55 protein-coding genes, 1 tRNA gene and 1 pseudogene (2 of these 57 cut by a window edge) are annotated in these 54801 nt (G+C 66.7%); 34 read left to right on the forward strand and 23 right to left on the reverse strand.

The genetic code is table 11. The annotated features are described in order from the left end of the window. The 3 genes from PEM_RS06920 to PEM_RS06940 all read left to right on the forward strand — a co-directional run. Positions 1-117, forward strand: partial view of a hypothetical protein gene (locus tag PEM_RS06920; RefSeq protein ID WP_111129069.1) — the 3' portion only. The gene continues 615 nt to the left of window position 1, outside the view; the window shows 117 of its 732 coding nt (coding positions 616-732); the start codon falls outside the window, past its left edge; it ends in the stop codon at positions 115-117. Between the two features lie 78 nt (positions 118-195). Next, positions 196-675 (forward strand): hypothetical protein, encoded by a 480-nt coding sequence (locus PEM_RS06925; protein WP_005416261.1) that lies wholly within the window; start codon positions 196-198, stop codon positions 673-675. Positions 676-2035: 1360 nt separating this feature from the next. Further along, positions 2036-2818, forward strand: coding sequence for a 3-hydroxybutyrate dehydrogenase (locus PEM_RS06940; protein WP_005416264.1), 783 nt, complete (start codon positions 2036-2038; stop codon positions 2816-2818). Here PEM_RS06940 and PEM_RS06945 read toward each other — a convergent pair. Then, complete coding sequence (locus PEM_RS06945; protein ID WP_065185152.1) at positions 2815-3186, reverse strand: DUF4180 domain-containing protein; 372 nt, start codon at positions 3184-3186, stop codon at positions 2815-2817. The genes PEM_RS06940 and PEM_RS06945 overlap by 4 nt on opposite strands. A 143-nt stretch (positions 3187-3329) precedes the next feature. Here PEM_RS06945 and PEM_RS06950 point away from each other — a divergent pair, with 143 nt between their 5' ends. Further along, entirely contained in the window at positions 3330-4616 is a 1287-nt protein-coding gene (locus PEM_RS06950) for an alpha/beta hydrolase (protein WP_111129065.1), read from the forward strand. Between the two features lie 53 nt (positions 4617-4669). Here the strand turns inward: PEM_RS06950 and PEM_RS06955 are convergent, their stop codons facing one another. The 3 genes from PEM_RS06955 to PEM_RS06965 are packed head-to-tail and all read right to left on the reverse strand — an operon-like array spanning position 4670 to position 5912. Beyond that, a complete protein-coding gene (locus PEM_RS06955; RefSeq protein ID WP_111129064.1) occupies positions 4670-5128 on the reverse strand; it encodes an SRPBCC family protein in 459 nt (152 codons plus the stop codon). A gap of 2 nt (positions 5129-5130) precedes the next feature. After that, the gene (locus tag PEM_RS06960; RefSeq protein WP_005416268.1) at positions 5131-5445 is read right to left on the reverse strand and encodes a metalloregulator ArsR/SmtB family transcription factor; all 315 of its coding nucleotides are present in this window, start codon (positions 5443-5445) and stop codon (positions 5131-5133) included. A gap of 11 nt (positions 5446-5456) precedes the next feature. Continuing rightward, positions 5457-5912 (reverse strand): SRPBCC domain-containing protein, encoded by a 456-nt coding sequence (locus PEM_RS06965; protein WP_111129062.1) that lies wholly within the window; start codon positions 5910-5912, stop codon positions 5457-5459. Between the two features lie 233 nt (positions 5913-6145). On the opposite strand from PEM_RS06965, the gene PEM_RS06970 reads away from it, so the two are divergent. Next, complete coding sequence (locus tag PEM_RS06970) at positions 6146-6733, forward strand: TetR/AcrR family transcriptional regulator (protein WP_111129060.1); 588 nt, start codon at positions 6146-6148, stop codon at positions 6731-6733. Between the two features lie 93 nt (positions 6734-6826). Beyond that, the gene (locus tag PEM_RS06975) at positions 6827-7327 is read left to right on the forward strand and encodes a hypothetical protein (protein WP_111129058.1); all 501 of its coding nucleotides are present in this window, start codon (positions 6827-6829) and stop codon (positions 7325-7327) included. 11 nt (positions 7328-7338) lie between these two features. On the opposite strand, the gene PEM_RS06980 is transcribed toward PEM_RS06975, so the two are convergent. The 3 genes from PEM_RS06980 to ftrA all read right to left on the reverse strand — a co-directional run bounded on the left by PEM_RS06980 (position 7339) and on the right by ftrA (position 9443). Next, a complete protein-coding gene (locus tag PEM_RS06980; protein ID WP_240431595.1) occupies positions 7339-7755 on the reverse strand; it encodes a chemotaxis protein CheW in 417 nt (138 codons plus the stop codon). A gap of 148 nt (positions 7756-7903) precedes the next feature. After that, positions 7904-8347 (reverse strand): BLUF domain-containing protein, encoded by a 444-nt coding sequence (locus tag PEM_RS06985; RefSeq protein WP_111174866.1) that lies wholly within the window; start codon positions 8345-8347, stop codon positions 7904-7906. A 94-nt stretch (positions 8348-8441) separates the two neighbouring features. Beyond that, the gene (gene ftrA, locus PEM_RS06990; protein ID WP_111129052.1) at positions 8442-9443 is read right to left on the reverse strand and encodes a transcriptional regulator FtrA; all 1002 of its coding nucleotides are present in this window, start codon (positions 9441-9443) and stop codon (positions 8442-8444) included. A gap of 338 nt (positions 9444-9781) precedes the next feature. On the opposite strand from ftrA, the gene PEM_RS06995 reads away from it, so the two are divergent. From PEM_RS06995 to PEM_RS07035, 9 genes are all read left to right on the forward strand, one after another. Further along, positions 9782-12358: a TonB-dependent receptor gene (locus PEM_RS06995; protein WP_111129050.1), complete on the forward strand. Its 2577-nt coding sequence runs from the start codon at positions 9782-9784 to the stop codon at positions 12356-12358. 117 nt (positions 12359-12475) lie between these two features. Beyond that, a complete protein-coding gene (msuE, locus tag PEM_RS07000; protein ID WP_111129048.1) occupies positions 12476-13057 on the forward strand; it encodes an FMN reductase in 582 nt (193 codons plus the stop codon). A gap of 157 nt (positions 13058-13214) precedes the next feature. Next, on the forward strand, positions 13215-13577 hold the full coding sequence (locus PEM_RS07005) for a DUF3088 family protein (RefSeq protein ID WP_010484654.1): 363 nt from the start codon (positions 13215-13217) through the stop codon (positions 13575-13577). Positions 13578-13591: 14 nt separating this feature from the next. After that, on the forward strand, positions 13592-14569 hold the full coding sequence (locus tag PEM_RS07010; RefSeq protein WP_111129046.1) for an MsnO8 family LLM class oxidoreductase: 978 nt from the start codon (positions 13592-13594) through the stop codon (positions 14567-14569). A gap of 19 nt (positions 14570-14588) precedes the next feature. After that, positions 14589-15932, forward strand: a complete 1344-nt coding sequence (locus PEM_RS07015; protein ID WP_119706082.1) for an LLM class flavin-dependent oxidoreductase — start codon at positions 14589-14591, stop codon at positions 15930-15932. A gap of 4 nt (positions 15933-15936) precedes the next feature. Next, positions 15937-17157, forward strand: a complete 1221-nt coding sequence (locus tag PEM_RS07020; protein ID WP_111129042.1) for a M20 aminoacylase family protein — start codon at positions 15937-15939, stop codon at positions 17155-17157. Then, positions 17154-17705, forward strand: coding sequence for a GNAT family N-acetyltransferase (locus PEM_RS07025; RefSeq protein WP_111129040.1), 552 nt, complete (start codon positions 17154-17156; stop codon positions 17703-17705). The genes PEM_RS07020 and PEM_RS07025 overlap by 4 nt, the downstream gene beginning before the upstream one ends. Further along, the gene (locus PEM_RS20555; protein WP_111129039.1) at positions 17702-19444 is read left to right on the forward strand and encodes an amino acid ABC transporter permease/ATP-binding protein; all 1743 of its coding nucleotides are present in this window, start codon (positions 17702-17704) and stop codon (positions 19442-19444) included. Before PEM_RS07025 ends, PEM_RS20555 begins: the two co-directional genes overlap by 4 nt. Before the next feature lie 16 nt (positions 19445-19460). Beyond that, positions 19461-20438, forward strand: coding sequence for an ABC transporter substrate-binding protein (locus tag PEM_RS07035; RefSeq protein WP_069139936.1), 978 nt, complete (start codon positions 19461-19463; stop codon positions 20436-20438). Between the two features lie 59 nt (positions 20439-20497). On the opposite strand, the gene PEM_RS07040 is transcribed toward PEM_RS07035, so the two are convergent. Beyond that, positions 20498-23617 carry a discoidin domain-containing protein gene (locus PEM_RS07040; RefSeq protein WP_111129037.1) on the reverse strand — a complete coding sequence of 1040 codons (3120 nt, stop codon included), beginning with the start codon at positions 23615-23617 and terminating at the stop codon, positions 20498-20500. Between the two features lie 164 nt (positions 23618-23781). Next, positions 23782-24858, reverse strand: coding sequence for an MBL fold metallo-hydrolase (locus PEM_RS07045; protein WP_111129035.1), 1077 nt, complete (start codon positions 24856-24858; stop codon positions 23782-23784). A 104-nt stretch (positions 24859-24962) separates the two neighbouring features. Here PEM_RS07045 and PEM_RS07050 point away from each other — a divergent pair, with 104 nt between their 5' ends. Next, a complete protein-coding gene (locus PEM_RS07050) occupies positions 24963-25574 on the forward strand; it encodes a TetR/AcrR family transcriptional regulator (protein ID WP_005416287.1) in 612 nt (203 codons plus the stop codon). Here the strand turns inward: PEM_RS07050 and PEM_RS07055 are convergent. Beyond that, positions 25571-27517 carry a GGDEF domain-containing phosphodiesterase gene (locus PEM_RS07055; protein WP_111129033.1) on the reverse strand — a complete coding sequence of 649 codons (1947 nt, stop codon included), beginning with the start codon at positions 27515-27517 and terminating at the stop codon, positions 25571-25573. The two genes, PEM_RS07050 and PEM_RS07055, sit on opposite strands and share 4 nt — an antisense overlap. Positions 27518-27613: 96 nt before the next feature. Then, positions 27614-28330: an SDR family NAD(P)-dependent oxidoreductase gene (locus PEM_RS07060; RefSeq protein WP_111129031.1), complete on the reverse strand. Its 717-nt coding sequence runs from the start codon at positions 28328-28330 to the stop codon at positions 27614-27616. A 277-nt stretch (positions 28331-28607) separates the two neighbouring features. On the opposite strand from PEM_RS07060, the gene PEM_RS07065 reads away from it, so the two are divergent. Further along, a complete protein-coding gene (locus PEM_RS07065) occupies positions 28608-29411 on the forward strand; it encodes an APH(3')-II family aminoglycoside O-phosphotransferase (RefSeq protein WP_111129029.1) in 804 nt (267 codons plus the stop codon). Here the strand turns inward: PEM_RS07065 and PEM_RS07070 are convergent. Further along, positions 29384-29809, reverse strand: coding sequence for a DoxX family protein (locus PEM_RS07070; RefSeq protein ID WP_005416291.1), 426 nt, complete (start codon positions 29807-29809; stop codon positions 29384-29386). The two genes, PEM_RS07065 and PEM_RS07070, sit on opposite strands and share 28 nt — an antisense overlap. A 145-nt stretch (positions 29810-29954) precedes the next feature. On the opposite strand from PEM_RS07070, the gene PEM_RS07075 reads away from it, so the two are divergent. The 3 genes from PEM_RS07075 to PEM_RS07085 all read left to right on the forward strand — a co-directional run bounded on the left by PEM_RS07075 (position 29955) and on the right by PEM_RS07085 (position 32680). Then, on the forward strand, positions 29955-30545 hold the full coding sequence (locus tag PEM_RS07075; RefSeq protein WP_111129081.1) for a TetR/AcrR family transcriptional regulator: 591 nt from the start codon (positions 29955-29957) through the stop codon (positions 30543-30545). Continuing rightward, complete coding sequence (locus tag PEM_RS07080; protein ID WP_119706083.1) at positions 30542-31576, forward strand: heparan-alpha-glucosaminide N-acetyltransferase domain-containing protein; 1035 nt, start codon at positions 30542-30544, stop codon at positions 31574-31576. Before PEM_RS07075 ends, PEM_RS07080 begins: the two co-directional genes overlap by 4 nt. Positions 31577-31675: 99 nt before the next feature. After that, positions 31676-32680 carry an aminoglycoside phosphotransferase family protein gene (locus PEM_RS07085; RefSeq protein ID WP_005416294.1) on the forward strand — a complete coding sequence of 335 codons (1005 nt, stop codon included), beginning with the start codon at positions 31676-31678 and terminating at the stop codon, positions 32678-32680. A 118-nt stretch (positions 32681-32798) separates the two neighbouring features. Here the strand turns inward: PEM_RS07085 and PEM_RS07090 are convergent, their stop codons facing one another. From PEM_RS07090 to PEM_RS07120, 7 genes are all read right to left on the reverse strand, one after another. Beyond that, a complete protein-coding gene (locus tag PEM_RS07090) occupies positions 32799-33686 on the reverse strand; it encodes a DMT family transporter (RefSeq protein ID WP_095377699.1) in 888 nt (295 codons plus the stop codon). Between the two features lie 29 nt (positions 33687-33715). Then, positions 33716-34777, reverse strand: a complete 1062-nt coding sequence (gene murB, locus PEM_RS07095) for a UDP-N-acetylmuramate dehydrogenase (protein WP_111129027.1) — start codon at positions 34775-34777, stop codon at positions 33716-33718. An 8-nt stretch (positions 34778-34785) separates the two neighbouring features. Continuing rightward, positions 34786-35841, reverse strand: coding sequence for a quinone-dependent dihydroorotate dehydrogenase (locus PEM_RS07100; protein WP_005416297.1), 1056 nt, complete (start codon positions 35839-35841; stop codon positions 34786-34788). 8 nt (positions 35842-35849) lie between these two features. Continuing rightward, complete coding sequence (locus PEM_RS07105; RefSeq protein ID WP_111129025.1) at positions 35850-36620, reverse strand: class I SAM-dependent methyltransferase; 771 nt, start codon at positions 36618-36620, stop codon at positions 35850-35852. A 4-nt stretch (positions 36621-36624) separates the two neighbouring features. Then, positions 36625-36909 carry a DUF4190 domain-containing protein gene (locus PEM_RS07110; protein WP_053500019.1) on the reverse strand — a complete coding sequence of 95 codons (285 nt, stop codon included), beginning with the start codon at positions 36907-36909 and terminating at the stop codon, positions 36625-36627. 159 nt (positions 36910-37068) lie between these two features. Continuing rightward, on the reverse strand, positions 37069-37908 hold the full coding sequence (locus PEM_RS07115; RefSeq protein WP_095377696.1) for an SDR family oxidoreductase: 840 nt from the start codon (positions 37906-37908) through the stop codon (positions 37069-37071). After that, the gene (locus PEM_RS07120) at positions 37908-39440 is read right to left on the reverse strand and encodes an aldehyde dehydrogenase family protein (RefSeq protein ID WP_005416301.1); all 1533 of its coding nucleotides are present in this window, start codon (positions 39438-39440) and stop codon (positions 37908-37910) included. The genes PEM_RS07115 and PEM_RS07120 overlap by 1 nt, the downstream gene beginning before the upstream one ends. A gap of 183 nt (positions 39441-39623) precedes the next feature. Between PEM_RS07120 and PEM_RS07125 the strand changes: the two genes are divergently transcribed. Together PEM_RS07125 and PEM_RS07130 are read left to right on the forward strand one after the other, a co-directional pair. Next, a tRNA-Arg gene (locus PEM_RS07125) sits at positions 39624-39700 on the forward strand. A gap of 78 nt (positions 39701-39778) precedes the next feature. After that, the gene (locus PEM_RS07130) at positions 39779-40243 is read left to right on the forward strand and encodes a GNAT family N-acetyltransferase (protein WP_111129023.1); all 465 of its coding nucleotides are present in this window, start codon (positions 39779-39781) and stop codon (positions 40241-40243) included. A 26-nt stretch (positions 40244-40269) separates the two neighbouring features. Here PEM_RS07130 and PEM_RS07135 read toward each other — a convergent pair whose 3' ends face one another. Then, a complete protein-coding gene (locus tag PEM_RS07135) occupies positions 40270-40629 on the reverse strand; it encodes a response regulator (protein ID WP_069139920.1) in 360 nt (119 codons plus the stop codon). Continuing rightward, positions 40619-41755 (reverse strand): PAS domain-containing sensor histidine kinase, encoded by a 1137-nt coding sequence (locus PEM_RS07140; RefSeq protein ID WP_111129021.1) that lies wholly within the window; start codon positions 41753-41755, stop codon positions 40619-40621. Before PEM_RS07140 ends, PEM_RS07135 begins: the two co-directional genes overlap by 11 nt. Before the next feature lie 178 nt (positions 41756-41933). Between PEM_RS07140 and PEM_RS07145 the strand changes: the two genes are divergently transcribed. From PEM_RS07145 to PEM_RS07165, 5 genes are all read left to right on the forward strand, one after another. Next, the gene (locus PEM_RS07145) at positions 41934-45041 is read left to right on the forward strand and encodes a response regulator (protein WP_111129019.1); all 3108 of its coding nucleotides are present in this window, start codon (positions 41934-41936) and stop codon (positions 45039-45041) included. Beyond that, the gene (locus PEM_RS07150; RefSeq protein WP_005416310.1) at positions 45038-45862 is read left to right on the forward strand and encodes a CheR family methyltransferase; all 825 of its coding nucleotides are present in this window, start codon (positions 45038-45040) and stop codon (positions 45860-45862) included. Before PEM_RS07145 ends, PEM_RS07150 begins: the two co-directional genes overlap by 4 nt. Continuing rightward, a complete protein-coding gene (locus tag PEM_RS07155; protein WP_049413816.1) occupies positions 45862-46437 on the forward strand; it encodes a chemotaxis protein CheB in 576 nt (191 codons plus the stop codon). Before PEM_RS07150 ends, PEM_RS07155 begins: the two co-directional genes overlap by 1 nt. Continuing rightward, positions 46434-47567 (forward strand): hybrid sensor histidine kinase/response regulator, encoded by a 1134-nt coding sequence (locus tag PEM_RS07160; protein WP_111129018.1) that lies wholly within the window; start codon positions 46434-46436, stop codon positions 47565-47567. Before PEM_RS07155 ends, PEM_RS07160 begins: the two co-directional genes overlap by 4 nt. Before the next feature lie 83 nt (positions 47568-47650). Continuing rightward, positions 47651-48079: a BLUF domain-containing protein gene (locus tag PEM_RS07165; protein WP_111129016.1), complete on the forward strand. Its 429-nt coding sequence runs from the start codon at positions 47651-47653 to the stop codon at positions 48077-48079. Positions 48080-48094: 15 nt separating this feature from the next. On the opposite strand, the gene PEM_RS07170 is transcribed toward PEM_RS07165, so the two are convergent. After that, positions 48095-48415, reverse strand: coding sequence for a metalloregulator ArsR/SmtB family transcription factor (locus PEM_RS07170; RefSeq protein WP_005416314.1), 321 nt, complete (start codon positions 48413-48415; stop codon positions 48095-48097). 80 nt (positions 48416-48495) lie between these two features. Between PEM_RS07170 and PEM_RS07175 the strand changes: the two are divergent. The 3 genes and pseudogenes from PEM_RS07175 to PEM_RS07185 form a co-directional block, all read left to right on the forward strand. Further along, positions 48496-48939: pseudogene (locus tag PEM_RS07175) on the forward strand (YeeE/YedE thiosulfate transporter family protein); the annotation flags it as partial. Beyond that, positions 48936-49373 carry a DUF6691 family protein gene (locus PEM_RS07180; RefSeq protein WP_111129013.1) on the forward strand — a complete coding sequence of 146 codons (438 nt, stop codon included), beginning with the start codon at positions 48936-48938 and terminating at the stop codon, positions 49371-49373. The pseudogene PEM_RS07175 and the gene PEM_RS07180, both read left to right, overlap by 4 nt. A gap of 43 nt (positions 49374-49416) precedes the next feature. Then, positions 49417-50469, forward strand: a complete 1053-nt coding sequence (locus tag PEM_RS07185) for a linear amide C-N hydrolase (protein WP_111129011.1) — start codon at positions 49417-49419, stop codon at positions 50467-50469. Here PEM_RS07185 and PEM_RS07190 read toward each other — a convergent pair. After that, positions 50466-51245: a DUF6491 family protein gene (locus PEM_RS07190; protein WP_005416318.1), complete on the reverse strand. Its 780-nt coding sequence runs from the start codon at positions 51243-51245 to the stop codon at positions 50466-50468. The genes PEM_RS07185 and PEM_RS07190 overlap by 4 nt on opposite strands. Positions 51246-51326: 81 nt before the next feature. Here PEM_RS07190 and PEM_RS07195 point away from each other — a divergent pair, with 81 nt between their 5' ends. The 4 genes from PEM_RS07195 to thrA all read left to right on the forward strand — a co-directional run. Then, positions 51327-52022, forward strand: coding sequence for an AraC family transcriptional regulator (locus PEM_RS07195; RefSeq protein WP_005416319.1), 696 nt, complete (start codon positions 51327-51329; stop codon positions 52020-52022). Between the two features lie 167 nt (positions 52023-52189). Next, complete coding sequence (locus PEM_RS07200; RefSeq protein WP_005416320.1) at positions 52190-53140, forward strand: DMT family transporter; 951 nt, start codon at positions 52190-52192, stop codon at positions 53138-53140. A 138-nt stretch (positions 53141-53278) separates the two neighbouring features. Continuing rightward, positions 53279-53416 carry a hypothetical protein gene (locus tag PEM_RS20250; protein WP_162911581.1) on the forward strand — a complete coding sequence of 46 codons (138 nt, stop codon included), beginning with the start codon at positions 53279-53281 and terminating at the stop codon, positions 53414-53416. 84 nt (positions 53417-53500) lie between these two features. After that, a protein-coding gene (thrA, locus tag PEM_RS07205) for a bifunctional aspartate kinase/homoserine dehydrogenase I (protein ID WP_111129010.1) crosses the window boundary here: on the forward strand, positions 53501-54801 show its 5' portion. Its footprint extends 1204 nt past the window's final position; 1301 of the gene's 2505 nt are visible here — the first part of the coding sequence; its start codon is at positions 53501-53503; the stop codon falls past the right edge of the window.

The following is a 54801-nucleotide window of genomic DNA, read 5'->3' on the forward strand; positions in this document are numbered from 1 at the left end:
GACAAGCAGGGTGTGGGTTCGGCGGCGGGCAAGGTGCTCGGCGCGGCGCTGATCCCTGTGGCGGTTCCGGTGTTTGTGTTGAGCCTCCCGTTCCTGGGGCCGGATCATTGGAAGTGATGGGGCGCTGAGGGAGAGCATCCACGCGTGGCGTGGATCTACTTGGGCATCGCCTGAACGTTCATCCTGGAGATCTGTGTGCCCAGCACGCTGGAAACTGTTTTGAAGACCGCAGGCTTTATTGTCCTTGCGGCGCTTCCGTTGGTGATCCTCTGGTTCACCCTTCGGCGAATGTCAGCGACTGCTCGCTCGTCCGTAGAGACTGGGCTGCGTTTGGATCCCCCTCGCCGGATCTCCGGTACATCCATGACCTTGGTGATGGTGGATGGGAAAGAGGATCGGGAGCACTACTTCTTTGATGCGGCGTCCTTTTACCTGCGGCGTGGGCCGGTGCCTACGGCGGTTCCGCTTTCGCAGATCACCTCAGTCACACGAACGTCCGACAGGATCTATGGGCGCTATGTCTGGCAGGTGTGCTTCAGCAAAGCGTCGGGCAGAAAGTGCGTGACGTTCACCAACAACCTGACGCTGTTCAATCGGGATTTCCTGCTGTTCCTGGAGGCGGTGCGGAAGGCCAACCCGCTGGCGACCGTTGATCGAGCGAGCGTTCTCTTCTAGAGCGTGTTGAAGTTCGGTATGAACAGTGTCACTGCAATGGCATCACAGCGCGCAGCCCATGTTCGACCGATGTGATCGATGAGAGATGGGCGTTTGTTGCGCGGTATCTGATGCCGAAGCATTCTCATGCGTGGCAGTGCAAGTATGATCTGCGATGAACACGCAAAACCCGTAACATGGAACGAGGTCCGCTCGTTTCTGCGCGCGATGCGAAGCGTGGGCCTTGTCACCTGTGACGAAGACGCATTTGAGACAATTGTCGAGACGATTTACGTTTATGGCATGCGGTCAATCTCTGCGGAGTAGTTCCTGATGATGTGCCGATCGACGCTGGATGTATCCCTGATTCACGCCTACGCGCTTCCTCTCGGCATATGCGTGGCAGCAGCCGTGGTTCTGATCACAATATGGTTTGCATCCCGCTCTGGCGGGGTGCCAGCCAGGAATATTGCGCTCGGCTCGGCGCTGGCCGTTGTTGTCGTAGTTGCCTTTGGCCTCGTATATCAAGCGCGAACAGCGTACATCGCCGTTACAGATGGCCAGCTGATTGGGTCAGCAGCGTTTGTCCGACTGCAGCTCCCGCTTTCCAGTGTCTCGTGGCAGGACGCTTCCGATGCTTCAAGGATCACGCTGCCTCACCGGCAACTTGGGACCAGCACAGGGGGCGTTGAACTTGGCAAGTTCCGCATGCAGAACGGTCGCAACGTCTTCGTGCTGCGCACGGACCGTAGCTCTGTTCTCGTCACAACCAGAGGGGATACTGACTTGATTCTGGACCGACGTCTTCATGAACAGCTCAAAGCATGCTTGGATCAGGTACGTGAGACCGGCGGCCATCGAGGAAGATTGCAATGATCAGCAGGAAGTACTGGTTTACCAGGAAAAAGTACGGATGGGGTTGGGGGGTGCCGTGCGCGTGGCAGGGCTGGCTGGTGTACGCAGTCGCATTCGGCCTGCTGCTGGCGGGTCCGTTTCTGTTCTCTCCATTTCGCGAGCCCATCGCGTTTCAGCTCTACACGTGGGCCGTAGTGTTGGTCCTTGTCCTCATCTGCTGGATGAAAGGCGCCCCCCCCGGTTGGCGGTGGGGGGAGTAGAACGGCTGCAGAAGCTATTTTCGGACCTGTTCGATTTCGATCCGCCGGGCAAAGCATGGATGCATTGCCCTATGTGGGAGTCGGACAGTATCGCTAGCAGGCCACGACTGCGCCCCCTCTGAGGTGTACCGTTTTGAATGAACGCTGGACACTTCCCTCCGCGGGTACCCAACGCGTTCTAACCGTTGATTGACCAAGGTAGCGTCGCTTAAAGGGGCGCGCCGGTGAAGCTACACTGGCCACCTACGCCCAATGGAAGCTCACCCATGTTCAGTGGAAAGGTTGCGGTGGTCACCGGCTCCACCAGCGGTATCGGTCTTGGCATCGCCACGGCGCTGGCGCGGCAAGGTGCCGATATCGTGCTGAATGGCTTCGGCGATGCGGCGGAGATCGAACGCATCCGTACCCGCCTGGAAGCTGAGTTCGGCGTGCGGGTGGTGCACGATGGCGCGGACCTTTCCCGGGGCGAGGCGGTGCGCGCGATGATCGACCGCGTCGTGACGACGATGGGCCGCATCGACATCCTGGTGAATAATGCTGGCATCCAGTACACCGCGTCGATCGAGGAATTCCCGGTCGACAAGTGGGATGCGATCCTGGCGCTGAACCTGTCGGCGGTGTTCCATGCAACGGCGGCGGCGTTGCCGCACATGAAGCAGCAGGGCGCCGGTCGCATCATCAACATCGCGTCGGTACACGGCCTGGTGGGCTCGGTGAACAAGTCGGCCTATGTGGCGGCCAAGCATGGCGTGGTGGGCTTCACCAAGGTAACCGCGCTGGAGAATGCGGGCACCGGCATCACCGCCAATGCCATCTGCCCGGGCTGGGTGCGGACGGCGCTGGTCGAGCGGCAGATCACCGCGCTTGCAGAGAACGACGGCACGGATCAGGAGACCGCCGCGCGTGCGCTGCTGGCTGAAAAGCAGCCGTCGCTGCAGTTCGTGACGCCCGAGCAACTGGGCGAGATGGTGGTGTTCCTGGCTTCGGACGCGGCGGCACAGATCACCGGCACGGCGCTGCCGGTGGATGGGGGCTGGACGGCGCGCTAGCTGGCCGATACGGGAAGACGTGCCAGCAGGGCATCCCAATCGGCGACAAAGCAGCCGTCGCGGCCGCGGTTGCACTCGGTGATCCATGCATCCAGCGACGCGCTTTGTGCGCGGTAGGCGCTGACTTCGCCCAGTACGGCGAAGCGCAAGCGGTAGTTCACCAGCATCTGCAGCCATTGCCCGGCCATGCCGGAGCGCAGCTCGAAGAAGTCCGCCGAAAGGCGTTGCACCGGCACGGCGATCCACTCGGCCTGGTGCCCGAGGGCATCGCCGACCAGGTCGCGCAGGGCGGTGGCATCGAGCGTCGGGCCCTGCGGGCCGACGCGCAGGATGCGGGTGGTGCCGATGTGTTCCAAGTGTGGGTGCATGGCATTCTGAAGTCCGTATCGTCCTTCCAGTATGGCCATGGCAGAAGGCGACGGCGAGCGGGTGCAGCATGAATCTGGCGAACGAACGCGCTAGGCTGCGCCCGGCGCCTGCGCGACGCGGGTTCACTGCAATGGGGACGGGCATGGCAGGGTGGAAGAGTCGTTCGTTGTTGAGCGCGGTGCTGGTGTGTTCGGGCCTGCCGGCTGCAGCCGCCGACCTATGCGCGGTCAGTGCCTACGGTGATGGGCAGGGCAACATCGTGGTGCTGGGCGCACCCGCTGCGGCACCGGCCACGGGGCAGCGTTATCTGATGCTGGACGGGCGACGTGGCGCCACCGGCGATGCCAACGCACCGGTGAGCTGCAGCGGCGATGTGGTCAGCGTTAGCTCGCCTGCGGGGGCCACGCAGCGCTGGCAGCGACTGTCCACCCGCGATACCGATGCAACTTTCACCAGTGCCGGAACCAAGCTGGTCGGGCAGTTGATCGAACCCGCCGGTCCGGCCGATCCCAAGCGGCCGCTGGTGGTGCTGGTCCATGGCTCGGAACGCACGATGGCGGTGGCGGCGATCTACCAACGCATGCTGGTGGCGCAGGGAATCTCGGTGTTCGCCTACCAGAAGCGTGGCACCGGCGATTCGGAAGGCGAGTACACGCAGAACTTCGAGCTGCTCGCTGACGACGCAGCGGCGGCGCTGGCGAAGGCGCGGGAACTGGCCAAAGGCCGCTTCGGCCGTGCCGGCTACTTCGGTGGCAGCCAGGGCGGTTGGATCGCGCCGCTGGCGGCCACGCGTTCGCAGGCGGATTTCGTGGCGATCGGTTTCGGGCTGGTGGTCTCGCCCATCGAGGAGGACCGCGAGCAGTTGTTCGACGAGGCGCACCGCCTGCAACTGGATCCGGCGGCCATGAAGCAGGTCGGCCAGCTGTCGGACGCCACGGCGCAGCTGATGCGCGCGCATTTCAGTGAAGGTTTCGAGGCGCTGGCGAAGGTGCGTGCGCAGGTGGGTGCCGCGCCGTGGGCAAAGACCATCAGTGGCGAATTCAGCGGCGACATGCTGCGCATGAGTGACGCCGACCTGCGCCGGATCGGCCGCGCGCGCTTCGACAACCTGGAGCTGATCTGGGACTACGACGCCGAGGCCGCGCTGCAGCGACTGAAGGTGCCGTTGCTGTGGGTGCTGGCCGAACAGGACCGGGCCGCACCGATTGCGGCCACGCGTACCATCCTGGGTCGCCTGCGCGGGTCAGGGCAGCCGATCGAGACCTACCTGTTCCCGGATACCGATCACGGCATGGTCGAGTTCCGCACCGATGCCGAGGGCAACCGCGTGTCGACGCGGATCACCGACGGCTATCTGCGCCTGCTGGCGGATTGGATCAAGCAGGATGTGCACGGACAATACGGGCGCGCGCGCACAGTGAGCGATTGAGCGGATGGTGGCGCAGGCGGCGGATGGCGCTCCGCCGCCGATAGCGGCACGACTCAGCTCGGCTTCGCAAACACATCCAATCCCTTGCCGGTCTCCAGCAGCGACTTCAGGCTCGACAGCACGATCGGCCAGCCCTGGCGGATGCCGGTATCCATGCCGCTGCCGGGTTCCAGTTCCTCATGGGTAACCGTCAGCCGCACCATGTCCTGGTAGGGCACGATCTCGAAGGTGACCCGGCTGTAGGCGTCCGGGTTGTCGGCCTGCGAGGCGGCGGCCCAGGTGATGACCAGCCGCGAGGGCGGGTTGCTTTCTACCACTTCGCCGACCAGTTCGACCGAGCGCGTTTCGTTGGCGCGCACGTGCTGCCAGCGCGAGCCGGGTTTCCAGTCCGAGACGTTCTCGTGGCCCCAGTAGCGACTGGCGATCTCGGGGCGGGTGATGGCCTCGAACACCTTCTGTGGGGTGGAGGCGATATAGATCACGTGGATGAAGCGGGTCGATTCAACGGACATCGTCATTCTCCTTCCAGCTCTCGTTTCAGGTCATGCAGCAGGCTCAGGCGCTGCTGCTCGAACTTGCGTACCCAGCGCTCATAGACTTCGTGCAGCGGTACCGGGTTGATGAAGTGCAGCTTCTCGCGGCCACGGCGCACGGTGCTGATCAAATTGGCGTCTTCCAGCAGGCCAAGGTGCTGGGTGACCGATTGCCGGGCCATGTCCAGGTGCTCGCACAGCTGGCCCAGCGTCTGGCCGTTGTCTTCGCAGAGCAGGTCCAGCAGCGTCCGGCGCGTGGGGTCGGCCAAGGCCTTGAACACCTTGTCTGCATTCATGCGGGGCGTCTTCAGTTCCAGTTGTCGATCCTGACGTCGTGGGGGTTGGGCTGGCCCTTGCCGGTCTCCAGCAGTGCCTTCAGGCTCATCAGGAACACCGCCCACTTGGTACTGCAGTGGGACGTGAACTCGACACGCTCCTTCCAGCCTTCGTGGGTGAACAGGACGATGCAGTAGTCGCCTTCCTGCTTCAGCACGAAACGCGCATGCGTGCCGATCCATTCGGCAGGGCCGACGAGGAACTTCCAGAGCACCAGCTCGCCGGGAATGAGCTGTTCGAGCTGCATTTCCATGGCGCCGATTTCCTGGTCGTTGTTCGTGAAGCGCACCCTGACCGTGCCGCCGGTATCGCGGTCGCCATGGGTGTCTTCGGCCCACCAGGCGGCGACGCCTTCAGGGGTGGCCAGTGCTTGATACACTTGGCTTGCGGGGGCCTTGATGCCGACCCGGTGTGCGATATCCACCATTGCAGGTTCCTCGCATGGGCCGGCAGGCGCCGCCCTTGAGTGGACTAAATGCAGGTAAATACCTGCATGTCAAAACCCGCCACGAATGCCCGGGTTTGGTAGTGCCGGCCGCTGGCCGGCATCCCGGTGGAGTCAGGGGCGTGCAGTTGCCGGCCAGCGGCCGGCACTACCAGATGCTGCCGACCTCGCAGCGGGGAGTTGACAGTGAGTCAACCTACTAGTAGGTTGACGACATGAAAGAGCCGCTCTCGCCCAAGGCCCAAGAGATCCTGGCCCACGCCCGTTCGCTGCTGGAGGCCGGTGGCTACAACGGCTTCAGCTACGCCGACGTGTCGGCGCGGGTGAACATCAGCAAGGCCAGCATCCATCACCACTTCCCCAGCAAGGCGGACCTGGTGCGCACGGTGGTTGAGCTGTACCGGGCCGAGGCGCGCGAAGGCCTGGCGCTGCTGGACCGGCAGCTGGACGACCCGCTGCAGGAGCTCAACGCTTATGTGGACTACTGGTCGAGCTGTATTGCCGGTGGCACGTCTTCGTTCTGCATCTGCGCGATGCTGGCGGCAGAGGCGCCGATGATCCCTGCGGAGATTGCCGAAGAAGTACGCGGGCATTTCGAGGATTTGAGTGGCTGGTTGGCGCTCACGTTGGAAAAGGGCGCGGCGCTGGGTCAACTGCGCCTGCAGGGTTCGGTGGCCGATGAGGCCAGGGCGTTCATGTCATCGGTGCATGGCGCGATGCTGGCCGCGCGCGGTTTCGGCGATGCGGCGACGTTTGCTGCGCTGGCACGGCTGGCCATCGCGCGGGTGAGCGCGGCTGCCTGATGGATGTGTGGTGGGCCTGCGGCAACGTAGGCCTTCTTTTTTGAATCAATAACCTACCTACTAGTAGGTTCACTCAATCCTTGGAGATGTTCCATGTCGCACTCTCTGTCCACGCTGGGCGTGATCCACACGGCCGTCAGCCTTGTACCGGTGTTCGCCGGCCTGTATGCCTTCATTCGCCATCGCGCGATCGACCCCGCGACACGCTCCGGCAAGCTGTACCTGCTTGGGCTGGTGCTGTCGGTGGCAACGTCGTTCACCGTCTCCAGTACGGGCGGGATCAACCCTGGCCACGCATTCGGAATGATCGTGCTGCTGGTGGCGTTCGGCGGCGTGCTGGCGGCCCGGCTGCGCTGGCTGGGTGGCGCCGCACCTTACCTGTCGACATTTGCGCTGTCCTTCAGCTTCCTGCTGTCGCTGGTGCCAGGCGTGAATGAAACGCTGACACGGTTGCCGGCAGCGCATCCGATTGCTGCGGCGCCGATGGCGCCGGTGGTGCTGCACACGCTGCTGGGATTGGCGGTGGTGTTTGTGATCGGCTTTGCCGCGCAGTGCTGGCGCATGCGGGTTCAACCGGTTCGCAGGCGCCCTTGAGCAGAGGCGCCTTAGTCCCGCACCGCGAGCGCGGCCAGCAGCAACTGCGGTTCGATCAGCGCAGCCGAACGTGTGGCATCCACCCGAACGTGCCGGCTGCAGAAGTTGAACGGTCGACCCTGCGCCGGCGAGGCTGCGTCTGGAGATGCGTCCGGTGTTTCGATTTCCAGCACTTCATCTACTGCCAGCGCCAGGGTTGCGGTGCCGGCGCTGATCAACAGCATGGCTGGGCTGCCGCCATCGAATGCCGGTTGCCCGCTGAGCCTGCGCAGGTCGGCTACCGGCAACGGCTGCCCCCGTACCTCCAGGGTCCGCCGGCCCTGATGATCTGCGGGGCCGAAGGTCTCGGGGCCGCGTATTTCCACGGCAGCCTGGACGTCGATCGCGAACAGGGCCGTGCCTGCACGAAGGACGACGACCTCGAACAACTCGGCGGGCGAGGCACGTGTTTGCGTTGAAGGTTGAGCGGGTACAGGCATGCTGTGGATCTGGCAGGAACGATGGGTAACGCGGCTTGAATGATGACGTGCGCAGGGAGCACGCGGCCGCGTGGGACTACGCGCGCAAGGCGGCGGTTCAGCTGGATCCGACGGGCGCATGGTGCGCACTGAGCGGGCCGATGCGCGGAAAGTGCGGACGCAGCAGGCCGACGAGCTGATCCATGCCCGGAACGGAATGGCCGAATTCGTCCCATCGTGCATTGACCAGGCCGGACACCACGACCTGCCCGGTCTCGATGCGGGTCATGGCCCAATAGGGAACAGCACGCGCGCTGATGGCCATGTCCAGTACCGGAACGACGGCAGCATGCGAGCGACTGTCATGGATGCGGCGCTTGACCGCCTCCAGGCCGTCGGGCGGACCTTCGACGTACTGGAAAAACCGCTGACCGTCGACGAGCAGCGCTCCGGTGACGTCCACGCGACGGTTGAACGTGGCAGAGCAGGAGACGATCTGCCGGAGGATTTCATCGGAAAGCCCAGCCGACATGTGGCTGGAGTAGGCAAATGCGTGGAGCATGGAAGGGGCTTCTTGTGACGCCCGTCACTATACGTGGGGCGCCATAGCCTGCCGTGAGCCTTTCCTCACGCATCATCGGGAGTGATGCGTTGGATCAGCAGCCCACCAACCGATCCGCGCCAATTCCGCCGCGATGCTGGCTGCGGTATTGGGTAGGACTGGCGTCCACCTGGCCGCGGAAGTGCCGGCGGAACGACTCCTGCGAACCAAAGCCGGCCTGCTCGGCAATCCACTGCAGCGGCCGGTCGGTGGTTTCCAGCAGCTCGCGGGCGAATGCCACGCGCTCGCGGATCAGCCAGTCGATGGGTGACAGGCCGGTGGCTTCCAGGAACTGCCGCTGCAGCGTGCGCTGGCTGAGCGCGGCCTGCTCGGCAAGACTGCCCAGCGAGTGCGGCTCGCGCAGGTTGCGGCGCATCCATTCCATCAGTTTTGCCAGACGCGAGGGCTCGCCATTGGGAATGGCCCGGCTGACACGCTGGCTGCGTTCGGCATCACGCCATGGCGCCAGCACCAGCCGTTCGGCCACCAGGTTGGCCACGCGTGCGCCGTAATCCTTGCGCACCATGTGCAGCATCATGTCCATGCCGGTGGCCGAGCCGGCCGAGGTGATGACGTTGCCGGTATCGACGTACAGCACGTCTTCGCGCACATCGATGCGTGGAAAGTCGCGTGCCAGCGCTTCGGTGAGGCGCCAGTGGGTGGTGGCCGGGCGGCCATCGAGCAGCCCGGCCCAGGCCAGCACGAAGGCGCCAGAGCAGATCGAGGCGATGCGTGCGCCACGGGCGTGGGCGCGGATGAGTGCATCGAGCAGTGCCTGCGGCGGGCGTTCGCTGGGTTCGCGCCATCCGGGAATGACGATGATGTCGGCGTCATCAACAGTGCTGAGATCGTAGGGCAGCTGCACCTGTACATTGCCGAGCATGCGCAGTGCGCCGGGTTCACCCGCGCACAGCTGGGTGCGGTACCAGGCCACGCCCAGTTCTGGCCGCACCGGTGCGAACAGGCCAACCGCACAACCGAACTCGAACAGCCCCTGGCCGTGGCAGGCGACGATGGTGACGAGCGGCGCGGTGGGATCGGCGGGTGGGCTGGGCATGGTTTGATGCTACGGGTGGAGATGCGTGGCGTTGCGTGGTGCGCGGGCATGAGGTGATGCCTGCCAGGCATATGGAGCGGTCGCTCCCCTCTTGTAGAGCCGAGCCCACGCTCGGCTCAATACCGGCAGGGGGGATGCATCTGACGCCGTCGCGTAGAGCAGCCGAGCGTGGGCTCGGCTCTACAGACAGCAGTGCACCGGCAATGCCGCCTAACTTCATTACCAGCGGTCATGTGGGTGGCCGGATATGACGGTTGGGTGACGTGATCCCGCCTGTCGCACCAGGTGAACAGGCCCTTGAATGGAAGCGTGTTTCCGGCCCACTCCCACGAGTCCCCATGCCTGCCGCCCACGCCCCTGTGCTGAACACTCTCGCCGTCCTGATCGCCAGCGTTCTGGCTGCAACGCCTGGCCATGCGGCTGACGCCGATGCAGATCCTGCTGCCACCGCCGCGACGGCCAACGTGGCAGCGTCCACACTGGATGCGGTGGTCGTTACCGGGTCGCGCACCAGCACGCGCACGGTGAAAAACAGCTCCACGCCGATCGATGTGATCTCTGCGGAAGACCTCACCGCCACCGGCCAGGCCAACCTGCTCGAAGCGCTGCAGCGTGCGCTGCCCTCGCTCAGCCAGATTGGCGGCTACCAGAGCGACCAGGAAAGCCTGATCCGTGGCTACCAGCTGCGTAATCTCTCGCCGGGCTACACGCTGGTGCTGGTGAACGGCAAGCGCCGCAATGCCAGTGCCTATGTGAGCGGGGCCAACGGCGGCGGTTTCCCCGGCCATGCCTGGGCAGACCTGGCGTTGATTCCAGTCTCGGCGATCGACCACGTGGAAGTGCTGCGCGATGGTGCGTCGGCCATCTATGGCTCGGACGCGATCACCGGCGTGGTCAACGTGATCCTGAAATCGCAGGCGCACGGTGGCGAGCTCGCCGTGGAAAGCGGGCAGAGCATTGATGGCGATGGCTCGCGCACCAGCCTGCGTGCCAACGTGGGCCTGCCGTGGGGCGCCGATGGCTTCGTCAACCTGTCGGGCGAAACCACGCGGCAGCACCACGCGATCCGTACCCGCCGCTACATCGATGGCTATCTGAGCTATCCGGCGGTGGATGCCAACGGCAACCTAGTCGCACTGCGTCCGAACAACCGGCTGCCGGCCGGTGCATCGCCGAACCCGGCCGAGGCCGACCGCGATGCCGAGGCCAACACCATCCTCAGCTCGCCGTCGTATGCGCTGAAGGCCTTCGCGGTGAACGTGGGCCATGGCCTGGGCGAAAGCGCGCAGTTCTACGCTAACGCTACGGCCAGTGACCGCACCGCGCAGGCGATCCAGAACTTCCGTCTGCCGGCGACCATCTTCACCACTTACAAGGCTCCAGGCGTGCTGAGCGTGTTTCCCGATGGCTTCCTGCCGGTGCTGGAAACCAAGGAGAAGCAGCACACCGGCACCGCGGGCGTGAAAGGCCAGATCGCAGGCTGGGACTACGACGCCAGCCTGACCGGCAACCGCAGCACGGTGCGCACCTATACGCGCAACTCGGTGAACTACTCGCTGCCATACCCCGGTTCGCCTACCGACTTCTACGACGGCAAGCTGGACTACCAGCAGGGTATCGCCAACCTCGACCTGCGCCGTGGCTTCGAGGTGGCTGCGTTCGCCTCGCCGCTGGAAGTGAGCGCAGGTGCCGAGTACCAGCACGAACAGTACGAACGTGGGGCGGGGCAGTGGGAGTCGTATACCGGCTTTGGTGCTGCGGCCTTCGTCGGCTATTCCACTGCGGACGCGGTGAAGGCTACCCGCAACAGCAAGGCGGTCTATGTGGGCGCGGCCACCAACATCACCTCGCGCTGGTATCTGGATGCGGCCGCGCGCTGGGAAGATCACTCCGACTTCGGCAGTGTCTCCACCGGCCGCCTGACCACGCGCTTCGACTTCACCGACGCGCTGGGCGTGCGTGCCACGGTCAGCAACGGTTTCCACGCGCCCAGCCTGGGCGCGCAGTACTACCAGGCCACCGGCAGCTGCCCGTGCGGCACCACGCTGGTGGCGCAGGTGTCTTCGCCGGCGGCGGTTGCGCTGGGTGCGACGCCGCTGAAGCCCGAGAAAGCCACCAACTACAGCCTGGGCGTGACCTGGGACCCGAGCCCGGCGTTCCACCTGGCCGTGGATGCCTACCAGATCGACATCCGTGGCCAGCTCGGCCAGTCCAGCCAGATCGGCTACAACGCGCAGGATCCAGCGCGCATCACCGACAACAGCGGCACGGTGCTGACTGCGGCGCAGAAGAACACCATCGATGCGCTGCTGGGTTCGGCCGGCATCAGCATCCTGCCGGGTGATGCGTTCTATGCCAGCTACTTCACCAACGTGGGCAATACCCGCACACGCGGTGTCGAGCTGACCCTGGAAGCGAACCAGGAAACGGCGTGGGGCAAGCTGCGCTGGAGCTACGCGGCCAACGTCGGCCGCACCACGATCCGGAAGATCAGTGATATTCCGCCGGCGCTGCAGGGGCTGCCCAACATCAACCTGTTGACCAAGTCCAGCGAGTACGCGCTGCGCTTCCGCACGCCCAGCTACACCCAGGTGGCGGGCTTGGGCTGGCAGAACGGGCGCTGGCGCTCGAATGTCGACTTGACCTACTACGGCCCGATCAAGCGCCTGAACAACGGCGTGGAATACAGGCAGCCGCCGGTGCTGGTGACCAACCTTTCAGGTGCGGTGGAGCTGGGTGCGGGCTGGAGCGCGGCGCTGGGCGTCAACAACGTGTTCGACAAGCGCACGCGCAAGGTGCTGGCGTACGCGCGCAGTGCCACCGATGTGGCGAGCATCGAGACGACGTGGGATTCGGGCGACGTGCTGAGCCGGATCGGGGCGTTCTGGTACGGGCGGATCAATTACCGGTTCTGATGTGGAGCAGCCGAGCATGGCTCGGCTCTACAAAAGGCAACAGCAGCCGAGCATGGCTCGGCTCTACAGAACGCGAAAGGCGGCCGGCGGTAGTCCGGCATCATCGAGGAGCAGCTCATGTCTTCTGCATTGAGGGTGGTTGCAGTGGTAGGGTCACCGACCAGCTCGGCGACGTCGCGCACGTTGCTGCTGGTGCGGCACCTGTTGGCGTCGTTGCAGCAGCGGGTATACGCCAGTGTGGAGGTGGTGGAGCTGGCGCCGATCGCGCGCTCGCTGGGGCAGTCGTTGTCGCGCGATGAGGCGGAGCCTGCGGTGGAGCAGGCGCTGCAGACGATCGAGGCGGCCGAACTGCTGGTGGTGGCCGCGCCGGTGTATCGGGGGTCGTATCCGGGGCTGTTCAAGCACCTGGTCGACTTCATCGGGCTGGAGGCGCTGGTGGATACACCGGTGCTGCTGGCGGCGACCGGTGGCAGCGAGCGCCATGCACTGGTGATCGACCATCAGTTGCGGCCGTTGTTCAGTTTCCTGCAGGCGCACACGCTGCCGATCGGGGTGTATGCCACGCCTGCCGACTTTGATGGCGAGCACGTCAGCAGCGCGGCCCTGCAGGCGCGTATCGCGCTGGCGACCGAGCGTGCGGCCGGGCATCTGGCTACGCAGGCGCCGGCAGCACCTGCGCCGCTGCGACGCATTGCCTGACGGCATAACCGGCGGCGTTTTGCTTATGGCCAAGGCGCATCTGCGTGGCCGGATCTGACCGCCGATTGTCGCCTGGTATCGCCACCGCAAGCACCGGCATCCCTAGCATCGAAATCCAAGCGGCATCGCATTGCCGGCCCCCGATGAGGACGACCCCGTGAGTCTGGACGCAACCGACAAGCCCATCCTGTTCCTGCTCGACCGTGAGTTCGAGGACGGACAGATTCCCGGCCAGCGCTTCTTCTGTCGGCACAGCCTGCTGCTGGAAGGGGCGCTGTCGAGCATCGACGGCCTGGACGCGCAGCTGGACGTGCGCCGCATCGGCTTCGCGCGGCCGCGCCGCGAGGTGATCGCCGAGATCGGCGAGCAGGACCAGTCGCTGCCCAAGCTGGTGTTGCCGCAGGGCGTGCACAGCGAGCTGGCCAGTGGCGCGCACCAGAACCGCCAGTACATCTCCGGCGCCGAGCCGATCCTGGCCGCGCTGAACGGCTTGCTCGGCATCCCCGTGGCCCATCCCTGAGCGAGGACGCGACGATGAGCTATCAGATCAGCGTGTTGGACAAGAGCCCGGTGGCCGAGGGCGCCTCGCCGGAACAGGCGCTGCGCAACAGCCTGCAGTTGGCGCAGCGTGCCGAGCAGCTGGGCTATCACCGGTACTGGTTTGCCGAGCATCATGCCGCGCCGGCGCTTGCCAGCCCGGCGCCGGAAGTGCTGGCCGCCTGGGTGCTGGCGCAGACCCGTCGCATCCGCATCGGCAGTGGCGGGGTGATGCTGCGCCACTATGCGCCGTACAAGGTGGCCGAGAGCTTCAACCTGCTGGCGGCGTTGGCGCCAGGGCGCGTGGATCTGGGCGTGGGCAAGGCACCGGGCGGCCTGCCAGCGTCGACTGCCGCGCTGGCGGCCGGGCGCCCGGCGTTCGCCGACTTCGACCAGCAACTGCGCGACCTTGAGGGCTATCTGTCCGGCGCCGAAGCCGATGTGCTGGCGCGGCCGATTCCGCAGCAGGCGCCGGAGCGCTTCCTGCTCGGTGCCAGCCCGCAGAGTGCGCAGCAGGCGGCCGAGCTCGGCTGGCGCTTCGTGTATGCCGCGCACTTTGATGGCGACCCGAAACACATCGAGGCCGCGTTCGACGCCTACCGCGGTGTCTCGACGCAACCGCCGTTGCTGGCCACGGTGGCCTTCGCCGCGCCGACTGCCGAAGCAGCCGCACGCCATATCGGCGCGCTGCGCGTCTACAAGCTGCATCTTGGCCCGGGGCAGACGGTGAACCTGCCCAGCCCCGAGGCGGCTGCCGAGTATGCACGCCAGGTAGGCGTGGCGGACTTCCGCATCGAGGAAACACGGCCAAGCGTGCTGTCCGGCGATGCGCAACAGGTACGCGGCGAACTGGATGCGCTGCACCGACGCTTCGGCGTGGGTGAATTCATCCTCGACGCGCCGGTGGCCGACTTCGACGCACGCCTGACATCCCTTGAACTGCTGTCGCCCGCGCCGCGCGCGGCGGTGGCCTGACCTGCAGGAGCGATCCCCAATGAGCACGACCCCGCGCCACATTCCGTTCGGCATCATGCTGCAGGGCCCCGGCAGCCACATGCATGCCTGGAAGCATCCGTCCAATCCGGCTGATGCCAGCGTCAACCTGCAGTTCTACATCGACATCGCGCGCACGGCCGAGGACAACGGCATCGCCTTCGGCTTCGTGGCCGACGGCCTGTACATCAACGAGAAGTCGATCCCGCATTTCCTCAACCGCTTCGAGCCGATCTCGCTGCTGTCGGCGCTGGCCACGGCAACGAAGAAGATCGGCCTGGCGGGTACGCTGTCGACGTCCTACAGCGATCCGTTCACCGTGGCCCGCCAGTTCGCCTCGCTGGATCTGCTCAGCGGCGGCCGCGCCGGCTGGAACGTGGTGACCTCGCCGTTGGAGGGTTCGGGCCGCAACTATGGCCGGCCACACCCGGAACATGCGCTGCGCTACCAGATCGCCGATGAGTACCTGGACGTCGTGCAGGGGCTGTGGGATTCGTGGGACGACGACGCCTTCGTGCGCGAGCGCGACAGCGGTACGTTCTTCGCGTCGGGAAAGTTCCGCCGCCTCGACCACAAGGGCCGCTTCTTCCAGGTGGAAGGGCCGCTCAACATCCAGCGTTCGCCACAGGGCCAGCCGGTAATCTTCCAGGCCGGTTCGTCTAACGATGGCATCGCGCTGGCCGGCAAGTACGCCGACGCGGTGTTCACCCACTCGCCGTCGCTGGAGGAAACCCGCGCGTTCACCCAGAAGGTGAAGAATTCGGCGATCGCCCACGGCCGCAGCGGCAATGACGTGAAGATCTTTCCGGGCATCGGCCCCATCGTCGGCCGTATTGCCGAGGAGGCTGAAGCCAAGTACCAGGCGATTGCCGCACTGGCAACGCTGGAGGATGCACTGGCGTACCTGGGGCGCTTCTTCGATCACCACGATTTCAGCCAGTACGACCCGGATGCACCGTTCCCGGAGCTGGGTGACATCGGCAGCAATTCGTTCCGTTCCACCACCGACCGCATCAAGCAGGATGCGCGTGAGAAGGGCCTGAGCCTGCGCCAGGTGGCACTGGAAGCAGTGAGCCCACGGCCGAACTTCATCGGCACACCGGAGCATGTGGCCGATGAGCTGATCCGCTGGTTCGATGCCGGTGCCAGCGATGGCTTCATTCTCGGCTTCGCCGCGCAGCGCGAGGGCCTGGACGATTTCGTGACCCAGGTGCTGCCGATCCTGCAGGCGCGCGGCTACCACCAGCGCGAGCTGGAAGGACAGACCCTGCGCGAGCATCTGGGCCTGCCGTACAAGGCCAGCCGCTATTCGACCGACGCCGAGCCGGCGCGGAAGGCGGGGTAGGGCGATGAGCGGAGAGAACTCGGTAGCGCCGGGCCATGCCCGGCTGGATTCCGCGTCCATCGGCGTGCTGCCGGAAATTGCAGCACGCGCCGAGGCCACAATCGCGATCCGCCATGACCTGCACCAGCACCCGGAGCTCGCCTTCGAGGAGCACCGCACCAGCGCCCGCGTGGCCGAGCTGCTGCAGCAATGGGGCTATGAGGTGACCACCGGCCTCGGTGGCACCGGCGTGGTCGGCACGCTGCAGCGCGGGCAGGGCAGCCGTCGCCTCGGCCTGCGCGCCGACATCGACGCACTGCCGATCCATGAGGACTCCGGCCTGGCCTATGCCAGCCAGACCGAGGGCCTGATGCATGCCTGCGGTCATGATGGCCACACCGCCATCCTGCTGTCCGCCGCGCACTACCTGGCCCATCACGGTGATATCGACGGCACCCTGCAGCTGGTGTTCCAGCCGGCCGAGGAAACCGGTTCGGGTGCGTCGAAGATGATTGCCGATGGCCTGTTCGAGCGCTTCCCGGTGGATGCGATCTATGGGCTGCACAACTGGCCGGGCGTGCCGGTGGGCCACTTCGGTTTCGTCGATGGCCCGGCGATGGCGTCGGTGGATTGGGCACGGCTGAAGGTGATCGGCAAGGGTGGCCATGGCGCCGAGCCACAGGGCAGCGTCGATCCGATCCTGGTGGCGGCGCACATCATCACCGCACTGCAGAGCGTGGTGTCGCGCAATGTCGATCCGCGGCAGATGGGCGTGGTCACCGTCGGTTCGATCCACGGCGGGCAGGCCGCCAACGTGATTCCGGACGTGGTCGAGCTGAAGCTGACCGTGCGCGCCTATCTACCGGAGGTGCGCGATACCCTGCGGCGCCGCGTCACCGAACTTGCAGAGCAGACTGCCGCCGCGTTTGGTGCACGCGCGGAGATCGAATTCCCGCGCGGCTTCCCCAGTGTGATCAACCATCCGCAGCAGACCGCCTACATCCGCGAGGTGGCCGTGCAGGGCTTCGGCGCCGGACAGGTGGTGACCGACTTCGCACCGCGCACGGCCAGCGAGGATTTCGCGTTCCTGCTTCAGGCGCGGCCGGGCAGTTTCGTGTTCGTCGGCAACGGTGACAGTGCACCGCTGCACAGCCCGCGCTATGTGTTCAACGACGCGGCCATTGCCCCCGCCGCCAGCCTGTGGGCGCGACTGGCCGAAGATTACCTGGTGAAGGACGCGACATGAGCCACGACGAACGCTTCCTCTATACCTCGGTCGATGACCCGCTGGCGCGGCCGTTGTTCGACGGCCTGGAGCAGGAATACGACAGTCGCTACGCCGATGTGCGTCGACGCATCGGCGGCAGCGCTCGCGAGGAGCTGCAGCGCTATCCGGCGCAGGCCTTCGCGGCGCCGGTAGGGGCCTTCGTACTGTTGCTGCGCGACGGTGTGGCGATCTCTGGCGGCGCCTTCATGCCGCACCGCGATCCAGACACCGCCGAATTCAAGCGCATCTGGACGCTGCCGGGGTTGCGACGCCAGGGCATCGCGCGGCGCGTGCTGCAGGAACTGGAAGAACAGGCGGCACGCCAAGGCTATCGGCGTGTGTTCCTGACCACCGGCTTCCGCCAGCCCGAAGCTGTCGGCCTGTACCTCAGCCATGGCTACACCGCGTTGTTCGATCTGGATGCCGACCCGGAAACCGTTGCGCATCTGCCGTTCGAAAAGCACCTGCGGGCGACGACGCCTGTCGTTACCGCTGCACAGGCACTGCTGCACGGAGTCCGCGCATGAGCACACCGTCGACCGCGCTGGAGGGCATCGCCGCTCGTCCGGCGCCCGGACCGGCACTGAAGATCGTGCCGGCCCGGCATCCGCTGCAGGTGTTCGGCACGGTGCTGGCGCTGGCGCTGATCCTGATCGGGCTGCAGTCCGTGCTGGGCAATCCGCGCTGGGGCTGGGGCACTTTTGCCGAGTGGTTCTTCGCACGCCCGGTGCTGGAAGGCCTGGGTCGCACGCTGCTGCTGACCGCGCTCGGTACCGGCCTCGGCTTCGCACTGGGCACCTTGCTTGCGTTGGCCCGCGTCTCCGGTTCGCCGCTGCTGTCAGCGGTGTCGTGGGGCTATGTGTGGTTGTTCCGTTCGATCCCGTTGCTGGTGCTGTTGTTGTTGCTGAACAACCTGGGCTACCTGTACAGCACCATCGAACTGGGCGTGCCGTTCACCGGCACCAGCCTGTTCTCGTACCCGACCACGCAGCTGATCGGTGTGTTCACCGCCGCGGTGCTGGGCCTGACCCTGAACCAGGCCGCGTTCTCGGCCGAGGTGATCCGCGGTGGTATCCTCTCGGTCGACCACGGCCAGTTCGAGGCCGCGGCCGCGCTCGGCCTGCCGCGCGGTCGCCAGGTGCGCCGCATCATCCTGCCGCAGGCGATGCGTTCGATCCTGCCGGCGGCGTTCAACGATGTGATCGGCCTGGCCAAGAGCACCTCGGTGGTCTACGTGCTGGCGCTGCCGGAGCTGTTCTACACCGTGCAGGTGATCTATCGGCGCAACCTGGAAGTGGTGCCGCTGCTGATGGTGGCCACGGTCTGGTACCTGGTGATCCTGACCGTGTTGTCGCTGCTGCAGCGGCGCGTGGAGCAGCGCTTCGCGCGCGGCCAACTGCAGCGCGAGCGCTCGGCATCGCGCGTGTCATCGCCGCGCGTGCAGAGTGATGCCGCACCGCGCGTGGTCAACCGCCCGCGCATCGCCGCGCAGGTGGATGCCGGCGAGGGCGCGGCGGTGTCGCTGCACGGCGTAGGCAAGGTGTTTGGCGACCAGCCGGTGCTGGAGGATGTGAACCTGGACCTGCGCGCCGGCAGCGTGACGGTGCTGATCGGCCCATCGGGCGCCGGCAAGTCCACGCTGCTGCGGCTGATCAACCACCTGGAGCGTGCCGACAGCGGCTACGTGACCGTCGGCGGCCAGTTGATCGGCTACCGCCGTTACGGTGACACACTGTACGAACTGCCCGAGCGTGAGATCCGCCGTCGGCGTGCCGAGGTGGGCATGGTGTTCCAGGGCTTCAACCTGTTCCCGCACCTGACCGCGCTGGAGAACATCATCGAGGCACCGATCGCGGTGCGTGGCGTGCCACGTGCGCAGGCCGAACAACAGGCGCGCACGCTGCTGGAGCGGGTCGGCCTGGCCGACAGGGCCGATGCCTTCCCGCGCCAGCTGTCCGGTGGCCAGCAGCAGCGCATCGCGATTGCCCGCGCACTGGCGCTGCAGCCGAAGGTGCTGCTGTTCGACGAACCCACGTCGGCGCTGGATCCGGAACTGGTGGCCGAGGTGCTGAGCGTGATCGAAGAACTGGCCCGTTCCGGTACCACGCTGGTGATCGTCACCCATGAGCTGAGCTTCGCCCGCCGCGTGGCCGACCACGTGGTGATGATGGACCAGGGCCGGGTGATCGAGCAGGGTACGCCCGACGCCGTGTTCGAGCAGCCGCGCCAGCAACGCACGGCCGATTTCCTGGCCAAGACCCTGTAACCCCGGAAGGAGCACCATGAGTCGTGCAGCATCGCGTCGTCCCTCGCGCAGCACCCTGTTGATCGTGGCGGTGCTGGTCATCGGCATTGCCGGTATCGTCTACTCGCGCGTGCGCCAGGCACCGGATGCAGGCACCGTGGCAGCGACCAGCCTGGCCGGCGCGAACACGGCCGTCCTGAAGGGCACCTTCGACCCGAAGGCGAAGGCGTTGATCCCCGCCGGTTATCAGTTCGTCACCCCTGGGGCGTTTACCGTGGCCACCCATCCGGGGCAGCTGCCGCTGGCCGACTACGGCGCCGACAGCAAGGACGTGGTCGGCATCGAGCCGGACATCGCGCGGCTGATCGCCGATGCGTTGGGCCTGAAGCTGGTGATCGTGCCGGTCGCGTGGGCGGACTGGCCGCTGGGGCTGGAATCGGGCAAGTACGATGCGGTGCTGTCGAACGTGACGGTGACCGAAGAGCGCAAGAAGAAGTTCGACTTCTCCAGCTACCGCTACGATCTTCTGGGCATCTACACGCGCAGCGACGGGCCCATCCAGAAGATCGAAAAGCCCGCTGATGTGGCCGGGCTGAAGGTGGTGGTGGGTGCCAGCACCAACCAGGACCAGATCCTGCGGCAGTGGGACCGGCAGAACATTGCGGCCGGGCTGAAGCCGGTGGAGTACCAGTACTTCGACGACGCCGTGGTCGGCCGCTTGGCGGTGATCACTGGCCGCGCCGATGTCTCGTTCGAGCCCAATGCCACCGGCGCCTACTCGGCACGCGATGGCAAGGTGCGGCGCGTGGGCCTGTTCCCCGGTGGCTGGCCGAACGCTGCGGCGATCTCCGTGACCACGCGCAAGGGCAGCGGCCTGGCCGATGCGGTGACGCAGGCGTTGAACACCCAGATCGGCAGCGGCACCTATGCGCAGGCATTGGCGCGCTGGAACCTGGCCGAGGAGGCGGTGCCGCAATCGCAGACCAATCCGCCGGGGTTGCCGACGCTGCAATGACACCGGGCGTGGCCCGGCGCTACCGCTGCTTCTGTAAAGCCGAGCCATGCTCGGCTGCTCTACCAACGCGCCTCCAGCGTTCTGAATGGTCTTGCCAGGCGCACGCCCTCCGCATCGAACGCGGTAACGTCGCGCCCATCCACACGCACGGTCTTCGGCATCGTCCGCGCCGGCCACCAGACCTTCACCGCCGTCCCACTGCGCAACCCCTTGCCCAGCGTGACCGTCAGCATGCCGTCGCGTTGCCGTGCCTGCATCTGCAACGTGCCATACGCGGTGGGCAGGCGTTCCACCGCCAATCCATCGCCCGCCACCCACGAGGGGGGCGTGCCCGGCAGCAATGACAACGCATCATCGTCTTCGCGCATCAGCATGCCGAACAGCGTGCGGCCGTACTCGGCACCAATCCAGGTATGCGGCATGTCGCCCAGGTAGCGAGGAAAGCGCAGGCGTGAGTGCACGACCTCGGCCAGCACCTGCCACTGAAGCGGGCGCCGATCATGCAGCAGTCCCTGCAGCAGCTCATCAGCAACCTGCGGTTGGCCCAGGTGCACATAGCTCAGCACGTTGCGGATCTCATACGGCGTATAGGCGTACAGCGCATCGGGCTGGCTGCGCTTGCGCACATCCTCCAGATAACGCGCGAAGGTGGTCCGCAGTGCCTCGGCGGGCAGCACGCTCTGCGCACCGGTCGGGTCCAGTGCGATCGAAACGCCGGTGGGATCGCCATCGCCCAGGTCGGCCGAGGAGGGAATGAAGTCGATGCCCTTCCACGCCATCGTCGCCCGGATCGAGGCATGCAGTGCGTCGTAGAGCAGCTTGTATTGTTCGCGCGCCCAGGCTGCGGTCTCGTGGTCGCCCAGCGATTCGGCCAGCCAGGCACCGTCGTGCCAGCCCTTCAGGCCCCAATAGTCGTCCCAATAGCTGTGGGTGGGCGACGGGTAGCCCTCATGGCTGATCGACGGCGCAAGAATGCCCGCGAACCGTTCCGGCGAAGGCTGGTCAGCCTTGTAGCCGGGCACCAGCGTGCGCTCGCGCAGCTCCTGCAGGAAGCGCAGCGCCGCTTTCACCTTCGGCAGATAGCCACGCACAGACTCGGGGCCGCCATCCAGGCGCGCGACATCGGCCACCAGCGCGACGTACTGGCCCTGACTGTCGTACTCGATGTCTGATCCAAAGCCGGTGTTGACGCTACCATCGTCGTTGAGGATCGGTGAGACCAGGCCGTTGGGATGCACCCCGTGCTCGCTGTACCAGGCCAGGTAGTCGCGCGCCACGCGGGCTTCCCCCATGCGCAGCAGCACCGCCGAGGTGGCCATGCCGTCGCGGATGAAGGAACGGTTGTAGTTGCGCGGGCCGGGCTGCATGGCTGGACCGGTCTGGTTGATCAGCATGTAGGCGGCCTGCGCGCGCAGCATGTCCACCAGCGACGGATCGGGCAGGCGCAGGCCGACCTGGCCCAGCCGTGCCTGCCAGTCCGCAGACGCCTGCGTGGCCAGTGAATCAAGCGCCGCATTGGCATCGTGGGGCAGCGTGGCCAGATCCAGCGCAGGCGCTTCGGGCAGCACGCCATTGGCATCGGCGGCGGCGGTGCCCAACGGGAACGCGACCACGACGGCATCACTGGTTCCCGGCGCCAACGAGACGCGGTAGTTCAATGCAGCCGAGGCAAGCCCCTGATCATCACGCACCTGTTGCGTGGAAGGCAGCTGGCCGGCAGCGAGGGTCGCGGTGATCTCCGTTGCGCCATCCTTGCCGAATGGCGCCGCACCCGACGCAGCCACCGGCGTGAGCGACTGCAGCAGCGTGCGGCCATTGACGCGCACGGATTGCCTATCGATGGCCACCTCGCGGATCGGGGACAGCCCGCCGTTCTGCCACGGCGGATTCATCTGCATCGGGCGCACCACCAGGCTGAGCGTGCCATCGATCCGGGTGCTGCCGGTGTTGTGCAGGCGATGCCGCAGGAAGGTCACCGGCTGGCCATCGCGCTCGATGGCGAATACTTCACTGCGCAGCTGCAGGCCGGGTTGCGGTGACCAGGTGGCAGAGGGCATCGGCTTCCAGCCGTCGCGCAGGGCATGCTGCATTGCCTGCCCGGCGGCACCTGCGGCACGCCCGTCAGCGCTACGCCAGATCGGCTGCACCAGTGGCGCGCCCTTGAAGGCTTCCAGGTTGCCGTACTCGTCGAAGATCGATTTCTGTCGTCCTGCATGCACACCCACGGCCGTGCAGTAGGTCTGCTGCATCTGCAGCGAGGCCGGGAACAACGCGCGCTGGGCGCCGCTGGCAACGATCTGATACTGCTTCATCGGCGTCATCACGGCTTTCGGACCGAGCAGGCGCAGGCGTGCGATCCGTGGCGCAGCGCCGTCCACGCTCAGGCGGAAAGCACGCAATGGTTGTGCTGCAGTGGCGGCCAGCCAGCTTTGCCGGTGACTGGCCGCCTGTGCATCGTGTGCGAGGTCCTGCCAACGGCCCTGTGCATCCTGCGCCTGTAGTCGGGCGGCGCCTCGTGCGCCATCGGCCCAGTCGACCACCAGGCCAGCCGTTGATTGGGCCTGCGGCAGCGTGATCTCGAACGTATGGGATCCATTTGCCCCGGCCGGCATCGCGACGGTGCCGGCGCCTTGCCAGAGCGCCGCTGCCTGCGTTGCATCGATACCGCTGATGCGTGCGCTGAGCGTGCTGTCCAGCGGCTCCATCTCGAAGATCGACACGCCCCAATCGGAAGTGCGCTGCGGGCTGGCCAGCCGCAGGTAGCGCGCCTGGCGCGGCGCGAAGTACAGCGTTTCCACATCGCCCAGCGAATCGGCCATCGTGTACGCGGTCTGCCACTGCCTGCCATCCATTGAGGTCTGCAGTGAATAGCCTTCCGGGTTCGATACGTCCCAGGTGAGGCGTGCGCCGGCCAGCAGGGTGGGCGCGCCCAGGTCGATCTGGAACCAGTGGCCCGGACTGAACGCGCCGCCGGTAACGGTCTTCGGGTTGCCGTCGATCAGGTGGCTGATCGCCATCGCCGGCACCTGCTGCGAGGAACTGCTGGCCTGCCATTGGCTGCGCGGGGGGAGGGTCTGTGCCTGTGCGCTGGAGGCAAGAGCGGCCAACAGCAGGGCCGCGGCAGGGCGCAATGGGAAGAACGGTGTGGAAACCTTGTAGCGTTCGGCGCGCAACGTCATTACGGACAGCCTCGCAGGTTCGACCGGAATCGGGCGAGCGCTACGCTAGCAAGGGATGTAATCGGTTACATGACGCACTGCAGCGGCGCAGACCGTTTCTGTGGTCGACGCAGCCGAGCAGGGCTCGGCTCTACATGGTTCCCGGCAGGTCAAGCGCCCGCCTGTTACAGCTCCACCGTCTCCCACCAGCGCGTACCTGCCTGCGGCGCCTGCATGTCCAGTGCTTCGCCCATCATCGGCGTAGCCACTGCAACATTGTTTGCAGCGGCCAGCGCGGTGATGCGTTCGAATGGCTGCTGCCATGCGTGCAGGGCCAGGTCGAAGGTGCCGTTGTGGATCGGCAGCAGCCACTTGCCGCGCAGGTCCAGGTGCGCCTGCAGGGTCTGTTCCGGCTGCATGTGCACGAATGCCCAGCGTGGATCATAGGCGCCGGTCTCGATCATGGTCAGGTCGAACGGACCGTATTTCTCGCCGATGGCCTTGAAGCCGTCGAAGTAGCCGGTGTCGCCGCTGAAGAAAATGCGGAAGTCACCGTCCTGGATCACCCATGAAGCCCACAGGCTGCGGTCGCTGTCACCCAGCCCGCGGCCGGAGAAGTGCTGGCCCGGGGTCGCGGTCAGGCGCAGGCCGTTGGCTTCGGTGGATTGCCACCAGTCCAGCTGCTCGACCTTGCGCGCATCCACCCCCCACGCGATCAGCTGGTCGCCGACGCCGAGCGGTGCAATGAAGCGCGCGGTCTTGCCGGCCAGCTGCATGACCGCAGCATGGTCCAGGTGGTCATAGTGGTTGTGCGAGAGGATCACACCGGCGATCGGCGGCAGCGCGTCGATGCTGATCGGCGGTGCATGGAAGCGTGCGGGCCCCATCCACTGCACCGGCGAGGCGCGCTCGGAAAACACCGGATCGGTCAGCCAGTACTGGCCACGCAGCTTCAGCAGGATCGTGGAGTGCCCCAGCCGGAACAGGCTGCGATCCGGTGCGGCGTCCAGCGTGGCGCGGTCCAGCGGCTTCACCGGAATCGGGTTCGCGGGCACGGTGCCCTTGGGCTTGTTGAACAGGAATGTCCACCAGATCTCCGCGCCGTCGCGCAGGCCCATCGCCGGACGGGGCAGGGCATTGCGGAACTTGCCATCACGGTACTGCGGCGAATCGGGGAAGTCGGGAAGGGACCAGGATTTGCAGAAGGTGTAGGCGGTCACGGCGAGGATTCCGAGCAGGAGGACAAGGAGCAGGCGCTTCATGGGTGACGTCCGCTGGGTACACTGCACAGTGTAGTTTCGTGTTTTTCAAAAGTACACTGTCGAGTGTAAAATGGAGGCATCCGTTCAGTTATCCGGTTCCCGCCATGTCCCGTCCCCCGCAACGCCTGACCGACCGCAAACGTGACGCCATCGTGCGCGCGGCGGTGGAGGAGTTCCGTGCATCGGGCTATGAGGCGACCAGCATGGACCGCATCGCCGAGGCGGCGGGGGTCTCCAAGCGCACCGTCTACAACCATTTCCCGAGCAAGGAAGCGCTGTTCTCGATGATCCTGGAGGAGCTGTGGGAGCGCAGCGTGGCCAGCGACGCACTGCCATACCGCGCCGACCAGCCGCTGCAGACGCAGTTGCTGCAGTTGCTGGGCCAGAAGCTGGACCTGCTCAGCGATGGGAATTTCATCGATCTGGCGCGGGTCGCGATGGCCGAGATCATCCATTCACCGGAGCGCGCGCAGGCCATCGTCTGCCGCATGGGTGAAAAGGAAAGCGGCGAGAGTGCCTGGATCCGCGCAGCAATTGCCGATGGCCGTCTGCGCGAGGTGGACCCGGACTTTGCCGGCCACCAGTTGCACGGGCTGGTGAAGAGCTTCGCGTTCTGGCCGCAGGTCACGATGGGGCAGCCACCGTTGACCGCGCAGGAACGTGCGCGCGTGGCCGAATCGGCGGTGGCGATGTTCCTGGGGTTCTACGCGGTCTAGCTGGCTGCGAAGCGACGGAACTCGTCGGCTGGCAGTGCCGCCGAGTACAGGTAGCCCTGGCCGACATCCACCCCGAGTGCGCGCAGCTTCTGTTCCTGGGCGAGGGTCTCGGTACCCTCGGCCACCACGATCGCGCCGCAGCGGTGCGCGACCTCGACGATGAAGCGAACGATCGACTGTGACTTGGCGTCGGACAGCGTGGCGATCAGTGCCTGCTCGATCTTGACCTCGGCGATGGCCAGCTGCGAAAGCAGGATCAGGGTTGAATAGCCGGCGCCGAAATCATCCAGCGACAGGGTGACCCCGGCTGCCAGCAGCTGTGCGATGTTGGCATCGACCACGTCGCGCTCGACGATTTCGGTCCATTCGACGATCTCCAGGCGCAGCATCGCACCGGGGATGTCATGCAGCTGCAGCAGCTCCTGCAGGCGCAGGCCGAAGTCGGGCAGGCGCAGCGATTCGGCTGAAACATTGACTGCAATGGTCAGCGCCGCGCCGTCCCGCCGGCAGTGCTGCAGGAAGTGCACCGCCGACCGCAGCGTGGCCCATTCCAGGTCTGCCAGCCGCCCCTGCCGGCGCAGCAGCGAGATCACCCGCATCGGGGCAATCGGCCGGCCTTCGCCGTCGCGCATGCGCAGCAGTGCTTCGGCGCCGACCATTTGGCGGTCCTGCAGACGATGCTTGGGTTGGTAGCACAGCGGCGCATTGCCCTGCTGCAGCCAGTGCTCAAGCGCAGCCTCGATCAGGGCGTCGATCTCGCTGTCGCGCTGGATCGGGTCATCGAAGAACACCACGCCCGACTCGATCGCGCTCAGTGCCACGGTGATGGCGCGGAACGGAAGATGTCCTTCATCGGCATCAGCAGGGGGCTTCAATTCAACCACTGCACAGCGGAACAGCGGCCGGAAGCCCGGCCAATCGCGGCCGACCCGATCGGCCAGGTTGCTGGCCAGCTCGGTGATCTGCGGTTGCGTGCGCAGTGTGGACAAGGTCAGGCCGCGCACCAGGATCGCCAGCGCGGCATCGCCGAACTGGTAGATCTCCAGCTGCGCAGCCGGCAGCGACGGCAGCAACCGATGCACCTCCTCGGTGCTGTCGCGCTGCCACAGGCCGTTGTCCTGCAACGGCCCGTAGCGCAGGCGCAGATCGCGCAGGTTGCCCATCTCGGCCACGATCAGGCAGGCCTTGCCGGTGCCGTCGTTATCCCGCCAGTACTGTTGCAGGCGTTCACCGAGCGCACGCATGTTGGGCAGCCCGCTGATCGGATCGATGCGGAGCCAGGCCTGTTCGCGCTGGCGTTGCGCATCGATCTGGGCATCGTTGTAGACCAGCGCGAACACAGCGCCGAGCACGAGCAGCGAGACCGGCAGTGCCAGCACGCGCTGGATCGCCAGCTCGGCCACCGGCAGTTGATCGGCGCCAATGATCGCCACACCCAGCGCCAAACCCAGAGCGGTTACCCCGATACGCACGCCCCAGGCCTGCAGGATCATGCGCGGCGAGAGCTCGTTGAGCATGCGCGGGTACAGGTGCCTGCGCAGCCAGACGCCGGCCACCATCTGCAACACGGCCTCAAGGCTGGCAGGCAGGAAGAACGGGATACCGGCGAACTGGTAGCGGGCCAGCAGGGCGGCGGTCAGGCAGGCCAAGCCCCCGCGCCATCCGCCCAGCAGGCCACTGACCAGCAGGATGTCGAAGCCGAGGTGCAGCTTGACCACACCCTGGGAATAACGGGCCACGAACCAGGAATTGAACAGGTAGATCAGGCCCAGCGCTACGCCGACATACAGGCGACGGCCTTCAATGGCGTGCCCGGCGCGACGGGTGGCGATCAGCAGCACGCCGATCATGCCGATCACTGCCGTGGCCTGCAGCAGATACAGCGGCAGGCTGGGCAGGGCGCTGTCCAGGATCTGGGTCGAGACCCGTGAAAGCGCATCCATAGCAGGTTCCCGCCTGTGACCGACGGCCAGTGACGAGCAGGGTAAACCACGACCGCGCGCGCGGCCACTGAGCGTGCTCTGCGGCGGCCGGCAAGGTCAGTAGCGCGGGTCGGCGATGGCGGGCAGCACCAGTTCGCGCACGAAGCCGGAGGATGACAGCTGCAACAGGGCGCTTACCATGGCCACGACATCGTGGACCGGCACCTGCTCACCGTCGCCGCGCGCTGCGGCCTCGGCCACCGGCACCGACAAGGCGTCGTCGGTGTTGAGGTAGCCCAACTGCAGGCTGGTCACCGCCAGCCGGCGATCGCGGAAGCCTTCGCGCAGCGCATCGGCGATGCCGTTGAGGGCGAACTTCGAGGCGCCGAACGCCACTTCCGGGCGGCCACTGCGAGGCAGGGCCGAGGTCGAACCGGTCAGCACCAGCTGCGGGCGCGCTGCGCCCAGTACGCGGGGCAGCAGGCGTTGCAGCAGTAAAAGGGTCGCGGTGATGTTGACGTCGACCAGCGTCGTGAGTGCAGCATCGCTTTCATCGAGGAAGGCGTACTCGTCGCTGAAGGCCTTGTCTTCCCAGATACCCAGGTTGTGGATCAGCACATCGATATCGGCCGGTGCCTGCGCTGCGATGTGGTCGGCAGCCACGGTCGGCCGGGACAGGTCTGCTTCGATCCATTGCAGGGTGACGCCGTCAGCGCAGGCGATGCCGCACGGGCGGTTGCGCGAGACACCAATCACAGTGTCACCCGTGGCACAGAGGCCTTCCACGAACGCGCGGCCCAGGCCCTTGCTGGCGCCGATGACCATCAATTTCATGTTGCTTCCTCGTTGTACTGCGGCAGCCACGATCGGCTGCCAGAACGGTGCTCCACTTGGCGGACGCGCGCAGGCCGCCGCGTTCGGCGGTAAGGGTCGAGGCCGTGTCGTCGAACTGGCACCGGTACCGTGGCAGCAGCCGTCGCTGCTGCAGGCGCTGGGACGCAGTGGCCGCCGACGGCCCGGTCAGCTCGCTCAGGCTGCCTCCCGCATGGGGGCGATGTGCGCCAGGATGAGCGAGAATGCACAGGGTCACCGGCAACAGGAATCTCCTGGCATGGACGAGCACAACGCCACCCCTGATGGCATGCCGCTGCCGTTGGCGTGGCAGAAAGCGTTGGCCGACGCGCGCATCGAGCGGCAGTCGATGGGTGTTTCGCGGGCCGACGTTGCCCGCGTGCTGCGGCCAGGTAGACCCGACGCCTTCCTCAAGTCGGAACTGATCGACGCCTTCAGTGAGCTGGGCGATGAGATCGCGCGCCTGCGCTGGCTCCAGGCACAGGGACAACCGGCGCCAACGGTGATTGCCACGGCCGAAGAAGCGGGCCGGCACTGGTTGCTGATGAGCGCGCTGCCTGGCCGCGATCTGGCTTCGTCGGCGGAACTCGCGCCGCAGCAACGGGTGGAGATACTGGCCGACGCGCTGCGCGGGCTGCATGCGTTGCCGGTAGCAGCCTGTCCGTTCGATCAGCGGCTGGCCTCGCGCCTGCCGGCCGCGCAGGCACGGGTCGAGGCGGGGCGCGTGGACGCCGATGACTTCGATGACGAACGCCTGGGACAGAGTCCACAGCAGGTCTTCGCCCAACTGTGCAGCACCCGTCCCGATCATGAAGATCTGGTGGTCAGTCATGGCGATGCCTGCCTTCCGAATCTGATGGTGGCCGAGGGGCGTTTCAGCGGGTTCATCGACTGTGGGCGGCTGGGCGTGGCCGACCGTTACCAGGACCTGGCGCTGGCCGCGCGCAGCCTGGTCCACAACTTCGGTGATACGCGTTGGGTCACGCCGTTGTTCCAACGCTACGGCGCTGTAGCCGACGAGCGCCGGTTGGCGTTCTACCGGCTGCTCGACGAGTTCTTCTGAGCCCGCGCGCGGCTGGCGATGGCCGCGCAGATCAGCCCACCGATCACGCTCAGGTGTTCCAGTGCGAAGAACAGGGCCAGCTGCTGTTCCGCGCCGTGCTTGGTCCAGAAGGCATGCACGATGGCGATGGTCAGCAGCATGAACACCGCCAGCGCGCCGCTGCCCAGCCAGAGCAGGCGATCAAGCAGCAGGCACAGTGAGCCACCCAGCAGCACCACGGCGCTGGCGAGGTTGAACAGCACAGGCGGTTGCAGCCCGGCCGCCTGCATTTCGGCCACGCTGTTGTCCCACGCCAGCAGCTTGGCCAGACCCGATGACAGGAACACCACGGCCAGCAGCAGTCGGGCCAGGAACCACAGCACGCGGCTGTCGAGCAGGGCGGTGATCATCCGCGGCATGAAGTCTCTCCGGGTTGGGCTTGGAACGGGCCGCGCAGCATCGGGCCTCAACCGCAGTTGAGGTCAAGGGCCGGCTGAACGGAACTCGCTGGTTGGCCGGGTTGCCATCTTCCATGTGGACGAACGTTCGTTCATTATTGGCGCCATGAACCGAGCCGACCGCAACGCGCAACGCAACGCGCAGATCCTGCAGGCCGCCCTGCAGTGCTTCCTCGCCAAGGGATTCCACCAGACCAGCATGCGTGACATCGCGCAGGCGGCCGACGTCAGCCTGGGCAATCTCTACAACCACTTCCCTGGCAAGGAAGCGATCATCCTTGCAGTGGCCGTGGCCGAGAGCGAGGAATTGGCGCCGTTGCTGCAGCGGCTGGCCGTGGCCGACGGTGATCGCACGCAGGTGCTGGCGTTCCTGCAGGACTTCCACACGCTGTGCAGCCATCCGGAATGGGCGACGCTCGCCGTCGAAGTGCTGGCCGAGAGCGCACGCAATCGGGCCGTGGCCGAGGCATTTGCGGCCAATCGCAGGCAGTTGCAGGCTGTGCTGGCCGAAGCGCTGCAGCAGGTGGCACAGCGTGAACGTCGGCGTCCCGTGCTGGCCCCGGCACTGCAGGCGCAGGTGCTGCTGGATGCCATCGAAAGCGATGCGCTGCGTCGCGGGCTGGGCGAAGCCGGTGGCACCGATGAGGCTCCGCTGGACCCTGGCCTGCTCGCGCTGCTGCTCGGTGCACGCGCATGAGCGCGGTTGAGCGGCGATTGCACGGCCTCGATCTGGCACGGTATCTGGCGCTGGCAGGCATGGTGCTGGTCAATTTCCGCCTGGCGATGGCCGTGCCGGCAGAGGGTCAGGGTTGGCTGGCCGGCTTCTTCCATCTGCTGGAAGGCAAGGCCTCTGCGACCTTCGTCACCCTGGCCGGACTTGGCCTGGTACTGGCCACACAGCGCCTTGGCTGGATGCCGGCCGGCGCGCAGACCTGGCGGCGCGCGCTGTTCCTGCTGGTACTGGGCCTGCTCAACCTGACCCTGTTCCCGGCCGACATCCTGCACTACTACGCGGTGTATTTCGCGCTGGCGGTGCTGTGGCTGCGTGCGTCGTCACGGGTGCTGCTGGCCAGCATCGCCGGCCTGGCGGCCGGGTCGTTCTGGGCACTGCTGCACTGGAATTACAGCCAGGGCTGGAACTGGCAGACGCTGGAGTATGCCGGTCTCTGGCAGTGGCCGGGTGCCGCGCGCAACCTGCTGTTCAACGGCTTCCATCCCTTGCTGCCCTGGATGTGCTTCTTCCTGCTGGGCATGCTGCTGGCGCGCCTGCCGTTGTCACAACCGCGGGTGCAGCGTGCGTTGCTGCTGGTGGGCCTGCTGCTGATCGGCGCAGGCCAGGCCGTGCAGCACCTTGCGCAGGGAACGCCCTGGCAGCCGTGGCTGGGAACGCAGCCGATGCCGCCGGGACCGGCCTACGTGTTGACCGGTGCGGGCGCAGCCTGCAGCGCGATTGCCGCGTGCCTCTGGATCAGCCGCCGGTATCCGGGGGATTGGCTGGAACCGCTGACTGCAGCAGGGCGAATGACCCTGACCCTCTACGTCGGCCACATCCTGCTGGGCATGGGTACGCTGGAATGGTTGGGGCTGCTCGATGGCAGCGCGTCGCTACCGACCGTGCTGCTGTGGGCGCTGTTGTTCCTGATGCTGGCCACGGGCGCAGCGTGGCTGTGGTCGTGGCGGTTCACGCGGGGGCCATTGGAAGCGGTGACGCGTCGCGTCGCCGGCTAGCACGTTGGTCGCGCAGGCACGATGTTGTGACGGACATGTCTGTGTCATGGCGGGCACATCTGCGATAGTTGTCGCAGATAACACTTTCCGCTTGCATCCATGTCATCCGCTTCGGCGCAGCATCTCGGCGAAGTCCTCCAGCAATCCTATGGCATCACCGCGACCGCCGTGGTGCCACGCCCGGTTGGCGCCGATGCCAACGCCAGCGTGTATCGCATCGATGCACGGCGCGGGCAGTGGTGGTTGAAATGCCGCAGTTATCAGGTGGCCCCTGCCGTCTGGGACACCCTGCATTGGCTGCGCGGCACGCTGGGTATCGAGGAGATCGTTGCGCCCTGGCCGGCGTTGACCGGCGGGGCATCGGTGCAGCGCTGGGGCCTGCAGTTCACCCTGTTCCCGTATGTGGAAGGCCAGTCCGGTTTCGAGGCGGCATTGAGCCGCACGCAATGGCAACGGTTGGGCGAGGTGCTGCGGCGCCTGCACGAGGCGTGCCCGCCACCGGCGCTGCAGGAAGCGCTGCCAAGCATCCGGATGGAAACCGCGGCGCTTGATACCGTCGGGCAGTGGCTGGCCGGCGAAGGCCTGGCGGCTGCCAAGGATGGGCTGGGCCGTGCCTTCGTTTCCGTCTGGGACCAGCAGCACGCGCGCATCGCGGCGCTGCACGCGCAGGCACTGCAGCTGCACGCGGCGTTGCAGGATGTGCCGGTGCGGCTGCACCTGTGCCACACCGACCTTCATGCCGGCAATCTGCTGATGGGCAATGACGGCGGCCTGCACCTGATCGACTGGGATGGCCTGTCGCTGGCACCGCGCGAGCGCGACCTGATGTTCATCGGTGGCGCTGTCGGCGGGCGCTGGGGCCGCGAGAACCCGTTGGGATTCGAGGAAGGCTATGGCAGTGACCGCGGCGACCCTCGCTGGATCGCCTGGTACCGTCACTGGCGCATCCTGCAGGACCTGATCGAGTTCCAGCAGGTCCTGCTGGGCAGCGATGGAGAGGACCGGTCGCCGCAGCTGCGCCGGCAGTCGCTGCATTTCCTCAGCGAACAGTTCGCACCGGGCAATGTGTTCGACGCGGCCGAGCGGGTGTATCGCGCGCTGTAGATCCACGCCATGCGTGGATGAACCCTGCGCGCTCAGTCAACGGTGGAGGCGCGAAGAGCAGCCGAGCGTAGGCTCGGCTCTACAAAGGAGTGCAGCGTCATCCACGCGTGGCGCGGATTTACTCGGCGGGCTTCGCCGCTGATGAGGCGGCTGCGCTGGCGGCGCGGCGCGACAGCACGGCCTCGCGGTGGGCAATGTAGGCGTTGGCGGCGAGGATGATGCCGGCGCCGATGATCGTCCAGCGGTCCACGCTTTCGTTGAACAGCAGCCAGCCGAACAGCGTCACCAGCGGCAGCTGCAGGAAGCTGATCGGGGTCAGCGCCGAGACTTCACCCAGGCGCAGCGCCCGCGTCCACAACAGCTGGCCGATGGTGCCGAGCACGCCGGTGGCCAGCAGCCACAGCCAGGCCATGCCGCTCGGCCAGACCCAGACGAACAGCGCCGGAACCAGCGACAGCGGCACCCAGAACACGTAGGTGTAGAGCACCACGGTATCGGCGCTGTCGACGCGGGTGAGCTGCTTGATCTGGATCGCCACCAGCGAACTGAGCACCGCGGCGGCCACGGCGACCAGGCTGCCCGCGGTGAAGCCGGCGGTACCGGGTCGCACGATCACCAGCACACCGATGAAGCCGACCACGACCGCGGCCCAGCGGCGCACGCGCACGGTTTCACCCAGCCACAGCACGGCGGCAATCGTGACGAACAGTGGCGTGGAGTACGACAGCGACACCGCCTGCGCCAACGGCAGGTGGCCCAGCGCCCAGAACGCGCACAGCATCGAGCCCAGGCCGATCGCACTGCGCACGAAATAGCGCGGCAGCTGCTGTGTCTTCAGCGGCGCGTGGCCGGGCCGCAGCAGCATCGGCAGCAACGCCAGCAGGCCGAAGGCATTGCGGAAGAACGCCACTTCCTGGGTTGGCACGTACCGGGTGGCGTAGCGGATCGCGACCGCCATCAGGCCGAATGCCATCGTGCTGCCAAGCATCAGCAGCGCCGCCCGCATCGGGGCGCTTGGGGAAAGGGCGGGGGTGTTCACCACTGTGCGCCGAGCAGGCGGGGCTCCGGTTCGATCGGCACACCGAACTTCTCCAGCACCGAGGCCGAAATGCGGCGCGCCAGCGCCAGCAGTTCAGCGCCGCTGGCATTGCCGTGGTTGACCAGCACCAGCGCGTGGCTTGGCGCCACGCCGGCATCACCTTCGCGGAAGCCCTTCCAGCCGCAGGACTCGATCATCCATGCCGCCGAGACCTTGCGCTTGTCATCCTGCTCGGCCGGGAACACCGGCAGGTCGGGGAAGTGCTGCAGCAGCACGTCGACCTGTTCCAGCGGCAGCACCGGGTTCTTGAAGAAGCTGCCGGCGTTGCCCAGTACATCCGGGTCGGGCAGCTTGCGGCGGCGGACCGCGATCACGGCATTGGCCACGTCCACTGCGCTCGGCAGCTCCACGCCCTGTGCCTGCAGTTCCTCGCGGATGCCGGCGTAGTCCATGCGCAGATCGTGCAGCAGTGGCAGCTTCAGTTCGATGGCGGAGATCAGGTAGCGATCGGGTTGCTGCTTGAACACGCTGTCGCGGTAGGCGAAGCCACACTGTTCGTTGTCCAGCCGCACCCAGGCCTGCTCCTGGCAGTCCCACGCTTCGACCGCCTGGATGAACTCGCCGACCTGCGCGCCATAGGCACCGATGTTCTGGATCGGCGCGGCACCGGCCGTGCCGGGAATCAGGGCCAGGTTTTCGAGGCCAGACAGGCCTTCCTGCAGCGACCACATCACCAGGCCATGCCACGGCACGCCGGCACCGGCACGGATCACCGCATGGTCGGCGCGGTGTTCAAGGAAACTGATGTCACGGTTGCCGAACACCAGCACGGTGCCGGGCAGGTCCTCGGCGATCAGAACGTTGCTGCCGCTGCCCAGCACCAGCAGCGGGCCGCTGGCCACCTCGGGCAATGCCAGCACGTCCGGCAGCAGCGCGGCATCGTGCAGTTCCAGCAACTGCGCGGCGCTGGCCTGCACATGGAAGGTATTCAGCGCCTGCAGCGGCGCATTGCGGGTGAGCGTCCAGCGCAGCGGGGCGTTGCCGTCGATGGTATCCATGGGCGCGCTCACAGCGGGGCCACCGCGCCGCGGCTCGGCGCTTCACGGCGGCGACGGATCGCCTCCACGCATTCGGAAACCAGCGCCGGTCCACGGAAGATCAGGCCGCTGTAGCACTGCACCAGTGCGGCACCGGCTGCCATCTTGGCTACCGCATCGGCGCCGGACAGGATGCCGCCGACGCCGACCAGCGGCACCGATTCGGGCAGGCGCGCGCGCAGGCGGCGCAGCACCAGCGTGGACTGTTCCAGCACCGGTGCACCGGACAGGCCGCCAGCCTCATTGGCCAGCGGATCGCCGGCCACCCTGCTGTGGTCGATGGTGGTGTTGGTGGCGATCACGCCGTCCACCTGCAGTTCGCCGAGCACGCGGGCGGCGGCGTCGATATCGCGTTCGCTGAGGTCCGGCGCCACCTTCACCAGCATCGGCACGCGTCGGCCGTGGCGGGCAGCAAGGTCTTCCTGGCGGTCGCGCAGCTGGCTGACCAGCTGGCGCAGCGCGGTCTCTTCCTGCAGCTCACGCAGGCCGGCGGTGTTGGGCGAGGAGATGTTGACGGTGATGTAATCGGCCAGCGGGTACACCTTGTCCAGGCAGGCGATGTAATCGTCCACGGCCTGTTCGTTGGGGGTGTCCTTGTTCTTGCCGATGTTGATGCCGAGCAGGCCGCGGCGGTTGCGCGCGCGCTCGACGTTGCGCACCAGCGCATCCACGCCCGCATTGTTGAAGCCCATGCGGTTGATGATCGCGTTGTGTTCCGGCAGGCGGAACAGGCGCGGTTGCGGATTGCCGGCCTGCGGGCGCGGGGTGATGGTGCCGATTTCGACGAAGCCGAAGCCGAGCGCGAACAGTGCATCGATGTGCTCGCCGTTCTTGTCCAGGCCGGCGGCCAGGCCGACCGGATTGGGGAAGGTCAGCCCGAACACCGTGCTGGGCATCGGCGCGATGCGTGCGGCCAGCAGCGGCGTGGTGCCAGTGCGATAGGCCAGGTCCAGTGCGGACAGGCCGAGGCCGTGGGCGCGCTCGGCGTCGAGCGAGAACAGGAAGGGGCGGGCAAGCGAATACATGCGTCGGTTCAGTCCAGCGTGCCGAGGAAGGCTCGGGTTCGATATTCAAAAGCGACCTGGCCGTCCACCGCATGGGCGGCGAACAGGTCATGCAGAGCGTCGATCATCGCCGCGTGGCGGGAATGACCGGATTGGGGTGCATAGGAGGAGGACAGCAGGCGCCCGCGCAAGGCGTCGAAGTCCAGATGCTGCACGTTTGGCAGCTCTACCCTGCCGCGCAGGCCGGTGCCGAACCAGGCCTGCATGGTGGCATCGTCCTGGTAGCGCTCGGCCACAGCGGTGTAGTCGGTGCCATAGTCCAGCAGCAACTGTTCGTAGCCGATCAGGAACGGGCTGGCATCGAGCAGGCGCGAGTTCCAGTAGATCAGTGCCTGGCCACCGGAGCGCAGGATGCGCTGCCACTCGGCGCGCACCGCCACGGTGTCGAACCAGTGAAAGGCCTGCGCGACGCTGACCAGATCGATGCTGGCATCGTCCAGTGTGGTGGCCTCGGCGCGGCCGTCCACCGTACGGAACTGCGGGTACTGCGGTGCCAGCCATTCCTCGGCCGCGCCCCGCATGGCGGCGTTGGGTTCAACCGCGACTACTGGATGGCCGCTGGCCAGGAACAGGCGACTGGAAATACCGGTGCCGGCGCCGATGTCGGCGACCACGGCCTCGCGGCTGACGCCCATCGGGCCATGCAGCCACTCCAACAGGGCGGGCGGATAATCGGGCCGGTAGCGGACGTAGTCGGCGACGCGGCTGCTGAAGCGTTCAGTGCTGTCGGAGGCGGTCATGGCGTCAGTTCGACACCGCCGCCAGCCATGCCAGGCCGCCGAAGAACACGATGAAGACCAGGATGGCGGCAAGCACGGCGCCGACCATGACCCAGCCCAGCACCAGGCCGGTAACGGCCAGGCCGTCGCCTTCCAGTTCATGCGGGCGGCGGCGGATCTCGGCGCGGGCCATGTGGCCGGTGATGATGGCGACGATGCTGGCCACGAAGGGCAGGACGGTCCAGCTGGCGATGCCCATGACCAGGCTGACCACGGCCAGGGCGCTTGTCTGTCGGGGTGCCACGCTCATCGGGTCCTCCTTGGCAGTGTGCACATGATAGTGCCTCTGCCCGGGCAATCCCATGCCCAGCGGTTGCGGACGCGCCGACCAGGGTTGGCCGCTACGGTAGCCGTCGACCTTGGTCGACGAACGGTATGCCAACCAAGGTTGGCAGCTACCCGGTGCCTATCAGCCCATCAACACCTGGCCGCCATCCACGTTGAGCACGCTGCCGGTAACCCAGCGCGCCAGTGGCGAGCACAGGAACAGGGCGGCGTCGGCGATCTCACGCGGGTGGCCAAAGCGACCGAACGGGATCTTCGCCAGGGTGCCGTGGTACAGCGCTGGATCCTCGACGCGGCGACGGTCCCAGAGCCCGTCATCGAACTCGATCGAGCCCGGTGCGATGGCGTTGACCCGGATCCGGTCCTTGGCCAGCGCCAGCGCCTGCGAGGTGGTGTAGTGCGAAAGCGCGGCCTTGGCAGCGGCGTAGGGCGCGCCACCGGGGCGCGGCTGCTGCGCGGCAATCGACGACAGGTTGAGGATGCAGGCATCGCTGGATGCGCGCAGCCAAGGCAGAGCCAGGCGTGAGGCACGCACCGCCGCCATCAGGTCGATCTGCAGGCTCGCGGCCCAGCCCTCCTCATTGTCGGCCATGCCGTAGCCGGTGGCATTGTTGACCAGCACATCGATGCCGCCGAGGGCATCGGCGGCGGCCTGCAGCCAGGCCTGGATCTGGCCGGGATCGGCCAGATCGGTGGAAAACGCATGCAATGGCGTGCCCTGCGCCTGTGCATCGGTGCGCAGGGCCTCCAGTCCGGCCTGGCCGCGCGCGCAGACCGAGACCTGCGCGCCGGCACCAGCAAAGGCCAGTGCCATTTCACGACCAATGCCCTTGCTGCCGCCGGCAATGAGCACGCGGCGGCCGCTGAAATCGAGGATCGGAGCCCCTGCGGGGATCCGACCCTGGGCATGGCTCAGATCCCCGGAGGGGCTCTGACCCACAGACGTGTCTGCGTCGTTTGCCATCACAGGTCGAACTTGATGCCCTGCGCCAGCGGCAGCGAATCCGAATAGTTGATGGTGTTGGTCTGGCGGCGCATGTAGACCTTCCAGGCATCCGAACCGGACTCGCGGCCACCGCCGGTGTCCTTCTCGCCACCGAAGGCGCCGCCGATCTCCGCACCGGACGTGCCGATGTTGATGTTGGCGATGCCGCAGTCGCTGCCGGCGGCCGACAGGAACTTCTCGGCGGTCTTCAGGTTCTGGGTGAAGATCGAGGACGACAGGCCCTGGGGCACGCCGTTCTGCATGTCGATGGCTTCGTCGAGGGTGTCGTACGGCATCACGTACAGGATCGGTGCGAAGGTCTCGTGCTGGACCACGGCGTCGCTGTTCTTCAGGCCCGTGACGATTGCAGGCAGCACGAAGTTGCCGGCGCGGTCGATGCGGGTGCCGCCGGTCTCGATGGTGCCGCCGGCCGCCTTGGCCTGGGCGATGGCATCGAGGAACTGCTGCACGGCGCCTTCGCTGTTCAGCGGGCCCATCAGGTTGGCGGCATCGGTCGGGTCGCCGATCTTGCCTTCCACCTGCTTGTAGGCCTTGACCAGGGTGGCCAGCACGTCGGCGTAGATCGAGCGGTGCACGATCAGGCGGCGGGTGGTGGTGCAGCGCTGGCCGGCGGTACCCACGGCGCCGAACACGATGCCCGGCACCGCCAGCTTCAGGTCGGCGGTTTCGTCCAGGATGATCGCGTTGTTGCCGCCCAGTTCCAGCAGGCAGCGGCCGAGGCGGCGTGCGACCTTCTCGTTGACGGTGCGGCCGACCTGGGTCGAGCCGGTGAAGCTGATCAGCGGCACGCGGCGGTCATCGACCATCTTTTCCGACAGCGCGGTGCCGGCATCGTTGATCAGGAAGAAGATGTCCGGGAAGCCCGCTTCGCGCAGGGCATCGTTGCAGATCTTCAGCGAGGCGATGGCGGTCAGCGGCGTCTTGTTGGACGGCTTCCAGATGCACACGTCGCCACAGATCGCCGCCAGGAACGAGTTCCAGCTCCACACCGCGACCGGGAAGTTGAAGGCCGAGATGATGCCGACCAGGCCCAGCGGGTGGTACTGCTCGTACATGCGGTGGCCGGGGCGCTCGGAATGCATGGTGTAGCCGTACAGCATGCGGCTCTGGCCCACGGCGAAATCGGCGATGTCGATCATCTCCTGCACCTCGCCATCGCCTTCCGGCTTGCTCTTGCCCATTTCCAGGGCAACCAGCGAACCCAGGGCGTCCTTGTGCCTGCGCAGCGCTTCGCCGCACAGGCGCACGGCTTCACCGCGGCGCGGCGCCGGCGTGGTACGCCAGACCTTGAAGGCTTCCTGGGCGCGGGCGACGACGGTCTCGTACTCGGCCTCGGTGGTGGCGCGGACCTGCGCGATCGGCTCGCCGGTGGTCGGGTTGACCGGGGTGATCAGCTCACCGCTGGTCGCGCTCGACCACTCCCCGTTGCCCAGGTACGTGCCAGCGTTGATCGCGTCCAGGCCAAGGGACTTGAGCAGCTCGGAAGACATGCAGACTCCTGTGTTTCGTTACGTTGTTTGGCGCCATCGCGGGCAGGTGGGGGACGCGATGAACTGAATCGCCGATGGTAGCAGAGCGCCCCGACCGGCCATGGTGCAACGCGCCAGGGGAACCGGGTGGAACATGAATGCTTGGAGGGCAGGGCACGTTGGCTGTAGACTTCCCGGCTGCATGGCCCCGTAGCTCAGCTGGATAGAGCGTCCCCCTCCTAAGGGGAAGGTCGCCCGTTCGAATCGGGCCGGGGTCACCATGTTCGCGGCGCCACGTCCGCGCGCTGCACGCGAGGTCACTCGGATATGCTGGCGCCTCACCCCGCGATCCGGCCGCCATGGACCACCGCCTGCAGCCCGTGCAACCCCACGACTACGCGCGCATCGCCGGGTGGCTGGATTCGGCCGCAGCCACGCTGCGGTGGGCCGGACCGGGCGTGCCCTATCCACTGCCACCCGATCAGTTCGAGAACGTATTGCAGCTGCGCGAACGCCCGGGATGGCTGCTGCTGGCAGAAAACGGCATGCGCGTGGGTTTCGGCCAAGCCTGGCGCACCCAGCCGGGTACGATGCATCTGGGCCGTCTGCTGGTTGCCCCGCAGGCGCGGGGCTGCGGTCTCGGGCGGAGGTTGGTACACGCGCTGATCGAGCAGGCGTTCCAGTCTGATGCCGTTGAACGGCTGACCTTGCGGGTCTATCGGGACAATGCCGCCGCAGTTGCGTTGTACCGGACCCTCGGCTTCGAGCCGGTGGACGCTGCATCAACGCCGGCGCTGCTGTTCATGCAGCGGGCCCGGCGCTGAGCATGGCCACGCAGGCCGGTACGCCTTCAGTCCTGCCTGAGCAGTTCAACCAGCTGGCGCAGGCGATAGGGCTTGGGCAGGAACTCCACCTGCTCCGGAAGCGGCGGCAGCTGCGAACGCGCATAGCCGGAGGACAGGATCATGCGTGCATGCGGCTGCTCACGCGCGACGTGCTCGCTGAGTTCAATGCCGGACATGCCATTGGGCATGCTGACATCGCTGAACACCACATCGAAGCGTGCGTCGCCCTTCAGCAACGCAGCGGCTTCATGCCCGTCGGCGGTGGTGGACACCTCGATGCCGAAATCGCGCAGGGCCATGCCGATCATCTCGCGCAGATCGTTCTGGTCCTCCACCATCAGTACGCGGATCGGGTCATCGGTCATGGGTAAATTCCTCGGTTGCGGGTAGCAGCAGGCTGACCGTGGTGCCGACACCGGGCGTGGTGGACACGTCGACGAAGCCGCCGCTCTGGGTAGTGAATCCGAACACCTGGCTCAGGCCCAGGCCGCTGCCCTTGCCGATGTCCTTGGTGGTGAAGAAGGGCTCGCTGGCCCGCTCGGCGATGTCGGCGGCCATGCCGTGGCCTTCGTCGCAGACGCTGAGGGTGACATAGCCGCGTTGCAGCGTGGTGTCCGCATCCGGGTCGAGGCGATGTTCCAACGCGGTGCCGATCAGGATGCGGCCGCCATCGGCGGTGGCCTCCACGGCATTGGCCACCAGATTCGCCAGGGCGGTCTGGAGCTGCATCGCATCGGTGCTCACCAGCGGCAGGCCCGGGGTGAGATGGGCTTCCAGTACCACCGTGGGCGGGCAGGCGCGTTGCAGGTCCGGCAGCCACTGCCGTACCAGCGCATTGATGTCCACCGATTCCCGGATCAGGGTCTGGCCGGTACTGAAGGCCAACAGCTGGCGGGTCAGCAGCGCGCCGCGGTCAGTGGCTGCCTGCGCGGCATCCAGCAGCTCGGCTGCGCGTGCATCGTCACTGCTGACACGCAGCGACAGCAGGTCCAGGGCGTTGCCGATGGTGGTCAGCAGGTTGTTGAACTCATGTGAGAGGCCGCGACTGAGCCGGCCGACCGTCTCGAACTGCTGGGTATTGCGCAGCGCACGCTGGGCATCGCGCAGCAGCCGCTGCGCCTGCCACTGCTCGGTGATGTCACGGGTGATCTTGACGAAGCCGAGCAGTTCGCCGGCTTCCACGACCGGCTCGATGACCACGCTTGCGCGGAACGACGAGCCATCGCGGCGAACGCGCCAGCCCTCACTGGCGACATGGCCCTGCTGCGCTGCGACGCGAAGCAGGCGCTGCGGTTCGCCGGTCTCGCGGTCGGCGGGCAGGTAGAAGCGGCTGAAGTGCGATCCCACCACTTCATCGGCTGAATAGCCTTTGATACGTTCGGCGCCCGGGTTCCAGCTGCACACGATGCCTTCAGGATCAAGCAGGTACAGCGCATGGTCGCGCACGCTGTCAATCAACAGTCGCAGTTGTCGGGAAGGGTCCGTCAGCACGGACGTCGTAGAAGCGGCTGCGTCCACGTGTAAATAAGTGTTACCCCTGTGAGGGACGTGAAGCTAGGCATTCAAGTGTGAAGGATGCGTGCACACCTGACACGTGCCATTTGTCCTGTGCGGCTGAATGCGACACGGAGTACCATCTTCCACCCTTTGCCCTCTGGAACCGACCTGCATGCGTCCTGGTGCGACTACGCGTGACCGCTGGATCTGGATGACGTCCGCCGTGCTGCTGGCCGCGACCATCGCGTTGGAACTGGTCGTCCCGCTCGGCTACGCGGTATGGCTGGCCTACTTCCTCGCGGTCGGCGTGACGGTGTTCCAGCGCAGTGCACGCGCGCCGTTCGTGGTCGCGGTGATCGCCTGTGTCCTGCTGGTGATCGGCTTCAACGTTGCGCCAGCCAGCAACAATTCGTCGTTCTCGCTTGTCAACCGTACCGTCGGTGGCTGCGCCTTCCTGATGATCGCACTGATCGTCTCGCGCGCGATCCAGGCCCGGCGCCAGGCGATGCGCGCGCTCTGGCTGCAGGAGGCCGAGAACGCGGTGGCGATGAGCCTGCGCGGTGACCTTGGGCCGGAGCAGATCGCCGAGGCGGCAGCAGCAAGCCTGGCCGGGCAGCTGGATGCAGAGGTCGGTGCGGTCTATCGCCTGGACGGCGGCCGGCTGCAGCTGACCGGTGGCGTGGCGCTGCCCTCTGGGACGCCGGCCTCGCTGGCCCTGCACGAAGGACTGGCCGGGCAGGTTGCGCGGGACGAACGCATCCGCCACCTGCACGGCGAAGATGCTGCCGTGCTCGAACTGCAGACCAGCCTGGGCCGGCTGCCGGTGCGCGAGCGCATCCTGGCGCCGATCAGCAGCGATGGTGCGGTGGTCGGTGTCATCGAGCTGGGCCGCGCGCGGGCGGGTGAACAGCGTGACCTGGATCGCGAGCTGCTGGAGCGCTGCGCCGACACCATCGGCATGGCACTGCGCGCATCGCTGCTGCGTGCGCAGCTGGTGGTTCTGCTGGAAGAGTCGCAGCGCCAGGGCGAGGAGCTGCAGGCCCAGCAGGAAGAGCTGCGCGTGGCCAACGAGGAACTGGAAGAGCAGAGCCGCAGCCTGTTGCAGTCGCAGAGCCACCTGGAAGAACAGCAGGCTGAGCTGGAACAGAGCAACGTGCAGCTGGAAGAGCGCACCCACGAGCTGGAGGCGCAGAAGCAGGCACTGCTGGTTGCGCAGAGCCAGCTGGTGCGCAACAGCAACGAGCTGGCGGCGACCTCGCGCTACAAGTCCGAGTTCCTGGCCAACATGTCGCATGAGCTGCGCACGCCGCTGAACAGCTCGCTGATCCTGGCCAAGCTGCTGGCCGACAACAAGGACGGCACGCTGACCGAGGAACAGGTGAAGTACGCGCGAGCGATCCTGTCGTCCAACAACGACCTGCTGGCGCTGATCAACGACATCCTCGACCTGTCGCGCATCGAGGCCGGCCATGTCGAACTGTCCGATGAAGTGGTGGTGGTCGAGAGCGCGCTGCAGCGCCTGCGCGAGACCTTCGAGCCGATGGCGCGGCAGAAGGGCCTGGCCCTGCAGATCGAAGCCGACGCCCTGGCACCGACCCAGATGGTGGTTGACAGCCAGCGGCTGCAGCAGATCCTGAAGAACCTGCTGGCCAACGCGGTGAAGTTCACCGAGCATGGCAAGGTCAGCCTGCACGTGCGTGCCGGCGGCAACGGCCGCATCCGGTTCGAGGTCTGTGACACCGGCATCGGCATTGCCCGCGAGCAGCTGGATGTCATCTTCGAAGCGTTCCGCCAGGCCGATGGCAGCACCCGCCGTCGCTACGGCGGCACCGGCCTGGGCCTGTCGATCTCGCGCGATCTGGCCGAGCGCATGGGCGGCGGCATCCAGGTCGACAGTGAGCCCGGGCGCGGCAGCTGCTTCATCCTGGAGCTGCCGTTGCAGGGAGCGCCTGCGGCGAGCGCAGCCGACGCTGCCGAGGTCCCCGTGGCAGCGCCGCCGACGGCGCCGGCCGTGCTGCCGGCCGCGCCCGTACGCACTGCGACCGCGGCAGCGCCGGTTACTGCGATGGCCGGCGTAGCCGACGACCGCGGTCGCCGCCAGCGCGCCGGGCGCCTGATCCTGGCGGTCGAGGACGATGCCACGTTCGCCGAAGCGCTGGTGGCGCTGGCCCATGAACTGGACTTCGACTGCGTGGTGGCGGGCACGGCGGAAGAGGCGCTGGCCCTGGCCAGCGAACTGCGCCCGAACGGCATCCTGCTCGATATCGGCCTGCCGGACGTGTCGGGCCTGAGCGTGCTGGAACGCCTGAAGCGCAACCCGGACACCCGCCACATCCCGGTGCATGTGGTCTCGGCCACGGACCGCAGCCAGGTGGCGCGCGAGCTGGGCGCGATCGGTTTCGCGATCAAGCCGACCACGCGCGAGCGGCTGGTGACGGCCATCGAACAGCTGGAACAGACCAGCCAGCGCGACATGCGGCGGCTGCTGATCGTGGAAGACGACAACGAGCTGCGCCACAACCTGGAACTGTTGCTGGGCCGCGACCAGCTGCAGATCGTCGCTGTAGGCACCCTGGCTAGCGCACTGGAACAGCTCAGTACGGTCACGTTCGACTGCATGGTGATGGACCTGTCGCTGCCCGACGGGAGCGGCTACGACCTGCTCGAGCACATGGCCGGCAACGACGATGTCGGTTTCCCGCCGGTGATCGTCTATACCGGCCGCGCACTCAGTCGCGAGGAAGAGCAGCGCCTGCGCCGCTATTCCAAGAGCATCATCATCAAGGGCGCACGTTCGCCCGAGCGCCTGCTGGACGAGGTGACCCTGTTCCTGCACAGCGTGGAGGCCAGCCTGCCCAGCGACCAGCAGCGCCTGCTGCGCGAGGCCCGCCGTCGCGACACCGTGCTCGACGGTCGGACGGTGCTGCTGGCCGAGGACGACGTGCGCAACATCTTCGCACTGTCCAGCGTGCTCGAACCCCTCGGCGTCACGCTGGAGATCGCGCGCAATGGCCAGGAAGCGGTGGATCGGCTGGCCGAGCGCGAGGTCGACCTGGTGCTGATGGACATCATGATGCCGGAGAAGGATGGCCTTGCTGCGATGCGCGAAATCCGCGCGCAGCGCCACCTGCAGGACCTGCCGATCATCGCGCTGACCGCCAAGGCCATGCCGGACGACCGTGAGCGCTGCCTGCAGGCCGGCGCCAACGACTACATCGCCAAACCCATCGACGTCGACAAGCTGGTCTCGCTGTGCCGGGTCTGGTGCTCGCGGCAATGAACGAGCAGGCCCTGTTCGACCTGGAGCTGAAGGTGCTGCTGGAAGCGCTTTACCAGCGCTACCACTACGATTTCCGCAGTTATGCGGTGTCGTCGCTGCGCCGGCGGATCCGCCAGGCCATGCAGCGCTATGAGTGCGAGCGGCTGGCCGACCTGCAGCACCGCCTGCTGCACGAGCCGGACCTGTTCGCGCAGGCGATGCAGTTCTTCACCGTGCAGGTCTCGGAGATGTTCCGTGACCCGGCCTATTTCCGCGAGCTGCGCGAGCAGGTGGTGCCGGTGCTGCGCACCTACCCGTCGGTGAAGCTGTGGGTGGCCGGTTGCAGTACCGGCGAGGAAGTGTGGTCGCTGGCGATCCTGTTGCACGAGGAAGGCCTGCTGGAGCGCAGCATCGTCTACGCCACCGACATCAATCCGGCAGCCCTGGCCACCGCCGAGGCCGGCGCCTATGGCATCGACCGAATGGCCCAGTTCAGCCGGAACTACCTGGCGGCCGGTGGCACCGCCTCGCTGTCCGACTACTACGCCACGGCCTACGATGGCGCGGTGTTCGATCGCCAGCTGCGCCGCAACGTGGTGTTCGCCGACCACAGCCTGGCCACCGACACCGTGTTCTCCGAGGTGCACCTGGTGTCGTGCCGCAATGTGCTGATCTATTTCAACCGCGATCTGCAGGACCGCGCGGTGGGCCTGTTCCGTGAAGCGCTGGTGCATCGCGGCTTCCTTGGCCTGGGCAGCAAGGAGTCGCTGCAGTTCGGGCGCCACCACGGCGCGTTCGAGACCTGCTCGCGGGAGCATCGCCTGTACCGGAAGGTTGCCTGATGGCACTGCCGACACGACCGGCCGTGCTGGTGATCGGGGCCTCTGCGGGTGGGGTTGCGGCGCTGCAGGCGGTGCTCGGCGCGCTGCCCGCGGCTCTACCGGCGCCGGTGCTGGCCGTGCTGCACCTTCCGCGCGACCGCAGCAGCCGCATCGCCGAAGTGCTGGCGCCGTACTGCGCGCTGCCGGTGCGCGAGGCCGAAGACAAGCAGCCGCTGCAGCCAGGCACGGTGACCTTTGCGCCACCGGACTATCACCTGCTGGTGGAAGACGCCGGTTCGCTGGCGTTGTCGGTGGACGCGCCGGTGCTGTTTTCGCGCCCGGCCATCGATCCATTGTTCGAGTCGGCTGCGGCCGTGTTCGGCGCGCAGGTGCTGGCCCTGCTGCTGACCGGTGCCAGCAGCGATGGTAGTGAAGGGGTGGCCGCAGTGCGCGCCGCCGGTGGCCGCGCCTGGCTGCAATGTCCCGAGGAGGCCGAGGCATCGATGATGCCGGCCTCCGCCCTGCAGCACGCCGGCGCCGATGCCGTGCTGCCCCTCGAACTGATGTGCCGTCGCCTGAAGGAGCTGTTTGCATGAACCTGCTGCCACCGGACCCTGCGCAGTCGCAGACCCCGGTCAACCTGCTGATCGTCGATGACGTGCCGCAGAACCTGGTGGCCATGCAGGCGCTGCTGCAGCGCGAAGGCGTGAACCTGCTGCTGGCGGGCTCTGGCGCGCAGGCGCTGGAACTGCTGCTCGAGCATGAGGTGGCGCTTGCCCTGCTGGACGTGCACATGCCGGAGATCGATGGCTTCACCCTGGCCGAGCTGATGCGCGGATCACACCGCAGCCGGGATGTGCCGATCATCTTCCTGACCGCCTCGCCGGACGACCCGCTGCGCGCGTTCAAGGGCTACGAAACCGGCGCGGTCGACTTCCTGCACAAGCCGGTGGCGCCGCAGGTGATCCTGAGCAAGGTCAATGTCTTCATCGAGCTGTACCAGCAGCGGCAGCTGCTGAAGGCGCGCAACGAGGCGCTGGAGCGCTCGCTCAAGCTCAACGAGACGATGGCGGCGGTGCTCACCCATGATCTGCGCACGCCGCTGTCGGCGATCCTGCTGTGTGCCGACAAGCTGGCGCTGGAGCTTCCTGCGGGCAATGACGGCGCGCAGCAGACCCTGAAGCACCTGGAAGCCAGCACGCTGCGCATGGCGCGCATGGTCGAGCAGCTGCTGGACTTTTCGCGGATCCGCAGCGGCGGGCTGCGCCTGCAGGCCAGCGCCTGTGATCTTGCCGAGGTCACGCGTGCGGTGGTGGCCGAAGCGAGCAGCGCCCACGGCCACGCACGGGTGCATCTGGATATGCTGGGCGATACCCGCCTGCAGGGTGATCTGGATCGGCTGGGACAGGTTGCCGCCAACCTGATCGGCAATGCGCTCACCCATGGCGGTGAGGCGAGGGTGGAGGTGGACGGCCGTGATCCGCGCAGCGTGCTGCTGCGGGTGAGCAACGCGGGACGGATCGACGACGCGCTGCTGCCGCGCCTGTTCGAGCCGTTCAAGGCCAGCTTCCATCCCAGCAATGGCCTGGGGTTGGGCCTGTATATCGTCGATCAGTTCGTGCGCGCGCACGGCGGGCACATCGCAGCGCGCAATGAAGCCGGTCAGGTGGTGTTCGAAGCCCGGTTGCCGAGGCGCACAGAGGGGCTGCCGGCGGCCGCTACCTGAATTCTTCAGGGAACACCTGCGGGCACCGAGACGGACTCGTCCGCAGCTGCTACCGTGGGTGTACATCTTGTCAAGGAAGCGCCATGCCACTGCGTGCCATCGCCTACGTCAGCCAGGCGCTGCCGGATCTTCCCGCTGAACGGCTGCGGGCGCTGGTCGATGATGCAGCCCGTTTCAACAAGATGGCGGGCGTGACCGGTGTGCTGCTGCATGACGGCGGGCGATTCCTGCAGTACATCGAAGGGCCGCCGGATGGTATCGATTCGGTGTACGAACGGATCCTGCAGGCCGGTAGCCATATCGACATCATCGAACTGGCGCGTGGCCGCCTTGGCCAGCGCCAGTTTCCGTACTGGTCGATGCGCGCGTTGCCGGTGGAGGAGGCGCTGCTGCGGCAACTGTCTTCCAGCGACTGGTCAGGTTTCACCCGCGCGTTGCATGGTGACCTGTCGGCGCCGACCCCGGTGGATCTGCTCGATCAGGTCGTGCAACCGGTGCTGCACGCAGGTTGAACCTGCGTGGAAGGTTCAGCGCGCGGCACTTCCGCAGTACGCCGCGTGCAACGCCTGCAATACGCCCAGCGCCGGCCCTTCCACTACCCGGTAGTGGATCGACTGCGCTTCGCGCCGGGTCGAGACGATGCCAAGTCCGCGCAGCACCGCCAGATGCTGGGACAGCGCTGATGCGCTGAGCCCGGTCAGTGCCTGCAGTTCCGGTACTGGCGCCTCGCCTTCGACCAGCCGGCACAGCACGCGCAGCCGTGCAGGATGGGCCAGGCTTTTGAGCAGCGCCGCGGCCTGGGCGGCATGCTCGGCCATCGCGGCACTGTCGAGCTCGATTCGGGCCATGGTTGACCTTTCGCTTTAGAAGACGCTAATTTAGAAAACGCTAATTCAAAAGGCAAGCGAATGAACGGGACAACTGGAGGCAGGTCATGACCGTGCCGTGGGCCGCCGTCGCGGGGGGCGCGTTGATCGGTGCGGCGGCGGTGGTCTTGCTGGCAACCACGGGCCGGGTAGCCGGCATCAGCGGCATCTCCGCTGGCAGCGTGCGCGCAACGCCCGGCGATCGAGGTTGGCGCTGGGCATTCCTGCTCGGCCTGCTTGCCGCTGCAGGGGGTGTGCTGTGCTGGCAGGCCGTGCCAGATCAAGCGCCCCGCGACCTGTTGCGTGACGCCTTGCCGGCGTGGCAGCTGGTTGGCGCCGGCCTGCTGGTCGGATTCGGTACGCGGTTGGGCAACGGTTGCACCAGTGGTCATGGAGTATGCGGCATGGCCCGCGGTTCAATGCGGTCGCTGCTGGCGGTGCTGGTATTCATGGCCTGCGCAATGCTGACTACATTCCTGATCCGTCATGGCGGGGGCTTCGCATGAGCCGCACGACGGTGGCCGCCGGCGCGGCAGGGGCGCTGTTCGGCGCGGGCCTGGCGCTGGCCGGCATGATCGATCCGCGCCGCATCCTCGGTTTCCTCGACATCGCCGGCGATTTCGATCCCACCTTGGCCTGGGTGCTGGCCTCGGCACTGCTGGTCAGCGCGGTCGGCCAGCGCTGGGTGCTGCGGCGCCCGCGGCCGTCATGCGCAACGCGCTTCCAACTGCCCGCTGCGCGCGGTGTCGATGTACGCCTGGTGCTGGGCGCGGCATTGTTCGGAATGGGTTGGGGTTGGGCAGGCTATTGCCCGGGCCCTGCCATCGCCGGGCTGGCGGTGGGATCGCGCGAAGCGCTTTGGTTCGTGCCGGCCATGCTTGCAGGTTTCTGGCTGCACGATCGCCTGGTTCGCCGGGGCTTCACCGCTGTGTCACCCTGAATCGGGTCATATCCACGGATCACGGGGAAAGGAGCGCAACGACATGGCACGGATTAAGTGGAAGGAAAGGGCACTGCTGGCGGTCGCGCTGGCCGCCGCAGTGGCACCCGCGCTGGCCTGCACGCGCGCGGTCTACCTGGGCGACAACGGTGATGTGATCACCGCGCGCTCGATGGACTGGAAGGTCGATGTGGCGACCAACCTCTACGTGCTGCCGCGCGGCATCGCGCGCACTGGCCAGGCCGGGCCGAAGTCGCTGGCCTGGACGGCGCGCTACGGCTCGGTGGTGGCCACCGGTTATGACGTATCGACCACCGATGGCATGAACGAGAAGGGCCTGGTGGCCAACCTGCTGTGGCTGGTCGAATCGGAGTATCCGAAGCAGCGCGGCAACAAGCCGGGCCTGGCCATCTCACTATGGGCGCAGTATGTGCTGGACAACTTCGCCACCGTCGACGAGGCGGTCGCGGCGCTGCAGCGCGAGCCGTACTCGATCGTCACCGACAAGGTGCCGGGCGAAGACCGCCAGGCCACGCTGCACCTGTCGCTGTCAGATGCCAGTGGCGACAGTGCCATCGTCGAATACATCGGCGGTCGCCAGGTGATCCACCATGACCGGCGCTACCAGGTGATGACCAATTCACCGATCTTCGAGCAGCAGCTGGCACTCAACAGCTACTGGCAGCAGATCGGCGGCACGGTGATGCTGCCGGGTACCAACCGCTCAGCCGACCGTTTCGCGCGCGCCTCGTTCTACATCAACGCCATTCCCAAGTCCGAAGACCCGGTGGTGGCGCTGGCCAGCGTGTTCAGCGTGATCCGCAATACGTCGGTGCCCTACGGCATTACCACGCCGGGCGAGCCGAACATCTCCTCCACGCGCTGGCGTACCGTGGCCGACCACAAGCGGCGCTTGTACTTCTTCGAATCGGCATTGACCCCGAACACGTTCTGGGTCGACCTCAACAAGGTGGATTTCGGCGGCAAGGTGCTCAAGCTCGATCTCGGTCCGGACCAGCGCAATACCTTTTCCGGCGACGCGCTGGGCCACTTCGTGCCCAGCGCACCGTTCGCGTTCCTCGGCGTCGACGGTTAGTTCGACGCCTGGCTGGAAGCCGGATAGACCGCCTGGATCGTGCAGCCGCCGCGGGTGTACTGCGGCAGCGGCGCCAGCGCGTCGTTGCGCAGGTCACCATTCTCGAATCCGGCGGTGAGGATGCGATCGCCCGGATTGCCACAGATCAGGCCGTTCTGCATGCCGGAGTGGAAGCTCAGCTGTGGCGCACGGTCGAGCTGGCGGCAGTGGCTGCCAAGCTCCACGCGATAGTAGCGGTGACCCCCATTGCGATGCGGATTGGTCTCCACCAGCATGCCCTGCGGGTCGGACGACCACGCGCGCACGTTGCGCGTGGCAAAGCAGTACGACGGCGAACCACCGAAACTGCGGCGGATGTCCCTGCGCTCGCGGATGGTCAGGGCGGGCAGGGTGGCCATGCGCAGGCGGTCGCTGTCGCGGGCCACGCTGGCGTAGTCGCGATCCTGCACGGGGGTCACCGCGCTGATCGCGCAGCTGCGGCCATCGACCACCACGCGCTCGCTGGGGCGACCGCAGGCCCAGCCGGCGGGTGCTTCAAGTTTCAGCGTGGTGGCACCGCGGACGCCGGGGCACTCTTCGCTGAAGTCGATCCGATATGCCTGGCCCGAGGCGGCTCGCAGAGCGATTGAACGCGATGAAGCCTGCTCCACTTCCTGGACGCCGACCGCGTCCATGCAGTGCGGGGCCGGTGGCGTACGTTCCTGCGCGGAGGCCGAGGCGGTGAGCGCCAGGCCGAGGCTGGTGGCAAGCACCAGGGACAGCTGCTGATGGGTCATGACCTGCACTCCCTGCGTTGGATGACGGATCGACTATAGCAGCGGTTTGCACGGCCGTTGTTACACGCGCACACTGCCCGGATGGGCGCCATCTTCCATCTGCGGCACTACGGGCAGGCCACCGGCCTGGACCGCCATGACTACGCGCAGTGGGTGCTGCCGCTGCAGGGGGAACTGCAGTTCGAGATGGAAGGGCGCGGCGGCCGGCTGGACCTGCTGCAGGGGGCATTTGTCGCCGCCGGCGAAGCACATGACCAGATGGCGGACGGCCCCAATGGTTTCGTGATCGTTGATTGTCCTCCAGGCGTGCTGGATGACGGCACGCAGGAGCATCTGTGCCGCCAGCGCTGGCTGCATCTGCCGCTGGCGTTGCGGCAGCGCCTGGCCGCCGTGCAGGCAGGGCAGCCGATGCCGGCGTTGCTGCCGCAGTTGCTGCAGGTATTTGCACCGGCGGGCAGTGGCGCGCGCATGCAGGGCCTGTGCGCGGCGGTGCAGGCCGATCCCGGCCGGGCCTGGCCGGTTTCCCGGATGGCCGGAGTTGTCGGTGTCAGCGAGAGCCGGTTGCACACATTGTTCCAGCGCGAGTTCGGGCTGAGCCCGCAGGCCTGGCTCAGCGCGTGCCGCTTGCGTTGGGCCAAGCATCAGCTGCGCACCACCGCCGCGCCGATCAGCGATATCGCACTGGCCGCAGGCTATTCCGAACAGAGTGCACTGACCCGTGCGCTGCGCCGCGAATGTGGCCAGACCCCCGCTGCGTGGCGCAGGGGTGCCGGCTGATCTGTAGAGCCGAGCCCATGCTCGGCTGCCCTTATCTGCACAACGGTGAATCGCAGCCGAGCATTGGCTCGGCTCTACAGAGGTGACAAGGCAGCAGCCTGGGTCAAGAGCGCCCAGCGGCCAGCGCTTACACTGCGCGGCCCGTTCCATCCGCCCGGACAACCCGAATGCGCAACAACCCGATGGCCGTGGGCATCGCCAATGGCGTGGCCGCTGGCGCACTGTGGGGCGTGGTCTTTCTCGCGCCTGCCGTGCTTCAGTCGTTCAATGCGTTGCAACTGTCCGCCGGCCGCTACCTGGTCTATGGCCTGATGGCAGTCGCCCTGCTGCTGCCGCGATGGAAGCGGCTGGCACCGCGGCTGGGCCGTGCCGAATGGATCGGCCTGCTGTGGCTGAGCCTGGCAGGCAACCTGGTGTATTTCCTGCTGCTGGCGACCGCCGTGCAGTGGGCCGGTGGCGCTGCGGCATCGCTGATCGTTGGCCTGATTCCGGTGGTGGTCACCCTCGTTGGCGTGCGCGAGCAGGGCGCTGTACCACTGAAACAGCTGCTACCAGCACTGGGGCTGTGCGTGCTGGGGGTCGCCCTGGTGGGTTGGGAAGCGCTGATGTCCGAGCACCTGGCCACCCCGTGGCGGCAGCGCCTGATCGGGCTGCTGTGCGCGTTCGGTGCGCTGTTCTCGTGGGCGCTGTATTCGATCGGCAACAGCCGCTGGCTGGCGCGCAGGCCTGACCTGTCCAGCCATGACTGGTCGCTGCTGACCGGCGTCACCACCGGCGGCCTGGCCCTGCTGCTGGTGCCGATGGCCTTCATCGGGCACACCGGCAGCCATACGGCGGCGCAATGGAGCGGGTTCTGGGCGATCAGCGCCGGCGTGGCAGTGGTGGCCTCGATCCTCGGCAACGCATTCTGGAACCGTGCCAGCCGCCTGCTGCCACTGACCCTGACTGGCCAGATGATCGTGTTCGAGACCCTGTTCGCGCTGCTGTACGCCTTTGCATGGCAGCAGCGCTGGCCCTCGCTTCTGGAAGCGCTGGCAATCGTGTTCCTGGTGGCTGGCGTGATGCTGTGCGCGCATGCGCATCGCACACCACGGGCGATCGCCGAACATGCCGGCTGAATGCAGTCGTCAAGCGTGCTGATGCCGGCTTTGTCTCAGTTGCAACCAAATGTCGGCACGTTGGCCGATGATCGCTGCATCGGTTTTTTGCATCGCAGCACTTGACAGCGGCAGGGCGCACGGTGTTTTCTGTGCGCCATGGTCCTTGATGCCGCCCACGCCAGCCTGATCGCCCCCGCCATTGCGGGCCGTTCGACTGCGCCGGTCGCGACCATCACCACCATTACCACCACCACCGTCACCACTGCCCTGGTGCGGCCCGTCGTCTTCGTGTAACTCCCGAAAACCACGGCCCCGCACCCTACAGGTGGCGGGGAAACTCGACACCTGCATGCGACGGGGCCTCCTACCGAGGTCTGCATGTCTTCCCACGCCCCCGCCCATTCCGTTGCCCCGGCCGATCTGGCTGCACCGTCCACTGTCGTGCACAAGTTCGGCGGCACCTCGGTGGCCGATGCCGAACGCTATCGCCATGTGGGCGGCCTGCTGCTGGCCCGTCCCGAATCGTTGCAGGTCACCGTCGTCTCGGCGATGAAGGGCGTCACCGACGCGCTGATCGAACTGGCCCAGCTGGCGGCCAAGGGCGATCAAGGCTGGCGTGAGGCCTGGCATGCCCTGCGCGCACGCCATCGCGGCGCTGCCGTGGCGCTGCTGGGCGAGCAGGTGGGCGAGACGGTTGAATGGATCGACGCCCGCTTCGATCAGTTGGCCGAAGTGCTGGCCGCGCTGGCGGTGATCGGCGAGCTGCCGCGCGAGGTGCTGGACCGTGTGCAGGGCTTGGGCGAAGTGTTTTCCGCACAGCTGCTCGGCACGCATCTGCGCGCGCTGGGCGAAGACTGCGCGGTACTCGACGCGCGCGATGTGCTGGTGGTCGGGCATGGCGAACTCGGCGTGGATGTCGACTGGGAAGCCAGTGCCGACCGCCTGGCCAAGTGGCGCCTGCAGCATCCGCAGTCGCGCCTGGTTGCCACCGGATTCGTCGCACGCGATCGCGATGACCGCATCACCACCCTCGGCCGCAACGGCAGCGACTATTCCGGTGCGATCTTTGCCGCGCTGTTCAACGCTGACGAGCTGCACATCTGGACCGATGTCGATGGCGTGCTGTCGGCGGACCCACGGCTGGTGCCCGAGGCGGTGCAGCTGGAAGCGCTGAGCTACGACGAGGCCTGCGAACTGGCGTACTTCGGCGCCAAGGTGGTGCACCCGCAGACGATGTCGCCGGCGATCCGCCTCGGCCTGCCGATCTTCATCCGCAATACGTTCCAGCCGGCGCATCCGGGTACGCGGATCAGCGCCGAGCGCTCGCCGCGCGGGCCGGTGAAGGGCCTGACCCTGAGTCCCGGGCTGGCCCTGTTGAACCTGGAAGGCACCGGCCTGATCGGCGTGCCGGGTACCGCCGAGCGCGTGTTTGCCGCGCTGCGCCAGGCGCAGGTGTCGGTGGTGATGATCTCGCAGGGTTCCTCGGAACATTCAATCTGCTGCGTGGCGCGTGCTGCCGAAGCCGGCCGTGGCCGTGATGCACTGCTGCACGCATTTGCGCACGAGTTGTCAGCGGGACAGGTGCAGCGCGTACAGGTCAGTGAGGGCGTCAGCGTACTGGCCGCGGTCGGTGACGGCATGGCCGGGCAGCCAGGTGTGGCGGCGCGCTTGTTCGAGGC

The sequence above is a fragment of the Stenotrophomonas sp. Pemsol genome (genome assembly GCF_003586545.1).
GTDB classification, from domain to species: Bacteria; Pseudomonadota; Gammaproteobacteria; order Xanthomonadales; family Xanthomonadaceae; genus Stenotrophomonas; species Stenotrophomonas sepilia.

Excerpts from the sequence above, each read along its gene's own strand:
- PEM_RS07020 (WP_111129042.1), top strand. The coding sequence starts at position 15,937 with ATGAGCGGAGAGAACTCGGTAGCGCCGGGCCATGCCCGGCTGGATTCC.
- PEM_RS07170 (WP_005416314.1), bottom strand. The coding sequence starts at position 48,415 with ATGGCCCGAATCGAGCTCGACAGTGCCGCGATGGCCGAGCATGCCGCC.
- PEM_RS07135 (WP_069139920.1), bottom strand. The coding sequence starts at position 40,629 with ATGACCGATGACCCGATCCGCGTACTGATGGTGGAGGACCAGAACGAT.
- PEM_RS07010 (WP_111129046.1), top strand. The coding sequence starts at position 13,592 with ATGAGCTATCAGATCAGCGTGTTGGACAAGAGCCCGGTGGCCGAGGGC.
- PEM_RS07085 (WP_005416294.1), top strand. The coding sequence starts at position 31,676 with ATGTCATCCGCTTCGGCGCAGCATCTCGGCGAAGTCCTCCAGCAATCC.
- PEM_RS07050 (WP_005416287.1), top strand. The coding sequence starts at position 24,963 with ATGTCCCGTCCCCCGCAACGCCTGACCGACCGCAAACGTGACGCCATC.
- PEM_RS07155 (WP_049413816.1), top strand. The coding sequence starts at position 45,862 with ATGGCACTGCCGACACGACCGGCCGTGCTGGTGATCGGGGCCTCTGCG.
- PEM_RS06960 (WP_005416268.1), bottom strand. The coding sequence starts at position 5,445 with ATGAATGCAGACAAGGTGTTCAAGGCCTTGGCCGACCCCACGCGCCGG.
- msuE (WP_111129048.1), top strand. The coding sequence starts at position 12,476 with ATGTCTTCTGCATTGAGGGTGGTTGCAGTGGTAGGGTCACCGACCAGC.
- PEM_RS06965 (WP_111129062.1), bottom strand. The coding sequence starts at position 5,912 with ATGGTGGATATCGCACACCGGGTCGGCATCAAGGCCCCCGCAAGCCAA.
- murB (WP_111129027.1), bottom strand. The coding sequence starts at position 34,777 with ATGGATACCATCGACGGCAACGCCCCGCTGCGCTGGACGCTCACCCGC.
- PEM_RS07120 (WP_005416301.1), bottom strand. The coding sequence starts at position 39,440 with ATGTCTTCCGAGCTGCTCAAGTCCCTTGGCCTGGACGCGATCAACGCT.
- PEM_RS20555 (WP_111129039.1), top strand. The coding sequence starts at position 17,702 with ATGAGCACACCGTCGACCGCGCTGGAGGGCATCGCCGCTCGTCCGGCG.
- PEM_RS07100 (WP_005416297.1), bottom strand. The coding sequence starts at position 35,841 with ATGTATTCGCTTGCCCGCCCCTTCCTGTTCTCGCTCGACGCCGAGCGC.
- PEM_RS07130 (WP_111129023.1), top strand. The coding sequence starts at position 39,779 with ATGGACCACCGCCTGCAGCCCGTGCAACCCCACGACTACGCGCGCATC.
- PEM_RS07105 (WP_111129025.1), bottom strand. The coding sequence starts at position 36,620 with ATGACCGCCTCCGACAGCACTGAACGCTTCAGCAGCCGCGTCGCCGAC.
- PEM_RS07065 (WP_111129029.1), top strand. The coding sequence starts at position 28,608 with ATGGACGAGCACAACGCCACCCCTGATGGCATGCCGCTGCCGTTGGCG.
- PEM_RS06975 (WP_111129058.1), top strand. The coding sequence starts at position 6,827 with ATGTCGCACTCTCTGTCCACGCTGGGCGTGATCCACACGGCCGTCAGC.
- PEM_RS06985 (WP_111174866.1), bottom strand. The coding sequence starts at position 8,347 with ATGCTCCACGCATTTGCCTACTCCAGCCACATGTCGGCTGGGCTTTCC.
- PEM_RS07195 (WP_005416319.1), top strand. The coding sequence starts at position 51,327 with ATGGGCGCCATCTTCCATCTGCGGCACTACGGGCAGGCCACCGGCCTG.
- PEM_RS07025 (WP_111129040.1), top strand. The coding sequence starts at position 17,154 with ATGAGCCACGACGAACGCTTCCTCTATACCTCGGTCGATGACCCGCTG.
- PEM_RS07185 (WP_111129011.1), top strand. The coding sequence starts at position 49,417 with ATGGCACGGATTAAGTGGAAGGAAAGGGCACTGCTGGCGGTCGCGCTG.
- PEM_RS07115 (WP_095377696.1), bottom strand. The coding sequence starts at position 37,908 with ATGGCAAACGACGCAGACACGTCTGTGGGTCAGAGCCCCTCCGGGGAT.
- PEM_RS20250 (WP_162911581.1), top strand. The coding sequence starts at position 53,279 with ATGGTCCTTGATGCCGCCCACGCCAGCCTGATCGCCCCCGCCATTGCG.
- PEM_RS06955 (WP_111129064.1), bottom strand. The coding sequence starts at position 5,128 with ATGTCCGTTGAATCGACCCGCTTCATCCACGTGATCTATATCGCCTCC.
- PEM_RS06995 (WP_111129050.1), top strand. The coding sequence starts at position 9,782 with ATGCCTGCCGCCCACGCCCCTGTGCTGAACACTCTCGCCGTCCTGATC.
- PEM_RS07035 (WP_069139936.1), top strand. The coding sequence starts at position 19,461 with ATGAGTCGTGCAGCATCGCGTCGTCCCTCGCGCAGCACCCTGTTGATC.
- PEM_RS07180 (WP_111129013.1), top strand. The coding sequence starts at position 48,936 with ATGAGCCGCACGACGGTGGCCGCCGGCGCGGCAGGGGCGCTGTTCGGC.
- PEM_RS06945 (WP_065185152.1), bottom strand. The coding sequence starts at position 3,186 with ATGCACCCACACTTGGAACACATCGGCACCACCCGCATCCTGCGCGTC.
- PEM_RS06950 (WP_111129065.1), top strand. The coding sequence starts at position 3,330 with ATGGCAGGGTGGAAGAGTCGTTCGTTGTTGAGCGCGGTGCTGGTGTGT.
- ftrA (WP_111129052.1), bottom strand. The coding sequence starts at position 9,443 with ATGCCCAGCCCACCCGCCGATCCCACCGCGCCGCTCGTCACCATCGTC.
- PEM_RS07055 (WP_111129033.1), bottom strand. The coding sequence starts at position 27,517 with ATGGATGCGCTTTCACGGGTCTCGACCCAGATCCTGGACAGCGCCCTG.
- PEM_RS07165 (WP_111129016.1), top strand. The coding sequence starts at position 47,651 with ATGCCACTGCGTGCCATCGCCTACGTCAGCCAGGCGCTGCCGGATCTT.
- PEM_RS07015 (WP_119706082.1), top strand. The coding sequence starts at position 14,589 with ATGAGCACGACCCCGCGCCACATTCCGTTCGGCATCATGCTGCAGGGC.
- PEM_RS07145 (WP_111129019.1), top strand. The coding sequence starts at position 41,934 with ATGCGTCCTGGTGCGACTACGCGTGACCGCTGGATCTGGATGACGTCC.
- PEM_RS07110 (WP_053500019.1), bottom strand. The coding sequence starts at position 36,909 with ATGAGCGTGGCACCCCGACAGACAAGCGCCCTGGCCGTGGTCAGCCTG.
- PEM_RS07190 (WP_005416318.1), bottom strand. The coding sequence starts at position 51,245 with ATGACCCATCAGCAGCTGTCCCTGGTGCTTGCCACCAGCCTCGGCCTG.
- PEM_RS07040 (WP_111129037.1), bottom strand. The coding sequence starts at position 23,617 with ATGACGTTGCGCGCCGAACGCTACAAGGTTTCCACACCGTTCTTCCCA.
- PEM_RS07200 (WP_005416320.1), top strand. The coding sequence starts at position 52,190 with ATGCGCAACAACCCGATGGCCGTGGGCATCGCCAATGGCGTGGCCGCT.
- PEM_RS07060 (WP_111129031.1), bottom strand. The coding sequence starts at position 28,330 with ATGAAATTGATGGTCATCGGCGCCAGCAAGGGCCTGGGCCGCGCGTTC.
- PEM_RS07090 (WP_095377699.1), bottom strand. The coding sequence starts at position 33,686 with ATGCGGGCGGCGCTGCTGATGCTTGGCAGCACGATGGCATTCGGCCTG.
- PEM_RS07080 (WP_119706083.1), top strand. The coding sequence starts at position 30,542 with ATGAGCGCGGTTGAGCGGCGATTGCACGGCCTCGATCTGGCACGGTAT.
- PEM_RS06970 (WP_111129060.1), top strand. The coding sequence starts at position 6,146 with ATGAAAGAGCCGCTCTCGCCCAAGGCCCAAGAGATCCTGGCCCACGCC.
- PEM_RS06940 (WP_005416264.1), top strand. The coding sequence starts at position 2,036 with ATGTTCAGTGGAAAGGTTGCGGTGGTCACCGGCTCCACCAGCGGTATC.
- PEM_RS07075 (WP_111129081.1), top strand. The coding sequence starts at position 29,955 with ATGAACCGAGCCGACCGCAACGCGCAACGCAACGCGCAGATCCTGCAG.
- PEM_RS07045 (WP_111129035.1), bottom strand. The coding sequence starts at position 24,858 with ATGAAGCGCCTGCTCCTTGTCCTCCTGCTCGGAATCCTCGCCGTGACC.
- PEM_RS07160 (WP_111129018.1), top strand. The coding sequence starts at position 46,434 with ATGAACCTGCTGCCACCGGACCCTGCGCAGTCGCAGACCCCGGTCAAC.
- PEM_RS07150 (WP_005416310.1), top strand. The coding sequence starts at position 45,038 with ATGAACGAGCAGGCCCTGTTCGACCTGGAGCTGAAGGTGCTGCTGGAA.
- PEM_RS07070 (WP_005416291.1), bottom strand. The coding sequence starts at position 29,809 with ATGCCGCGGATGATCACCGCCCTGCTCGACAGCCGCGTGCTGTGGTTC.